The sequence below is a fragment of the Streptomyces sp. NPDC055025 genome (assembly GCF_053608565.1).
In genome coordinates this window covers 57,672-98,137 of record NZ_JBSGVS010000033.1, presented here as the reverse complement: position 1 = coordinate 98,137, position 40,466 = coordinate 57,672, and the positions used below count along the sequence as shown (strand labels likewise).

Sequence of the window (40,466 nt, the reverse complement as noted above, 5' to 3'; positions counted from 1 at the left end):
GGTGCGCGCAGGCCCGGCGTCCGGGCCGGGGGGCCCCCCCGGGAGGACGGGACACCGGGCCCATGCCGGCGGGACACCGGGTGCGGCAGCGTGAGCCGTGCACGGGGATCCGGCCCAGGACCGGGTGGTCGCCCCTCCTCGGGGGAGAACGGGGCGGGGCACGAGCCGCGGGGGGAGAACGGGGGTGGCGGGATCCCCGTGCGCCGACATGGCGCACGGCGTACGGGAGGGCCCGTACGCCCGGACGAGGGGGAAGCATGGCTGTTCCACAGACGGAACCGATGGCGGGCGGGCGGCGCGGGGCCGATCCGGTGCGGGCGCCGGCCGAGGGCCGGGGCTGGGCCTGGGGCGGTGTGCTCACCGCGCTCGCCGGACTGCTCGTGATCGTGACGGCCGGGCCGCTCTGGCCCTATGACGAGGCGGACATCAGGGACAGCGCCCGTATGGTGGGCCGGTTCGACGGCGCCACCGCGTGGTGGGTCTTCGCCACCCAGATCGCCTTCACCGCGGCCGCGCTGGGCGCGGTCGTCTTCGCGGCGGGGCTGCGCCGACGGCTGGACCGGCAGTGTCCGGCGGGGAGTCTCGTACCGGCGCTCGCCGCCTCCGGGCTGCTGCTGGTCGCGGTGATGAACCTGGTCGGCGCGGGCATGGGCACCGAGATGTTCCACGACATCACCAACCGCGACGCCATGGATCCCGACATGATCATTTCCGGGATGACCCAACTGGGCACCTACGGCTGGCTGTGGTCCGGACTGCTGCTCACCGCCGGCGCGCTGGTCGTGGCCGCCTTCCGGCAGGGGGCGGTGAGCCGGTGGATCGGTGTGATCAGCGCCCTGTTCGGATTCCTCCTGCTGATCACGCAGGTGACGCCCTTTCAGTACATGGCGCTGTTCGTGGGATTCCCCTATCTGCTGGTGCTGGGTGCCGCGTTCGCGTTCGGCCGGACCCGTACCACGGATTGAGACCGTACGACGGGAGACCGTTCGGCGCCGTGGGTCCGTATGGCGCGGTGGGGCCGTGCGGGGGAGTGGGCGGACCGGTGGGAGTGCGGGGAACGGACTGACACCGGGACGGCGGACTGGGACCCTTGGCCGGTGGGGGACACGGGGGACCGGGGCGCGCGTGCCCGGTGGAGGATCGACGGCGGGGGCCATCGCGCCGCCGCCGTCGGCGTGCTCGTCGCGGCCTGGGGGCCGGCCGTGACCGCCCTGGTCCTGATGGGGGTGGCGGGCGCCCCATGGACGCAGGACCAGTGGTTCTTCGTCGTCGACACGGTCGACGCGCTGGTCTACGGACTTGTCGCCGCCGTCGTCCTGTCCCGGCGGCGGCATTTGGTCGCCTGGCTGGTCGCGCTGACCGCGATCGGCGGCGGGGTCGCGGCGGTCACCGCCCAGGCCGTGGCGCTGTGGGCACGCGATGCCGGGGAGGGGGCCGTGCCGCCTCAGTGGACGATCCTCCAGTCCACCGCGTGGGTGCCGGGCACGCTCTCCCTGATCCTCGTCGTGCCCTATCTGGTGTCGGGACGGCGGCCGTCGCCGGTGGCCCGCTGGGCGATCGGCGCCGGGACCGCGGTGATCGTCGCCGTACTGGCGGTCCGGCTGACCGACCCCTGGCCCTGGCCGGCGTACGGCGAGCCGTACGCGCCGCTCGCCGTGCGCAGTACGGCCTGGGCCCGGCTGGCCGAGCCATTGACCCAGATCCTGCTCGGGCTGATCGTGGTCCTCGGTCTCGGCGCCGCGGCCCACACGGGGTGGCGCCGGGCGCGCGACCCGGGCGCGCGGGGGCTGGGCTGGCTGGCGATCGGTACGGCTCTGATCGCGGTCACGTTCCTTCCTCTGGTGCTGTGGCCGACCTCGGACAGCACGGCGGTGCTGCTGTTCACCCCGTTCACCCATATCGCCTCGCAGGCGTTCTTCCCGGCCGCCGTGCTGGTCGCGGTCCTGCGGCAGCGGCTCTGGGGGATCGATCTGGCGGTCAGCAGGACACTGGTGTGGTCACTGCTCACCGGCATGCTGGTGGCCGGGTACTTCGTGACGGTGGCGGTGCTGGGACTCGTCCTTCCCGGGGAGGGCGCCCTCGGCAGGGTGCTGGCGACCGCCGTGCCGGCCGTCGGGATCCAGCCCGCGAGAAGCTGGTTGCAGCGTCGTGTGGACCGGCTGGTGCACGGGGAGGCGGCGGCCCCCGCGCTCAGCCGGGTGGGACGCCATCTCGGCAGCGCGGCCGGCCCGGAGGAGGCGCTGACCGGTATGGCCGAGAGCGTCGCGGTCTCGTTCAACCTCGGCTCGGTACGGGTGCTGGACGCCGACGGCGAGGTGCTGGTCTCGATTTCGCCGGAGGGACCGCCGGACGGAGTGCCGGAGGGACTGCTTGACGGACCGCGGGAGGGATCGCTGGACGGACCACGGGAGGAGTCCCGGGACGAACCGCCCCAGGATCTCGCCCCAGCGGCACACGGGACACCTCTCGCCGTACCTCTGGTGGTACGTCAGGAGAGCGCCGGAACGCTGCTGGTGACCGCGCGGCCCGGCGAACGCCTCGACCGCAGAGCCCGTTCGGCGCTGGAGGAGGTGGCGCCCATCGTCGCCACGGCCGTCCATCTCGCCGCCGTCACCCGGGCGCTGCGCGAGTCGCGCGGCCGGCTGGCCGCCGCAAGGGACGACGAACGACGCGCGCTGCGGCGGGAGTTGCACGACCAGCTCGGCCCGGCCCTGGCCGGTATCGGGCTCGGTCTCGCGGCGGTGCGCAATCTTCTGCCCGATCGCGCGGACACGGCAGACGCCCTGCTCGGCAGGCTCCGTGCGGAAGTCGATGTGCGGGTGGACGAGGTCCGCACGCTGGCCCGGGGACTGGTCCCGCCGGTCCTGGCCGAGCTGGGTCTCGTGGCGGCCCTGCGGGAGTTGGTGATGCGGTACGAGGCGGACGGCCTCGCGGTGGCCGTACGGGACGGGGTCGGCGGCGGGGACAGCGGGGACGGGGATCGGGACCGGGAGTCCGTCCGGGGCGGGGGCGGGGACCGGGGGCGGCCGGCGTACGGCGACCTGCCCGCGAAGGCCGCGGGAGCGGTCTACGCGATCGTGGCCGAGGCGCTGCGGAATGTGTCGCGGCACTCGGGGGCCAGGACCTGCGCGGTGGTGCTGGCCGGGACCGGCTCGGGCGCGGACCGGGTGCTGACCGTGGTGGTCGAGGACGACGGGCACGGTATCGCGGCGGGCGCCAGGTCCGGTGTCGGCAGGCAGTCCGTACAGGAGCGGGCCGAGGAGGTCGGCGGAACGGTCGTCTGGGAGCCGGGCGCCGGCGGTCGGGGCACCCGGCTGATCCTGCGTGTTCCGCTCCGGGAGGAGCTGACCGACGGGGTGGTCGACCGCGCGCGGTGAGTGAGAGGGACGAAGGCGATGACGCGATGACGGCGAGGTCCGCCATCGTGACGGCGGGCAGGCGGGCAGGCGGACAGGTGGGCTGGCGAGCAGGTGGGCCGGGCGGGTTTGGAGGAGCGGGTGGATACGACGGCTGACCGGGAGGACGGAGCGGCAGGGCGGGGCGGAGCCGACGGCGGCCTGCGGATCGTCGTGGTGGACGACCATCCCGTCTTCCGTATGGGTATGGCCGCGCTGCTCGGATCACTGCCCGGTGTGAGCGTGGTCGGTGAGGCGGAGACCTATGACGGGGCCGTCGCCGCCGTCGCCGCGCACCGGCCCGATGTCGTCGTCATGGATCTGCACCTCGGCGACGGAGCGCCCTCGGGTGTCGAGGCCACCCGGGAGATCCTGCGGCTGCGGCCCACGACGGCCGTCCTCGTGGTGACGATGCTGGACGACGACGACTCGGTCTTCGCCTCGATACGGGCGGGCGCGCGCGGCTATCTCCTCAAGGGAGCGACGCCCGCCGAGATCGAGCGCGGGATACGCGCGGTCGCCCATGGCGAGGTGCTGCTCGGTCCCGCGGTGGCCTCACGGGCGATGGCCTATCTCACCGGGCTGCGGGTGCCGGGCACCGCTCCGGTCGCCCTGCCCGAACTGACCGGGCGGGAGCGGGAGGTACTGGATCTGGTGGCCAGGGGCCTGGATAATCTCGCCATCTCGCGACGGCTGGTGCTCAGCCCGAAGACCGTCCGCAACCATCTGTCCAACATCCTCACGAAGCTTCAGGCGGCCAGCAGGGCGGAGGCGATCGTCCGGGCCCGGCAGGCGGGCCTCGGCGGAGAGTGAGCCGAAGCGGACGACTCCGGCGGGTGCACGACTCCCATGAGTGGACGATTCCCGTGAGTGGGCGGTTCCGTTGGGCGGGCGGCTCCGTTGGACGGGCGGTTCCGGTGGGTGAGGCGGCCGGGGGCGGGTGCGGGGGATTCTCATGGGCCTCTCACCAGTCGTTCAGACAATATGCTTAGGCTGAGGACCGTGACGTACACAACTCCGCCGGGCTGGTATCCGGATCCTGGGCACTCGGGCGACGGCCCCCAGCGGGAACGCTGGTGGGACGGTTCCGCCTGGACCGACGAACTCCGCGCCACCTCCACCGAGGAGTGGGCGCCGCCGACCGCGTCCGCCTACCCCGGGTCGCCTCCTTACCCCGCGGCACCACCGCCCGGCCGGGCGAGCCGTGGCCGCCGGATCGCCGTCGGTGTCACCGCCGTGGTCGTGGCGATGGCCATCGCGGGAGGCTTCTATCTGCTCGGCCGTGACGGTGACGGTGACAGCGCGCCGGTGGGTGCCGGCGATGTGCCTTCCACGGCCCCTTCACAGCCCGGACAGCGGACTCCGAACCCGGACGGGCCCGGCGGTCCGGGCGGTCCGGAGGGACCTGGTGGCGGCGAGAGCGGTGCGCCCCAGGTGCCGAGCGAGGACGGCTACGCCACCGACGCGGCCAGCGGAATCAGCATCCCGGTACCGGACGGCTGGACCGGCGAATCCGGGGTGGTCGGTGCCGGGGTGACGACCGGAAAGTACTCCTGTCCCGGGGACACGTCCCAGAGCTGCGTACGGGGCGGGGTGTTCTCCGCTCCCGCGGCCGCGATGAAGATCGAGGCCACCACGCCCAAGGCGGCGGCGGAGAAGGACATCCAGACCAACGCCGAGGAGTCCTACGGCGGGGAGATCTACGGAAAGATCTCCTCCCACGAGGAGCTGAAGTCCGAGGCGGTCACCGTCGCCGGGCAGAAGGGCTATCTCGTGCGGTGGAAGGTCGTCACGAGCAAGGGTGACGACGGTTATGTGCAGTCGCTCGCCTTCACCTCGCCCTCCGCCTCGGGACTCATGGTCGTCGTGCGCTCGGGCTTCGACATCAATGACAAGGCGCCCAAGCTGTCCGTGATGGACGAGATCACCCAGGGCATCAAGGCAGCGGCGGGTGGAGGAAGCGGCAGCGGGCAGGGAGTCTGAACCCGGAGCCCTCGGCCGGCGCCGCTCCCCGGACCGGGGACCGATGGCCGGGGCCGGGGGTGCCACTCCCCGGTGACTGGTGACTGGTGACCGGTGACTGATGACCGGTATCGGTGACCGGTGGTGGCGGGCAGTGGTCGGCGGCCCGTCGGGTCGGTCGTTCGCGTGTGATGTTGTTCCAGGGCGGGTCGCCGTGTGCGGCCCGCCCTGTGGTGTGCGGTGAGGCGGCGAGGTGGGGTACGGCGGTCCTGAGCGGCGTCCGTACCGGTCCGTCGGCCGTACACTCGCCTCATGGTGTGTACACGTGCGGTCAGAGAGTGCCTGCGACAGGCCCCCTGCGCGCTGTGCTCGGCCGCCGCGGCCGCGCTGACCGCGGGAGCGGGTCCGGTGTCCCCACCGGAAGCCGCCTGCCGGGCGCTGCACGGCCACGGCTAGCGCTCTTCCGCCGTCCGGATCGTCCCCCGGGCCGCACCGCTGAGGCCGAACCCTCTGAACCGGCCGCGTCGGGGCCGTGGGGACCCAGGCCCTGTCCTGCGGATCTTCGTGGGCCCGGAACGCCTGGCACGGCACCTCGCCGCGTTGCTCGCCGCGTTGTCGGAGTCGTCCAAGTACGTCCGGTCCATCGACGATGACGATCCTCCGCCTTGCGCTGCACCGCACCAGCCGCCCCGGCTGATCCACGAAGATCCGCCGGACAGGACCTGGCTGCCCGTGAGCCCGGCCGTCCGCTAGCGCCGGTCCTCCCGGCCGGTCCATTCCCGTAACGCCCTGGCGGACCGCCCGCCGGGCCGGTTGACGGCGACCCCACCCGTCGTCTCCGCGCTCATCCCCACCGTCACCACTGTCCTCACCACTGCCCGCACCTCCGCCCTCACCCATGTCGCGTCGCCTCGTCGTGCTGTCGAGCCACAGCCCTCCAGCCACCGCGCCGAGCCGCGATTCCGAGCCGCACCTCCGAGAGGATCCCTGTGAAGTTGAGCGAGTTGCTCGCCGGGTACGACCACGAGACTCTGCGGGGGGATCCGGAGACGGCGATCACCGCGGGCACCTGCTTCGACGCCCACCGGGTGGTGCCGGGTTCGCTGTACATCGCCGTGCCGGGCCACCGCGAAGGCGGCCCCGGGGCCATCGGCCCGGCCCTCGCGCGCGGCGCGGTGGCGGTGCTGCTGGACGCGAAGGCACCGGAGCCCGACGAGTCGGTGTGGGCGCACACGGACGTGTGCGTGGTGCGGGTGGGGGACACCCGTACGGCCGCGTCGGCCGTCGCCTCCCGCTACTACGGGGAGCCCGGGAGGGGGATGGACATGGTGGCCGTCACCGGCACCAACGGGAAGACCTCGGTGTCGTACATGGTCGAGTCCGTGCTGCGGCTCGCCGAGGGCGCGAGGGTCGGGGTCATCGGGACCGCGGGCAGCCGGATCGGCGACGAGGTGATCCCCATGCCGAGATCGGTCCTGACCACGCCCGAATCGCCGGACTTCCAGTATCTGCTGGGGTACATGCGGGACCGGGAGGTCGGCACGGTGGTTCTGGAGGCCACCTCCATGGGCCTGCTGACGCACCGCGTGGACCACGCCTTCGCCGATGTCGGTGTCTTCACCAATCTGACGCAGGATCATCTGGACGACCACGGCACGATGGAGAACTACCGGGACGCCAAACTCCGGCTGTTCCAGGGGCTCTGCCGGCGTGCCGTGGTCAACGCCGACGATCCGGTGGGCGCGGGGATCGGTGCCCTGATGCCCGGCGCCGTGACGACATACGCTCTGGACACCGAGGCGGACTACCGGGCGACCGATCTCACCATGGACGCGTTCGGTACGCGTTTCACCCTCCATCACGAAGGGCGCAAGTATCCGGCGGCGATCCCGGTGCCGGGCCGGTTCTCGGTGGCCAACGCCCTTGCCACCGTGGCCGCCTGCCATCTGCTCGGGCACGATCTGCGCGGACTGGTCGGCGCGCTGGACCGGATGCCACCGGTTCCCGGGCGGTTCGAGCGCTTCGAGACCCGCGGAGGCACCGCCGTCATCGTCGACTACGCGCACTCCCCGGACTCGCTGGAGAAGGTGCTCACCGCCATCCGGGACTTCGCCCGGGGCCGGGTCGTCACCGTCTTCGGCTGCGGCGGCGACCGTGACAGCACCAAGCGCGCCAGGATGGGGGAGATCGCCGGTACGTACTCCGATCTCGCCGTGCTCACCTCGGACAATCCGAGGAACGAGGACCCCGGGGCGATCATGGACCAGATCACCCCCGGTCTGCTGGCCAGCGGCTGCCGCTTCGAGCGGTTCGCGGACCGCCGCTCGGCCATCGCCTTCGCGCTGGCCGACGCGGGCCGGGACGACATCGTCCTGCTCGCGGGGAAGGGCAGCGAGCCGTATCAGATCGTCGGAGACCGATTGCTGCCGTTCAGCGACATGGCGACGGTCCGCGAACTCGCCGGGTAGGCGTGGCCCGGCGTCCGGTGCCCGGCGTCCGGCAGGCGGCTGGCAGTCGGCAGTCGGCGGTGTCAGCCGGCGTTCGGCTCGGCGTCCGGCTCTTTCCCGAGGACGTAGAGCTCGGGCAGGTTGACCACGATCGCCTCCTGTGTGCTGCGGGCGATCACCACCACGGCCTCCTCGTCGGAGCTGGGGTTCTCCTCGCGGTGCGGGACATACGGCGGTACGAAGATGTAGTCGCCCGGCGAGGTGCGGATCCGGATCTCCTCGGGCGTACCGCCGGAGTCGTCGAGGAACACGAACTCCGGGTGCCCCTCGACCACATGGATGGCCGTCTCGGAGGCGCCGTGATGGTGGTTGGAGGACGCCGTGTCGGGCGCAACATGCGTCTGGCCCATCCAGATGCGCTCGGAGCCGACACTGCTGCCGCTGATCGCCGCGAAGCGCCGCATTCCACCGGTCTGCGCGGTGTCGCCGTCGAGCGCGCCGGCCCGGATGTGGTGCAGCCGGGCGCGCAGGGGCGGTGTGCTCCCCGCCTCGCCGTGCTCGTGGTCCTGGTCACGGTCGTGGTCCGGCAGATCGGGGTGGAACGCGTCGTGTCCGGTGGGCGGGGTGTGCGAGGCCATGGAGATCCTGCTCGTCGGGGGGCGGACGCGAGGCCCTGGCCCGGGTCGGGGCCCGGCGAGGGCTCGGCGCCGACGGTAGAGAGCGCGGCGAATGGATGTCAAGATGTGTCCATTACCGCCGAGCAGGCCGTTCCCGGTTCTCGGACGGTTCGTCAGGTACGGAGACCCGCGGGGAGACGGTGCAGATGCAGATATCGGCGAAGGCGGACTACGCGGTGCGGGCGCTCGTCGAACTCGCCGCCGACAGCGCACGGCCCCTGACCTGCGAGGGCATCGCGTCCGCCCAGGACATCCCGTTCCGGTTCCTCAAATCGGTCTTCCGGGATCTGCGGCAGGCCGGTCTGGTCCGCAGCCAGCGCGGCTGTGAGGGCGGTTACTGGATAGGCCGCGATCCGGCCGCGATCAGTGTGGCCGAGGTGATGACCGCGGTCGACGGGGAGTTCCTCACCCTGCGCGGCGCCCGGCCCGACACCCTCGTCTACCCCGGCGCGGCGCGGCGGCTGCCGGACTTGTGGCGCGCGGTCGAGGCCGCCGCGCAGTCGGTGCTCGGGCGTACGACCATCGCCCAACTCGCCGCCGAGGGCGCGGGAGGCGCGAGGGGCGCGGAGCCCCGGAGCACCGGTAAGGGATCCGCCGCCCGCGATGTCTCCCCGGCGGTTCCGGCGTGACCGAGGAGCCCGGGGGAGCGGCGGCAGGTCCGGAGCCGGGGGAAGCGGTCCGGCCACTGGTCCGGATCACCGAGTACACCGACCCCGCCTGCCCGTGGGCCTGGGGGTCCGAGCCGGTCTTCCGGTCGCTGAGACAGACGCTCGGGCCACGTGCGCGGTGGCGGCGGGTCTTCGGGATCCTCTTCGACGAGGACGACGATCCGGCTCCCGACCCGGACGCCGAGGCCCGTTGGTACGAGCGGTTCATCCACGAGGTCACCACCCATACGCACGCGCCGTACGCGCGCCGGCTGCGCCGGCTCACCCGTACGAGCTGGCCCGCGTCCCTCGCCGCCACGGCCGCCGGGTCACAGGGGGCCGAAACCGCCGAACGGGTCCTGCGGCGGCTGCGCGAGAGCACGTTCGTCGTCGGCTCGCCCGCGGACACACCGGACGGGATCCGCAGGGCCGTACGGGGCGTCCCCGGCCTCGACACCGACCGGCTGCTGCGTGACCTGGCCGCTCCACGGACCCGGGAGGCCGTCCGCTCCGACTGGGCGGAGACCCGTGCGCCGCTCCCCGAGGTGCTCGGTCTCGACGGGCCGGGACCGCACCCGGGCCGGGCGAAGGAGGTCGGGGGCCACCGCTGTTACGCGCTGCCGACGCTGCTTTTCGAGGGACCCGGCGGCCGGGTGTGCGTACCGGGGTGGCGGCCTGTCGAGACCTATCTCGAAGCCGCCCGTACGGCCGCCGCCGCGCCGCTGCCCCGTACCCCGGTGCTGTGGTCGCCCGGCGAGGCGCTGGAGCGCTGGCGGAGTCTGACCGGTCCCGAACTCGCCCTGCTCACCGGCGGGTCGGAGCCTCCGCCGGACGCCGTACGGATCGAGACGGGCCACGGTCCGCTGTGGCTGCACCCCGGTGAGACCCGTCCCGAGGCGGTCTGAACAGGGCTGCGGGACAGGCCGGTTCGGTCCGTGCCGAAGGGGTCCGGCGGTAACCGCCGTCCACGCGTGGGCAGATGAAAGCGCAGGTCGTCAGGGTCTCGGACAATGAGACACCAAGAGGTGTCCATTGACAGCGTGCCGCGCGGCGGTGAGGATACGGGGCATGCATCCGATGCACCCCGGTGTGGTCTGCCGCTACGTGGACTATCGGCGCACGTCCAGCGCCCTCTGTCGCTGACCCGACCGCCGACGCGGCCCTTGAGGCCCTGAGGCCCTGAGGCTTCGCCAGGCCCTCGGCACTCCGGCCCTGCCCCGGATTCCCGCGCCGCGACAGCGGTGGCCCGGGGACGTACCCCCGTACACCGGACCTCCGCCGACGACCGGCACGCCGCGAGATCTCCCGCGCGACACTTCCCGCCGTAGCCGTAGCCGTAGCCGTAGCCGTACGCGTCAAGCCGTGCCGGAGTCCCTGCCGGCCCGAGAGGCGGCTGCTTCTCCTCATCCGTGTCCGCCGTCGGCGGTTCCGGTGCTGTCACGCCCCGATGCCGCGGCGACGGACGGTACCGCGCTCCGCCGCGGGCTCGTCCCGCCGCACCGGTCCCGCCCGCCTCGTCCCGCCCTCCTCGCCTCACCGTCCTGCCCGTCTCGTCCGGACCGCCCGGCCGGGCGTCCCTCGGCCCCGCCCGCGTACCCGAGCGCACCGGCACGGCCCAGAAAGGTGGCGTACTCATGCCGGTCCTCCGTACCTCCTCCACCACCGCCGGCGCGGACCGCCCGGCCATCACCCCGGCGTCCGTCCCGCTCTCCCTCCCCGGCCCGGGACGGCGCTCCTTCCTCGGACTCGCCCTCGGCGCGGGCGCCGCACTCGCCCTCAGCGCCTGCGGAGGCGGGTCCACCTCGTCCGCAGGCGGCCGGGGCGGCACCCTCAAATGGGGCTGGGCGCTGCCGACCTCATGGGATCCGGTCACCTCGTCCGCCGGCTGGGACGTGCACTCCCTCTCCCTCGTCTACGCCGCGCTCACCACGCTCGACCAGCGCGGCAACGCCGTCCCCGCCCTCGCCGCCTCCTGGAAGTACAACGAGGACGGCACGGTCGTCACCTTCACTCTCCGCCAGGGGCTGAAGTTCGGCGACGGGACCCCGATCGACGCCACCGCCGTGAAGAAGAGCATCGAACGGGGCCGTGACTACGAGAAGTCACTGATCGCCGCTCAGCTCATCGGCGTCGAGGAGGTCACGGCCGTCGACGCCCGCACCGTCGAACTGCGGCTCGCCGAACCCGACTTCCAGGTTCCCCTGCTTCTCGCGGGCAAGACCGGCATGGTCGTCAACCCCAAGGTCTTCGAGAGCGACGCCGCGAGCCTCGCCACCGAGCCCGCGGGATCCGGCCCGTACACCCTGGTCTCCTACGTCGCCTCGGAGACCAGGCCGCCCAGCGGTCCGGCCGTCGACCCCGCGTACACGGCCCGCTTCGCCCGTGCCCACGAGGACGCGGGATTCGACCGGATCCTCATCGGTTACAGCTCCAGCAGGCCGGACGGGGTCCAAGTGGCCGCGTACGTCGCCGGGCGCACCGAACGGCTCGGTCTGCTCGTCGCCCACCGCCCCGGCTTCATCGCGCCCACGCTGGCGGCCCGTTCCTTCGCGACCCTCGACCAGTTCAGCGGGGGCCGTGTCGCCGTCCACACCATCACCGGCGGCCATGACGCCGAACAGCGCAGGGACGGCGACTACCTGGACAAGGAAGGGCGTTACGACCGCACGGACGAATATCTGTCCATCCTGCGCCGTGCCTGGTCCTCCGCGGAACCCTTCAGTCACGAGGGCCGTCACTACCGCTTCGAGGAGTACGCCTCCGGGGTCCTGCCGGTGCGTGAATCAGGTATTCCGCTCTACTTCGGCGGCTCCTCCGAGGCCGCGTACCGGGTGGGCGGACGGCACGCCGACACCTTCGCGCTGTGGGGTGAGCCGCTCGCCGAGACCGCCGAGCAGATCGCCTCCGTGCGCGCCGCCGCCACGGCGGCGGGACGCGCCGAACCGCCCGGTATCAGCGTCTCCTTCCGTCCGATCCTCGGCGCGACCGAAGAACTCGCCTGGGAACGGGCCCATCGCGTTCTGGACACCATCAAGTCCGGTGCGGGACGCGCCTTCTTCGACCAGGCACGCCACCAGCGGGGGCGGAACGGAGCGCAGAACACCGGCTCGCGGCGGCTGCTCGCGGCAGCCGCCAAGGGCGATCTGCACGACCGCGCCCTGTGGACCCCCACCGCCACGGCCACCGGCGCGGGCGGCAACACGACCGCGCTGGTCGGCACGCCGGAGACCGTCGCGCGGGCGCTGCTCGACTATGTCGACATCGGCGTGACCACACTGCTCATCCGGGGATACGACCCGCTCGACGACGCCATCGACTACGGGCGCGAGCTGATCCCGCTCGTGCGCCAGGAACTCGCCCACCGCGCCGCGACGGCCGCCGCCACCCCCACCGAACCGGCCGCCCCCACCGAACCGGCCACCCCCACCGAACCGGCCAGGCCCACCGCCGACTCCATCGGAAGCACGCGATGACCGACCTGTTCAGCGCCACCGCCCCCGTGTCTGGCCCTGTCCGCGCCACCGGCACCGGCACGGACACGGCTTCCGTTCCGGCCCCCAACGGCGCGGGGGGAACGCGCGGTTGGCAGCCGCCCGCCGGGATCGCCCCGCGCGGCACTCTGCTTCTGCTGCCGGGCCGTGGCGAACACCCCTTGGTCTACGAGCGTTTCGGGCGCCGGCTGTCCGCCGATGGATATGTCGTGCACGCGCTCGATACCACCCCGGACGACAACACCGAAGAGATCCTGGAGCGAGCGGCCGAGGCCGCCGGTCCCGAACCCGTCGGGCCCGTTGTCCTCGTCGGCAGCGATACGGGAGCCCTTCAGGCCCTGCACACGGCCGTGGCGGCCGGCCCGCGGCTGCCGGTCGGGGGCGTCGTCGTCGCAGGGGCCGCCCCGGCCACGCGAGCGGCCGAGCCACGGCCCGGCCCGGTCACCGGCACCGCCCCGGCCACCGCCCCGTCCTTCGGCACCGGCACCCGTACGGACGCCGGCTCGTCCACCCTGTGGGACGACGAACTGGGGGCGCGCACCGCGTGCCCGGCCCACCGCAAGCGGCTCACCGAGGACGGGGGTTTCGTACGGGGACGGCTCACCGCCCCCGTGTCCGCCCGGCTGCTCGCCGACGCCCGGCCCGACGTACCCGTCCTGGTCCTGCACGGCGGGACCGACCCGGTCACCCCGCCCGGGAGGGCACGCGAGCTGGCGGCCCGGCTGCCGCGCGCCACCCTCGGTGTGGTGCGCGAAGGACGGCACGACGTGCTCAACGACGCGTCGCACCGGACCACGGCCGCGGTGCTCGTGCTGTGGCTGGAAAGGCTCCGTGCCGACCCGGAGCTGACCCCGATCCTCACCGTCGAACAGGGCGCCGCCCTGTGACCATCACCCTCACCCAGTGGAAGGGAAGCGGTATGACCGTGTCCACCGAACGCACCGCGGCCGGCACCTCGACCGGCCCCACCGCCGCCGCCGCGGCCGGCGAGATACTGCGCCGCACCCTGCGCCGGCACGCGGCGGGGGTCACCGTGATCACCGTGCCAGGACCCGCCGGATTCACCGCGACCTCGTTCACCTCGGTCTCGCTGGAACCCGCGCTGGTCTCCTTCTGCCTCGGTGTCACGGCCTCGACGCTTCCCGCGGTACAGGCCGCCGACCGCTTCGCCGTTCATGTGCTGGGCTCCGGAAACGCCACACTGGCCCGGCAGTTCGCGCGCAGCGGCACCGACCGGTTCGCGGGGCTGTCGTGGACCGGGAGCCATGACGGTCTCCCCCTGCTGGACGGCGTACCGGCGTGGCTCACCGCCCGGGTGACGCTGCGTCAGCGGATCGGCGACCATGTCCTGGTCGTCGGCGAGGTCGAGGCGGGCGGTGGCCATGGGGAGGGTCCCGCCCTGGTCCATCACGACGGTGCCTTCGCCACGCCCGTACGTCTTCCCCCGCACACCGGCGAGTGATCTCCCTCGGGTCCGGTGCCGGGTCCGGTGCCGAGACCGAGTTCCGGTACGGGTCCGGGCCTGGGCCCCGGCCGAAACGGCACCCGGAACCGGAAGCCGGAACCGGAACCCGAAACGGAACCGGAGCCGCGGCCGGAACCGGAATCCGCACCCGAGCCGCTCCGAGCGCATACCCGAGCCCCCGCCGCCCGCGGGGGCTCGGTCGTTCCATGTCTCCTTCGCCCTGATTCGTTTGTCGAAGGTATGGTCCAACGCGGTGGCCTGAAACGTTCACCACCTGAAGGAGCGGGCACGGTGGGTCGCCGGCCCGCGCCGTACTGACCGCGGCGGCCGGTCCGGCCCGGCGGTTCGGGTCACCTGGTACGACCGGCCTCCGGCCGGCCCGCCACCGGATCGCCGAGGGGCGTCAACCTCCCCGGCGTGCTTCTTTTCTGACGAAGTATCAGTTCCGGAACTTGACGCAGCACCTTGACGGCGCCCGGGGGCGACTCTAGCGTCCGGCAGTCGAGGGGAGCTCCAGTTCGGAGTTCCCCGCCCCCCACCCTCGGACGTCCGCACCGCCAGCGCACGGGCCTCCGGCCAGTGCGAACAGTGTGCGGAATCCTCAACTCCGTTTGGAGTACTCATGAGAACACCGCGGTCCGAGAACGGCCGCCGCGTCAGCAGGGGACGCGTGCGGGCGCTTCTCGCCGGTCTGGTGGCGGTGTGTGCCGTCGCCGCTCAGCTCGTCTTCGGTACCACCGGGGCGGTCGCCCAGGTGGAGAGTGAAGCCACCCGGCAAGCCGCTCCGGCCAAGGCCGCCGCGGCACCCGATGTCGTGCGCGTGGCCGAGTTCCTCGCCGAGTGCAAGTTCAGCCACCGGCTGCCGGACGACCCGATCGTGGTCCCCGGTCTGCCCGGCGGCTCGCACATGCACAGCTTCTTCGGCAGCCACGCGACCGACGCGTACACCAACCTCGGCGATCTGAAGAGCGCGGCGACCACCTGTGACCCGGTCGTCGACCTCTCCGCCTACTGGGTGCCGACCCTCTATGTGAACAACCAGCCCGTCGAGCCGACCGGCACCACGTTCTACTACCTCGGTGAGGGCGTGTCGGACGACATCATCGCCCGTACCCAGCCCATACCCGAGGGTCTGAAGATCGTGGCGGGCAACGCCAAGGCGACGGGACCGAACGACGGGGACACCCGTGCGCGCTGGTCGTGTCTGCACGCGGGCCAGGTCAACCCGTCGAAGGACTTCGTCAACTGCCCGGCCGGCACGATGCTGGAGTCGTACCTCGACTTCCCGCAGTGCTGGAACGGCAGGGACCTCGACTCGGCGGACCACAAGAGCCACATGTCCTACCCGGTGAACAACGCGTGCCCGGCGAGCCACCCGGTCCCCGTGCCCAAGCTGCGCCAGGTCCTGCGGTACCCGGTGAACGGGAACCCGGCAGGATTCCGGCTCGCCTCGGGACCCGGTTACACGATGCACGGTGACTTCTTCAACGCCTGGCCGGCGGGGGAGATGGAGCGGCGCGTCCGTAACTGCATCAACCCGATCATCAAGTGCGGCGCCAACGGGAATCCGTGATGGCGCGGGGCGGCGGCCGGCCGCGCGAGGGCGGGCCGCCGTCCCGTCCGGTCCGCGGGATCCTGGCCGGTGCGCTGCCGGCCACGCTGCTGGTACTGGCCCTGCTCGGCGCGGCGGGCTGTGGCAGCGGCGGAAGCGGTGGCGGCGACGGCCGTGAGAGCGACAGGGGCGGCGCCGGTGCCGTCCCCGCGGCGAGGAGCGGTACGCCGTCCCTCTCCGCCCCCAGCACCGAACCCGGCGGCTACAACGCCACCGACCGTGGCTGGGCCCAGCTCATGGCACCCATGAACGAACGGACCCTGCTCCTTCTCGACCTGGTCGCGGACCGCGCGGCCGACCCCGGTCTGTCGGATCTCGCACGGAGTACGCGAGTGACGCACCGGGACGAGCTGACCCGCTTGCGCGGGCTGCTCCGGGACACGGGAGCGGCGGGGACCAACCCGCACGAGGGTCACGACATGAAGGGAATGATCACCGAGGACGAGCTGCGGAGTGTCTCCGAGAGCCGGGGCAAGGCCTTCGACGCCCTCGCCAAGACCTATCTCCGCGAACATCTGGAACAGGGAATCCTGGTCTCACGCGGTGAGCGGGACTCGGGTGCCGCGCCCGCCGCGACAGACCTCGCCAGGGAAGTGGGAGAGCGTCGCGCCGGGCAGCTGAAGGCGCTGCGTCAGCTGGGCGGCTGACCGTATCCGCGGGCCGCGCCGCCGGCCCTGCCACCGTGCCGGGCACGCGTCCCCGTGCCCGGCACGGTCACGCTCCCGGCGTGCTCCGTCCGATCGGCTCGCGGCGCCGGCCGGTGTCCGTCCGCCGTTCGGAGCGCCGTACGTCCGGAGCACCGGGCGACTCCCGCGCGTTCTCGCCGCCGGCCCCCTCGGGGACCGGCGGCTCCGGTGCCCGGGGACGGACCGGCCGGCCCGGGTCAGACCGGGGCGGCGACGGTCGTACCCAGTGTCTCGGGCCTGCTGCAGTAGGACAGGCCGTCCAGTGACCGGTCGGTGCAGAAGCGCGCCACGAGGTCCGCGAAGTCCGCGATCCGCTCCACCGGGGCGAGATGGTCGGTCTCGTCGATGGTCATGAACCGCGCCCGCGGCAGCCGCGCGGCCACCTCGCGCCCCATCGCGGGTGTGCACAGCGTGTCGTACTCGCCGGTGACGACCAGACTCGGCACGGCGGGCACCGGCTCGGGCCGGTACCACTCGTGCCGCATCAGCCGGGTGTTGTGCTCCGCGGACTTCCGGAGCTGCTCGGGGTCCTGCCCGGCGATCTGCTGGTAGACGAGCCGGGACACGGCCGCGTGCTTACGGACCCGGCCCGTGCCGGGCGGCGACATGAAGCGGTCGGCCAGCTCACGGGCGATGGACTCCGTCTCGCCCTTGTCGATCATGACGGACCAGCGCTCCATCGCCGCCGCGTAGTCCGGCGGGATCCGGGTGGTCATACCGACCAGCAGGAGCCGCGCGAGCATACCCGGGTAGTGCTGGGCGAAGCGCAGCCCGACGGCCCCGCCGTAACACGCGGCGACCAGGTTGACGCGCGGCACGCCGAGTTCGTCGAGCAGCCGCCGGACGGCCGCCGCGAGGAAGTCCACACCGTACGACGCGGGCAGGAAGTCCGCGGTGCCGTACCCCGGCAGATCCACCGTGATGACCTGTCCCAGCGGGCTGAGCCACTTCTCGTGCCGTACCCAGGAGTTGCGGTCCTGGGACGAGCCGCCCAGCACCAGCAGGGGCTCGGTCAGCCGCCGGCCGTGGCGCACCACGCGGCAGGTGTAGCGGAACCCGTCGAACATGAGGTCCCGTTCCTCCACCTGCCCGGCCGTCGCCTCTCCCGTACCCGCTCCCTCGTCGGCCTCCTGCCCCGGGATCAGCGGGCGAGCACCGGGTGATTCCTGGTCCTGGGCGAGGACGGCGTCGATGGACATGGATGACTCCAGAGCTCCGGAAGGGACAACAACGTCCCTGCCTAGCAGTTGATCCGTCCGGATCATGTATCGCTTACCCGATCGTGGGCGGGTCGCGCTCCGTGGCCCGCTGGTGGATTCGAACATCGCTCGCCAGTACTTGACTTCGAGCGCGCTCCAATTCGTAGCCTTCGGGTCATGACCACGCCTCAGCACAAGATCGGATCAGGGTTCGGAGCCCGGAGCACCGCGGCGGACGTTCTGCGCGGTGTCGACCTCACCGGAAAGCTCGCCGTCGTCACGGGCGGTTACTCCGGCCTGGGACTGGAGACGACCCGCGCGCTCGTCGGAGCCGGTGCCCAGGTCGTCGTGCCCGCCCGGCGGCGGGCGACCGCCGAGGAGGCGCTCCGCGGTATCGACGGGGTCGGTATCGACGAACTCGACCTCGCCGATCTCGACAGCGTCCGCGCGTTCGCCGAGCGCTTCCTCGCCTCGGGCCGCACCATCGACATCGTCGTCAACAACGCCGCCGTCATGGCCTGTCCCGAGACCCGGGTCGGCCCCGGCTGGGAGGCGCAGTTCGCGACCAATCACCTCGGCCACTTCGCGCTCGTCAACCGGCTCTGGCCGGCGATCGAGCCCGGCGGGGCGCGGGTGATCTCCGTGTCCTCGTCCGGACACCGCAACTCGCCCATCCGCTGGGACGACCTGTGGTTCGGGACCGGTTACGACAAGTGGAAGGCCTACGGCCAGGCGAAGACGGCCAACGCGCTCTTCGCCGTGCACCTCGACGCACTCGGCCGTGGCGCGGGAGTGCGGGCGTTCTCGCTGCACCCCGGCGGCATCCTCACACCGCTCCAGCGCCATCTGGCCAAGGAGGAGATGGTCGCGGCGGGCTGGATCGACGAGGACGGCAACGCCGTGCACCCCTCCTTCAAGTCCCCGGAGCAGGGTGCGGCCACCCAGGTGTGGGCGGCGACCTCGCCCCGGCTGGCGGACGCGGGCGGGGTCTTCTGCGAGGACTGCGACATCGCGGAGCCGGCATCGGCCGACCCCTCGGTGCCCGGCGGTGTACGCGACTGGGCGACCGACCCCGAGCAGGCGGCGCGGCTGTGGCGGCTCTCGGCCGAGCTGACCGGGGTCGACGCGTTCGCGGCCACCGCCTGACCATCCACGTCCCCCGCCGGCCCGGCGGCCGATCCACTCACCGGACCGGTGGACCGATCACCGGACCGGTGGACCGATCGGCCGGGGAACGTATGATCGAGCGCGGCCCGCCGGGCCTCCGGAGGTGCCCCGATGCCGGAACGACCACCCATGACGCTCACCGGCGCGGTGCTCGACGCGCCCAGCGCCGGCGAGCTGGCCGCGTTCTACCGGCGACTGCTCGGCTGGACGGTGGCGGCGGACGAGCCCGACTGGGTCAAGCTCGTCCCACCGGGCGGAGGCACGGGCCTGGCCTTCCAGACCGAGCCCGGGTACACCCCGCCCGTCTGGCCGTCGGAGTCCGGCCGCCAGCAGATGATGATCCACCTCGACATCGAGGTGGACGACCTGGAGCGCGCCGTCGCCTACGCCGTGGAGCTGGGCGCGACCCTCCACGGCTTTCAGCCCCAGGACGACGTACGGGTCTGTCTCGACCCGGCAGGACACCCCTTCTGCCTCTGGATCCGTACCTGACACCATGGGCTCCCGGCCGGCCGCGTCCGGCGCCGCTCAGGTGGTCCGCCGCTCGACGAGGGTCGTGGGCAGCGTGAGCTGATGGCGCGGCCCCGCGGGATCGTTGATCTCGTCGAGGAGCAGCCGGGTGATGGCGCGCCCCATCTCCTCGGTCGGCTGGCTGACACTGGTCAGGGGCGGCACCGTATGGCGGGCGACGATCGAGTCGTCGAACCCGATCACCGCCACGTCCTCCGGGACCCGCCGCCCCCGCTCGCGCAGCTCGGTCAGCGCGCCCGCGGCCATGACGTCGGACGCGGCGAACACGGCGTCGAGGTCCGGGCGCCGGTCGAGCAGTTCCGCCATGGCGGCGCGACCGCCCTCCTCGGTGAAGTCGGCGGGCGCGATCAGTGACGCGTCCGGCTCGACCCCCCGCTCGGCATGGGCGTCACGCCACCCCTGGAGACGGCTGTGGCCGACATCCATGTCGAGCGGTCCCGCGATGGTGGCGACGGCGGTCCGTCCCCGGCCGAGGAGATGTCCCACGGCCTGCGCCGCCCCGCCCACATTGTCGGAGTGCACATGGCTCAGTGGCTCGTCCGGTGAGCGCCGCCCCACCAGGACCGTCGGTATCCGGGTCTTCTCCAGGAACGCCGGCAGCGGGTCGTCGCGATGGACCGACACCAGCAGCACCCCGTCGACCCTGCGTGCCTCCACGAACCGGATCAGCCGGTCCAGCTCGCGCTGGTCGCGTACCAGGATCAGCAGCAACTGCATCTCCGTGTCGGCGAGTTCGGTGCTCACACCACGGATGACGGCGGAGAAGTACGGCTCCGCCGCCAGTCGGCTCTCCGACTCGGGGATCACCAGCGCGATGCTGTCGGTCCTGCTGGTGACCAGACTGCGGGCGGCGGGATTCGGTACGTAGTTGAGTTCCGCGATGGCCGCCTCGACGGCGGTGCGGGCCTTCACGCTGACGCCCGGGAGGCCGTTGACGACCCTTGAGACCGTCCCCCTGCCGACGCCCGCCAGCCGGGCCACGGCTTCCAGGGTCGGCCTGCGGGCCGCCCGTTCGGCGCTGCTCATCACGTCTCCTGACTCGTGCTCTCCTGGGGCCGCAGCACGGCGCCCACCAGGAAATTGTGCGGGGTCGCCGGAGAACCGGCGGCCCGGGGGCGGCGCCGCGCCCGTTCGGGCACCGGAACCGCGTCCGGCCCTTGACAGAGCCGGGTGTCAGCGGAGAGTCTTCCACAATCCATGGGAGCGCTCCCAGGGGCGTTCGAACCACTCTGCGGAAGGACCTCTGTGGCCACCTCAGCACCCATCCCCGGGCGCGCCCTGGACCCCGCGGCACCCCTGAGCTTCCCGCCCGGCTTCCTGTGGGGCACCGCGACCGCCGCGTACCAGATCGAGGGCGCCGCCCAGGAGGACGGCCGTACCCCCTCCATCTGGGACGTCTACTCCCGTACCCCGGGCCGGGTACGCAACGGCGACACCGGCGATGTCGCCACCGATCACTACCACCGCTGGCCCGAGGACATCGCGATCATGTCCGACTTGGGTGTCGGGGCGTACCGCTTCTCGGTCTCCTGGCCCCGTGTCCGGCCCACCGGCAGCGGACCCGCGTCCGAGAAGGGCCTCGACTTCTACCGCCGTCTCGCCGACGGACTGCTGGAGAAGGGCATCGAGCCGGTCGTCACCCTCTACCACTGGGATCTGCCGCAGCATCTGGAGGAGGCCGGGGGCTGGCCCGAACGCGACACCGCCCACCGTTTCGCCGAGTACGCGGGGATCGTCGCCGACGCCCTGGGCGACCGGGTGCGGACCTGGACCACGCTCAACGAGCCGTGGTGCAGCGCCTTCCTCGGCTACGGTTCCGGAGTCCACGCCCCGGGCCGTACGGATGCCGCCGACGCCCTGCGGGCGGCGCACCATCTCAATCTCGGCCATGGGCTCGCGGTCCGCGAGCTGCGTGAGCGGCTGCCGGCCGGCGCCAAGGTGTCCGTCACCCTCAATCTGCACCAGGTACGGCCGCTGACCGGGAGCGAGCAGGACAGGGACGCGGTCCGCCGGATCGACGGCGTGGCGAACCGGGTCTTCACCGGCCCCATGCTGACCGGGGCCTATCCGGCCGATGTCATGGCCGACACCGAGGGGATCACCGACTGGTCGTTCGTCCGGGACGGTGACACCGCGCTGATCCATCAGCCGCTCGACTTCCTCGGTGTCAACTACTACTCACCGACCCTGGTCTCCCACCACACAGGCCCCGCCGCACACGGGTCCGACGGCCATGGCGCGAGCAACCACAGCCCCTGGCCCGGCGCCGACCAGGTGGCCTTCCACCAGACTCCCGGCGAGCGGACCGCCATGGGCTGGACGATCGACCCGAGCGGTCTGTACGAACTGCTGACGCGGGTCCGGCAGGACCACCCGGAGCTGCCCGTCATGATCACCGAGAACGGGGCGGCCTTCGACGACTACGCCGCGCCCGACGGCGAGGTCCGTGACCCCGAGCGGATCGCCTATCTCCGGGACCATCTCGCGGCGGTCCACCGGGCCATCGCCTCCGGCGCCGACGTCCGCGGCTACTTCCTCTGGTCGCTGCTCGACAACTTCGAATGGGCGTACGGCTACGGCAAACGCTTCGGCACGGTCCATGTCGACTACCCGACCCAGCGGCGCACGCTCAAGTCCAGCGCCCACTGGTATGCCCGGGTGACCCGTACGAACACGGTGCCGCCACCGGAGTAGCACCCGCGCCGACGGCCGGGCCCGTCGCACCCGGGGGGCCAGGCCCCCCGGCCGCCGGGCCCGCCGTACCGTCCCGCTCCGCGCCGGCACCTCAGCAGATACGCGGCAGCTGCTCACCCAGCGGCATGTCCACCACCCGGGTCCCGCCCAGCCCGGTGGACGCCACCACCATGCCGGGATGGTCCGTCGTACAGGTACCGATCACCACCGCGCCCGCGCCCCGAGGATGCGCGCGCATCGCCGCGAGCACCTTCTCGGCGTGCGCGGGCGGTACGAACGCCACGAGCTTGCCCTCGTTGGCCACATACAGCGGATCGAGGCCGAGGAAGGCACACGCGTTGGCGACCGCGTCCGGTACCGGAAGCGCGCGTTCCCGGAGAGTGACACCCACCCCCGCCGCCGACGCGATCTCATTGAGCGAGGTCGCCAGACCGCCACGGGTCGGATCCCGCAGTACGTGCAGATCGGGGCAGACGTCCAGCATGGCCCGGACGAGCGAGGCCAGCGGCGCCGTGTCGCTCTCGATCTCCACACCGAACTCCAGGCCCTCGCGGACACTCATGACGGCCACGCCGTGCTCACCGATCGCACCGCTCACGATGACCACATCGCCCGGCGCGGCACGCCGGGGCCGGATGTCGACGCCGTCGGGGATCAGCCCGATCCCGGCCGTGTTGATGAACACGCCGTCGCCGTGTCCGGCGTCCACCACCTTGGTGTCGCCCGTGACGACCGTGACCCCCGCCGCGCGGGCGGCGGCGCCCAGCGACTCGGCCACCCTCCCCACCGTGGCGAGTTCGACGCCCTCCTCCAGAATGAAACCGCAGGAGAGATAGGCGGGCGCGGCGCCCATCATGGCCAGGTCGTTGACCGTTCCGTTGACCGCGAGATCGCCGATGCAGCCGCCCGGGAAGAACAGCGGGCGCACGACATACGAGTCGGTGGAGAACGCCAGCCGCACCCCGCCGAGGGTGACCGCCGCGGAGTCGCCCAGTTCCGCGAGGACCTCACCACCGAACGCCGGGGCGAAGAGATGCTCGACGAGTTCGGCGGAGAGCTGACCGCCGCCGCCGTGTCCCATGACGACCTTCCGGTGGTCGCGGAGCGGGGCGGGACAGGTCCATGAGGCGAGGTCCGCCGAGGTGGCGGGCCGTACCCGGGGCCGGACACCGTCCACCTCACGGATCCCGGCCGATGTCGGCTCAGCCAACGGAGGTCACCTCTTCCTGGGGTCCGGCGGTGCCCGCCGGGTCCGGTGCCGCCAGCCTGCGGTACAGGTAGTACGCGGCGCAGGCGCCCTCGCTGGAGACCATGGTGGCGCCGAGCGGATTGCGCGGCGTGCAGAGCGTGCCGAAGGCCGCGCACTCGTGCGGTTTGATCAGCCCCTGGAGCACCTCGCCGCTGCGGCAGGCCGTGGACTCCTGGGTCCGGATGCCGGTCACCGAGAAGCGGTGCTCCGCGTCGTAGGCCCGGTAGGCGGGAGACAGCCGCCAGCCGCTTGCCGGGATCATGCCGATACCGCGCCAGGCGCGGTCGGTGACCTCGAAGACGTCCTCCAGCATGGCCCGCGCGGCCGGACTGCCCTCGGGCCGCACGGCCCGCGGGTAGGCGTTCTCGACGGTGTGCTCGCCGGTCTCCAACTGGCGTACGGCGCGGCGGATGCCCTCCAGGATGTCCAGCGGTTCGAAGCCGGTGACGACGATGGGGACCCGGTGCCGCTCGGCGAGTGCGGGATACTCGCCGGTCCCCATGACCGTACAGACATGGCCGGCGGCCAGGAACGCCTGGACCCGGCACTCGGGCGCGTTCATGATGGCGTCGATCGCCGGGGGGACCCGGACATGGGAGACCAGCAGACTGAAGTTCTCGATGCCGAGTCTCCTGGCCTGATGGACGGTCATCGCGTTCGGCGGGGCCGTCGTCTCGAATCCGATCCCGAAGAAGACCACCTGACGGCCCGGATTCTCCCGGGCGGTCCTGAGCGCGTCGAGCGGCGAGTAGACCACCCGTACGTCCGCTCCCTCGCTCTTGACCTTGAACAGGTCCCGGCCGCTGCCCGGCACCCGGAGCATGTCGCCGAAGGAGCAGAAGATCACATCGGGCCGGGAGGCGATCTCCAGCGCCTGGTCGATGGTCTCCAGCGGGGTCACACAGACCGGACAGCCGGGACCGTGGATGAGTTCGATCTCGTCCGGGAGGAGCTGGTCGATGCCATGGCGGATGATCGAGTGGGTCTGGCCGCCGCAGACCTCCATCAGGGCCCAGGGCCGGGTGACGGTGGCCCGGATGTCGTCGAACAGCCGGGCGGCCAGCTCGGGATCGCTGAACTCGTCGAGATACTTCATCGTCGGTCCTCCTGTGGGGGTTGCGGGGTACGGCGGACGGATTCCCCCGTGCCACCGGGCCGTTCGGTCCCGGCCTCCTTCGCGGCCCGCCCCCACGCGTCCCCGAACTCCTCCTCCAGCACGCCGAGATTCTCGAACAGCCTCAGCGTCCGCTTCGCGGACTCCTCGTCGAGCCGCTGGAGCGCGAAGCCGACATGCACGATCGCGTAGTCGCCGACGTTCATCTCCGGCACGTACTCCAGACAGACGTCCTTGACCACACCGCCGAAGTCGACGTGTGCCATCCGGGTTCCGTCGCGCTCCTCGATGTCCAGCACTCTGCCGGGCACAGCAAGGCACATTGCTTCTCCTCACACCTCGGTCGTTCCGCCGGCCGTCCGGTCCGTCCCGGCCGTCCCGGTCACTCAGCCCGTCCCGACCTCTCCCGGCCCGTCGTGAGCCGGGCGGCGACCATCAACTGGCCCAGCGCCAGCCCGCCGTCGTTCGGTGGCACCCCGCGGTGCCGCAGTACGGTGAATCCGTCACGCTCCAGCCGCTTCGTACAGCCGGCGGTCAGCAGGGCGTTGCAGAACACCCCGCCGCTCAGCGCGACGGTGGTCAGACCCGTACGGTCACGGGCCGCCCGGCACAGATCGCGCACCAGGCCGATCACCGCGCCGTGGAAGCGCGCCGCCACCGCCGGTCCGTCCGCGCCCGCCCGTATGTCGTGCGCCGCCGCGGCCAGGACCGGAGCCGGGTCGGCCACCATCTCCGCGCCGTCGGCCGGACGGCCGGGGACCAGTGCGAACCGGTAGCCGTCGGCCGGTCCCCCGGCCGCCACCGCCGCGTTCTCCAGCTCCATCGCCGCCTGGGCCTCGTACTCCGCGCGGTGGCAGAGCCCGGCGAGCGACGCGACGGCGTCGAAGAGCCGTCCCATGCTGGACGTGGGCACACAGGCGACGCTCCGCTCCAGCAGCCGCTCCAGCAGCCGCCGTTCACCGGGAGCGCACGCGGCGACGCACGGCAGCCCCTCGGACCAGCGCACCCCCGCCGCCCGGAGATGGGAGAGCGCCATGCGGTACGGATTGCGTACGGCGGCGTCACCGCCCGGCAGCGGTACGTACGCCAGCCGGCCGAAGCGCCGGAAGCCGTCGTAGTCCGCGAGCAGCACCTCGCCGCCCCAGACCGCGCCGTCGTCCCCGTACCCCGTACCGTCGAAGGCCACCCCGATCACCGGAGCCGAGCCGTCCAGACCGTGTTCGGCCATCGCGGCGGCGATATGCGCGTGATGGTGCTGTACGCGTCGCACCGGACGGCCCCGGGCGTTCCGCTCGGCCCACTGCCCCGAGCGGTAGCCGGGGTGCCGGTCCGCGATCAGCACCCCGGGCGCCACCGAGGTCAGCTCCGTCAGATGGCCGACGGCCGTTCCGAAGGCGTCGAGGGTGGCGAGGTCGTCCATGTCGCCGACATGGGCCGACAGCCACGCGTAACCGCCCTCCGCGACACAGAACGTGTTCTTCAGGTCCCCGCCGACGGCCAGCGCCGGCACCACGGGAACCGGCAGCGCGATCGGCAGCGGAGCGTAGCCGCGGGACCGGCGTACGGGCAGCTCCTGGCCCGCGCAGATCCGTACCACCGAGTCGTCGCACGGCACCCGCACCGGCCGGTCGTGCGTCAGCCACGCGTCCGCCAGCGCGCCGAGCCGGGTCAGGGCCTCCTCGTCGTCGGTCACGATGGGCTCGCCCGCCCGGTTGCCACTGGTCATCACCAGGACGGGCGGGCCCGCCGGATCGCCGGGCAGACCCAGCAGCAGATGGTGCAGCGGCGTGTACGGCAGCAGCACCCCGAGATCGGGACTGCCGGGCGCCACACCGTCCGCCACGAGGGAGCCGCCGCCCTCACGGCGCCGCAGCAGTACGACGGGCCGGCGCCGGCCCGCGAGCAGCGCGCGTTCGCCGGGACCGACGAACGCGAGCCGCTCGGCCGTCGCCGCCGAAGCGGCCATCACGGCGAACGGTTTCGTGCCCCGGTTCTTGCGGGCGCGCAGCAGCCGTACGGCGGTGGCGTCCGAGGCGTCACAGGCGAGGTGATAGCCGCCGAGTCCCTTCACCGCGACGACCGCTCCGGCGGCCAGCAGCCGACGGGCCCTGGCCAGCGCCTCCTCGCCGGACAGCCGGGGAGCGGAAGCCGCGCCGGGACCTCCCATGATCAGCGAGAGCCGGGGGCCGCAGGCATGACAGGCGACCGGCTGGGCGTGAAAGCGCCGGTCGGCGGGGTCCTCGTACTCACGCGCGCAGTCGGCGCAGAGCGGAAAGCCGGCCATGGTGGTCCGGCTCCGGTCGTACGGCAGTCCGGTGACGACCGTGAAGCGGGGGCCGCAGTGTGTGCAGCAGATGAAGGGATGCCGGTAGCGGCGGTCGGCGGGATCGGCCAGTTCGGCGAGACAGTCCTCACAGGTCGCGATGTCGGGGGAGACCAGGGTGCGCCCCGGTCCGCCGGACGAGGGACGGATGGTGAACCCGCTGCCGCCGACGGCCGGTACGGGCCTGTGCCGTACGGACTCGACGACCGCGAGCGGCGGTGCGCAGGTGGCCAGCCGCTCACAGAACGCCGCCACGTCCTGGCCCGGTCCCTCGATCTCCGTGCTGACGCCCTCGGCGCTGTTGGTGACCCAGCCCGTCAGCCCCAGTTCGGTGGCGAGCGTATAGACGAACGGGCGGAAGCCGACGCCCTGCACCACCCCGCGCACCAGGACATGGCGGCGCTCGCGGGGAGCGGGAGACGTGGTCGGGCCGGTGGTGCGGGTGGTGACGGAGCCGGATCCGCTCATGGCGCCTCTGCCGTGCCGCGTACGGCGGACGGTGCCGGATGGCCGTGCTCGTGGTGGTGCGCGTACCGCTCGTACTGGCGGGCCAGCACCGGACGGTGCCCCGGGGCACCGTCCGCGCGGCCGAGGATGAAGGCCAGCAACTCGTCGACCCCGGCGCCGGTACGGGCCGAGGTCTCCAGCACCGGCACCCCCGGGTTCACCTGCCGCACATTCCGGTGGAACGCCGGCCCGTCGAACTCGACGGCCTCCGCGATGTCCGTCTTGGTGACGACCACGAGATGGGCGAGACCGAACGCCGTGGGGTACTTGAGCGGTTTGTCCTCGCCCTCGGTCACCGAGGCCAGCGCGATCCGCACGGTCTCCCCGATGTCGTAGGAGGCGGGACAGACCAGATTGCCGACGTTCTCCACGAAGAGCACCCGGGTGTTCCGCGGCAGCCACCCGTCGAGATGCCCGCGGAGCATCCCCGCCTCCAGATGACAGAGTCCGTCGGTGAGCACCTGCTTGACGGGAGCCCCCGCCCGCGCCAGCCGCCGGGCGTCGTTCTCGGTGGCCAGATCGGCGGTGATCGCCGCCACCGCGGTACCCGCCGCGACGGCCCGCGAGAGCAGTCCTTCCAGCAGGGCCGTCTTGCCGCTGCCCGGACTGGACAGCAGATTCACCTCGACGGTGCCCTGGGCGGCGAGATACTCGCGCAGCTCCAGGGCATTGGCGTCGTTCTCGGCCAGTACGGCCTGGCGCAGATCAACGACTCGGCACATGGGGGGCCTCCTCGGGCGTACCTCGATCGTCACCGCTGTCCGGGCGGCGCGCATCCGAGGAATCCACGAGGACGACCTCGGCGATCTCCAGCTCCCGGCCCGAGAGCAGCTCGCCCAGGGGCCGCGCGCAGTCGTCGCACCAGAGCAGGGGCGGCATCCCCACCTCGCTCTCCCGGCCGCAGCCGGCGCAGCGGGCCACACCGGGAACGGTGTCCATCTCCAGCCGGGCACCGGCGAGTACGGTGCCCTCGCTCGCCAGGCCGAACGAGAACCGCAGGGCCTCCGGCACCACGCCCGCCAGTTCACCGATCCGCAGCCGCAGCGACGCGACCCGGCCGCCGCCATTGGTACGGACGGCTTCCTCCACCTGGGCGACCACGGCGGTGGCGATGGACAGTTCGTGCACGGCTCTCACCTAGGTCCTGTCCGTCCGGCCGGCCACGGTCGCGCGGGCGGACCACGGCTGGCCGGTGCCGTCGGGCGTGGTTAGCGTGGGGCGGGAGTGAGCCGCACCGTCGCACGGCCACATCAGGAGATCGCAGCCATGACGACGCATGACACCGAACGACGGGCGCTGATGAACCCCGTCATCCTGCTGCTGCTCACCGAGCGGCCCGGACACGGATACGAGCTGACCCAGCGACTGGGTGCCTTCGGCTGGGCCGAGGCGGAGTCCGCGCATGTGTACCGGCTGCTGCGCGGTATGGAGAAGGGCGGCCAGATCTCCTCCCAGTGGCGGGCGTCCGTCTCCGGGCCCGCCCGCCGTGAGTACGAGATCACCCCGGCGGGATCGATGAGCCTGTCGCTCTGGTTCGTCCGCCTGGGCGAACTGCACGGCACGCTCCATCTGTTCCTGGAGCGCTACGCGCAACTGAGCGGTCCCGATCTCGCGGGCGGTGGGGCACGTCCGCTCTCCGGGCCTCCGCTCTCCGGACATCCACCGACGACCGGTACGGCGGGCTCCGTCTGAACGCCGGACGCGGTACCGGCTCACCGGTCCGCTCACCGCTTCACCCACCCCTCCGCGTCCCCGCTCCTGTCGCCCGTACGGCTCACATCCGGCGTATCCGCAGATAGCGGCGCAGGTCCGGGACGGACTTCGCCGTCTCGTACGCCACCCCGGCCACGACCGCCCCGGCGCAGACCCACAGCCAGGTCAGATCCTGCCCCTGGGAGTGGTCCATGCCTTTTCTCGCCCGTATCTCGTGCATCGCGTGAATCACGTTCATCTCCTCCTTCGCCGGGTGTGCCGGTGTTGCCGCCGGGGACCGCGCCCGGTGGCCGCCGTACCAGATCGAGGACCAGTTCCGCCGCGGGTCCCACGGCGGCGGCCACCGGCTCGCTGAGCCCGATGCCCTCCTCGGCGGTGAGCGGCTGGCAGCCGACCACCACGATCCACTCGGGGAGGCTGCCGCCGGCCCCCGCGCGCAGCTCATGGACCAGCCGCAGGACCGACGCCGGGTCCATGCCGTGTCCGTCCAGCCGGGCAGCGACCGGTGCCGGTGCCGATCCCGGGTCGGCGGGGTCGACTTCGAGTACGTGCACGGTGCCCGGGGGAGTCCCGCGGTCCACCGTGTCGACCAGGACGAGCCCGCGGTAGCCGTCGAGGAGCCGGTAGGCCAGATGGACGCCCCGGATACCCGTGTCCATCAGATCGACGTCCGGGGGCAGCCGGCGTCCGGCCAGCCGGCGCAGGGTCTCGACGCCGAAGCCGTCGTCACCGAGGAAGATATTGCCGACCCCGGCGACCAGGGTCCGGCCGTACGAGGGGCGGGCGCCGTCCGAGCCGTCCGAGCCGTCGGGCAGCGGTGCGGACTCCGTGGACTCCATGTCAGTCGCCTCCTTCCGGGGGCGCTTCGTCGAAGGTGGGGTCGGGATCGATCTCGTCCGGGCGGAAGTAGAGGAACCGGCCCTGCTGCCGGCGCAGGTCGGCGCCGGGATCGCCGTCGACGGTGACCGCGATATGCGTCTCGCCGTCCAGGTCCTGGAGCACCGCCTCGACCGTCGCGCCACGGCCCGCCAGAAAGATGTCCTGGGCGTCGGACCTGCGCAGCCCCGGCCGCAGAACGACCCTGCTGCCCGTCCCGACCAGCCGGCCGGCGACGGTCACGGTGTCCTGCCCCGGCAGGTCGTACGTGTCCTGGGCCGGGTCCCACCAGGGCAGCCCCGGGCCGATCGGCAGTTCGAGTCCCGTCGGGGACACGGCCGGTGTCCCCGGACGGGGCGTCTCCGGGGCAGGCGTCCCCGGGACAGCCGTCCCCGGGGGCGGCATCTCCGGGTCGGGTGTACCCGGGGCAGGTGCCGCCGTGTCGGGTGCCGCCGGGCCGGGTGCTGCCGTGTCGGGTGCCGCCGGGCCGGGTGCCGCCGGAGCGGGCTCCTCGCCGGTCACCTCGCGCAGACCTCGGATCGCGCCGTGCAGACGCTCCATCACCTCGGCCGGCATGCTGTCCACCAGGTCGATCACCCCGGCCGCCCGCGGATCCGTCCCGCGTGCCTCCCGCTTCTCCTGCTCGGTGAGCGCGGCGGTCCGCAGCGAGAGGATCTCGTCGATCTCGGTGGCGTCGTAGAGCGGTCCCGGGCTCTCCGCGGCGACCTCGGGATGGTCTCCCAGGATGATGGGCGAGGAGAGCAGGACATCGTCGTGCCCGGCGCCGCCGGCCAGTACGGGCCAGGTGTGCTCATTGCGGCAGATCCGCGCCGCGGGCCGGGCCCACTCCGGCGGGTCCGTCATCGACAGGAACCGCCCGCCGGGCAGCCCCAGCAGCAGATGCGCCCCGATCAGGCTGTGCGGCAGGGCGGCTTCGCGATCGCCGCTCTCCTGTCCTTCCGGCGTCCACTCCGACACATTGCGTACGGTCGCGGTCAGCCGCAGCGCGCCGTACGGGCCCGGCAGCGGTTCGGTGGCCAGTTGGATCTCGCCCGCCAGTGCCCGGCTGCGCCGTACCAGCCGTCCGACGGTCCGGCCGGTGCAGCCGTGGACGTGCACCGGCTCGCGCGTCACCCCGCAGGGGCAGCCGAAGGGCAGCGTCCGCCCCTCTCCGGTGAGCCGGCCGAGCGGTATCCGCAGTTCGACCCGTTCCTCCTTCCCCTCGTCCCAGGGGACCAGGACCCGGTCGGGCAGATCGAGCCGCGCCACCTCGGTCCAGCCGGGGCCGTCCGGCACACGGCGCTCCACCGTGCGGCGGTGCACCTGGAGGAAGCGCAGTTCGACATCGAGACGGTCGGCCCCGCGGGGTTCGAGAAGACACTCCGTACGCTGCTCCGCGTGCTCGCCGTGCGCCTCGGCCCAGGAGGGCGGCGCCAGTACGCCGAACTGCCAGCGCAGCTGGTTCTTCCTGGCCGACGCCCGGTACGGGTAGAGCACGTACCCCTCGAACAGCAGGGCGTCCGCGACCCGGCGGGCCTCCTCGAAGCCCGCCGTCATGACCGGTCTCCCGGGCCGGCGCCGTCGGCGGTGCGCAGCAGCTCCTCGAAGGTCCGCTCCCAGGACGGCAGAGCGCGCTCCGAGCGGAAGCGGCGCAGCGCGTCGAGGCAGTCGTCACGGACGCGGAGCCAGCCGGAGCCGGGGAAGTACTGCTCGATCATGTTCTGCCAGACCTTGACCGGCATCCGGAACGCGGTCTCCTTGTGCCAGGGGACCGGCTCCGCCACAAAGCCCCGGTCACCGGAGAAGACGGTGCCCGAGAACAGCAGGAGCAGCGGTACCTCGCCGTCCGCGAGCGCGCGGAAGTACTTGGCCGAGGCCACCTCCATGTCGTAGGTGCAGGCCACCGGCAGTTCGACCTCGGTGGCGCCGGTGAAGCCGGGCACCGTCGTCGAGGCATGGGCGAACTGGAGCGGCTTCAGGGTGGTGCTCCAGCGCTCCGGCTCGCCGAAGAGATCGCCCAGCATCTCCATCTCGGCCGGTGTGTACCGCCGTTGGAAGGGCTCGATCCGCAGCTGGCAGCGCAGGGCGACCGCGTGGATCCGCGACGCGGGGTCGTCCGCCTCGATCCGCAGCCGGAACAGCAGCGTCGGACCCGTGCCGTACGGTTCCGGCCGTACGTCCGTACAGGTGAACGTGAGATCGGTCATCGGCCCTCCTCCCGTCCGGTCGGTGGCCGGGCCTTCGCCCTGACCCGGGTGAAGAAGTCCGTGAGATCCGCGCGGGCCTCGGCGCCGCCGTCGAATCCCTGCCAGTGCAGCCGCATCCGGCCCACCAGCTCGTAGCAGGCGTCCACGGGCACCAGGTAGCACTCGCCCGCGCCGGTTCCGTCCGCGCCGCGCTCCCGCCGGACCAGCAGCGCCTCCGTGTCGGGCTGGAGCAGAGCCGCCAGCCGGCCGGAGCCGAGGACCTCCCGCCAGGTGGCCGGGTCCAGCTCGCTCTCCGTGGCGCCGGCGGGGCTCGGGTAGAACGCGGCCAGCCGGTCCAGTTCCGAGTTGCGGAAGAAGAACGCCAGCCCCACCGGGATCTGGAGCCGGTTCCAGCTCTCCTCGTCCAGGGTGAAGTCAGGGTCGGAGAGATACCGGTCGGGCACCGCGCGGAAGCGGCCCGCGCCCGCGCCCGGCCGGGTGAAGAGCAGATAGCAGCCCGCGCAGGCGCACATCAGCGAACGTTTCCCGCTGTCCACGAGATGCCGGTGCTCCCCGGTCAGAGGCTCGGCGCACAGCTCGCACCGCTCCTCGGCGCGCGGCGGCCGGCGGGTGAATCCCCGCAGCCCCGGCGGTATGGAGACCGGCAGGGAGGCGGGCCTGGCTGTGGCGGCGGGCGTGGCGGGTGCGGGGGAGACCCCGCCGCCGGAGGCGCCCGGGGCACGGGCGGGGCGGGCGTTCACGGTCCCGCCGCCAGCAGCGTGCCGGGCAGGGCGACCCGTACGGAGCCGTTCTCCTCCAGCAGGGGTACGGGCTCCAGCCGGCCCCGCTCGCCCTGCCCCGCGCCCCGGATGTCGTACTCCGCGGCGCACACCGCACAGCGCAGTCGCCCGCCGTCCACCACCACCGCGCCCTCCAGCCCGCGCGCGCAGACCGGGCAGCGGTCGCGGTAGGCGTAGAGATTGCCGGGCAGCCGGACCAGCAGCAGCGCCGTGCCCGCCACCTCGCACACCCCGGTCCCGCCGTCGGCGGCGGGCGGATCCGGCAGCGGATACCACGCGGCCGGAGCGTTCCCGTTCCCGGCGGTAGTCCCGCCGGACGGCACGGCGGCCCCGGCCGTCGCGTCCGTCATGTCCGGTCTCGTGCCCGGTCCCGTGCCCGGCGTCATGTCCGGCGTGTCCGGTGGCCGGGACATGATCTGGAGGAGTTCCGGCCGCGGCTTCTCCTCCGCCATGCCCTCGACCTCCACACACCCGATCTCGGGCGCGCGGCGCGCCACCGCCTCCTCGATCGTCCAGCGCACGGTCTGGGCGGACGAGGGACAGCCGTCGCAGCTCCCGCGCAGCCGCAGCCTCAGGGTCCGCCCGTCGGTCCCGCCGTCCCCCTCCGGACCGATCCCGGCGATCTCCACATCACCGGCGTGCGAGCCGAGATACGGACGGACCTCGTCCAGCGCCCGCTCCACCCGGGTCAGTGTGTCGTCGGGGTGCAGATCGTGCAGGATCAGCAGCCCGCCGACGAGTTCGTCCCCGCCGAGCAGCGCCAGCGGATCGGCGCCGTCCGGCGGATCGCCCAGCAGCTCGACGATACGGGCCAGGCCCGAACCGTAGAACTCGACGATGCCGCGCACGAGTTCGTCCGCGAGATCGCGGCCCGACGGGCCCACCGATCTGCCCAGCTCGTCGAGGAGCGCGTCGATGTGCTCCCCGGTCCGCTGCTCCTTGGCCGTTGCCGCCATGTCACGGTGCCTTTCTCCGGTGGGGGACCTCGGCCGGGCCGAGGACCGGGACCAGGGCCAGGACCGGTGTCAGCCGCCCAGCCCGCTGAGCCCGGTGGGCAGATGGGTCTCCCGGACGGTCCTGCCGCCGCCGACGTACATATGCACGCCACAGGGCAGACAGGGGTCGAAGCTCCGCACCGCCCGCATGATGTCGATGCCCTTGAAGGTGTCCGGCGGGTTCTCCTCGAAGATCGGCGTGTTCTGCACCGCGTCCTCGTACGGTCCCGGTGTGCCGTACGAGTCCCGCACACTGGCGTTCCACGGAGTGGGCGGGTAGGGATGGTAGTTGGCGATCTTGCCGTCCCTGATCACCATGTGGTGCGAGAGCACACCGCGTACCGCCTCGGTGAAGCCGACGCCGATGGACTCGTCCGGGACCTCGAAGCTCTCCCAGGTCTGGGTGCGGCCGGCGCGGACCTCCTCCATCGCCCGCTCGGCGAAGTGCAGGGCGCAGGCCGCCGCGTAGGCCTGGAAGTAGGTCCGCGCGCGGTTGCGCTCCAGGGCGTTGCTCCACCGGGGGATCCGCCATTCGAAGGTGGTCTCCGGCTTGGTCATGGTGCGCGGCAGATTGATCCGGACGCTGTGCCCGGTGGCCCGGACATAGCCGAAGTCGACCAGTCCGGACAGGGCCGTGGACCACAGCCGGGCGAGGGGGCCGCCGCCGGTGTCCAGCGCGAGATGCTCCGTGCCGTCGAACCAGCGCGGGGACATCACCCAGCTGTACTTGTCCGCGAAGTCCCGCTTCTGCGGGGCCGGGAGGGTGTGCTGGTTCCACGGATGGCGCGGGTCCACGGGGTTGCCCAGCGGGTCGCGGTCGACGAAGGTCTCCTGGCCCGCCCAGTCGTCGTAGTACGAACTGCCGAGCAGGATCCGGATGCCGAGATTGATGTCGACGAGATCGTTGGTGATCAGCCTGCCGTCGACGATCACCCCCGGTGTGACAAACATCCGCCGGCCCCAGTCGGACATGTTCCGGTAGGTGAAGTCGCAGTACGCGGGGTCGTTGAGCGCGCCCCAGCAGCCGAGCAGCACCCGGCGCCGGCCGACCTCCTCGTACCCGGGCAGCGCCTCGTAGAAGAAGTCGAACAGGTCGTCGTGGAGCGGGACGACCCGCTTCATGAACTCCACGTACCGCGTCAGCCGCGTCAGATAGTCCGTGAAGAGCTGGATGGTCGCCACGGTGCCGACGCCGCCCGGGTAGAGCGTGGAGGGGTGCACATGGCGGCCCTCCATCAGACAGAACATCTCCCGTGTGTAGCGGCTGACATGCAGCGCCTCACGGTAGAACTCGCCCTCCAGCGGATTGAGCGAGCGCATGATGTCGGCGATGGTGCGGTAGCCGTGGTCGCCCGCGTGGGGAGCCTCGGTGCGTTCGGCCAGCTCCAGGACACCGGGGTTGGTCTCGCGGACCATCTTCTCGCAGTAGTCCACCCCCACCAGGTTCTCCTGGAAGATGTTGTGGTCGAACATGTACTCCGCGGCTTCGCCGAGATTCATGATCCACTCGCCGAGGTGCGGGGGCTTCACGCCGTACGCCATGTTCTGCGCGTACACCGAGCAGGTGGCGTGGTTGTCGCCGCAGATACCGCAGATACGGCTGGTGATGAAGTGCGCGTCCCGCGGGTCCTTGCCGCGCATGAAGACGCTGTAGCCGCGGAAGACCGACGAGGTGCTGTAGCACTCGGCCACCCGCTTGCTCCGGAAGTCGATCTTCGTGTGGATACCGAGGCTGCCCACGATCCGGGTGATCGGATCCCAGGACATCTCCATCAGGCCGCTGCCGTCCTCGGCTCGCTTGGTCGTCGGCGCCATGGGCTGCGCACCTTTCTGGGCGGTGGGGAGGGGACTCGCTCCGCCGTCCCGGCGGACGCGGACGGATCACCACGGGGGGTGGTAGCCGGTCAGGACCTTGTCGCCCTTGCGGCGCCACTTCGGCTCCTTGTCCACGGTTCTGGCCGTGACACCGCGCAGCCGGCGGATGACCTTGCCGTACGCGCCGCTCGCCGCCGCGGAGACATGACTGCCCGGAGGTTCGTCCATGAAGGGCATGAATTTGTCCGGGAAGCCGGGCATCGTGCAGGCGATGCAGATACCGCCGACATTGGGACAGCCGCCGACCCCGTTGATCCAGCCCCGCTTGGGGACGTTGCACTTGACCACCGGGCCCCAGCAGCCCAGTTTCACCAGACACTGCGGTGAGTCGTACGCGGTGGCGAACTGGCCCTGCTCGTAGTAGCCCGCCCGGTCGCACCCCTCGTGGACGGTCGCGCCGAACAGCCAGGTCGGGCGGAGATGCTCGTCGAGCGGGATCATGGGCGCGGATCCGGCGGCCTGGTAGAGCAGATAGAGCAGTGTCTCCGAGGCGTTGTCCGGGTGCACCGGGCAGCCGGGGATACAGACGATCGGGATGCCCGCACCCGACTTCCAGTCCCAGCCCAGATAGTCGGGCACCCCCATCGCTCCGGTGGGATTGCCCTCCATGGCGTGGATGCCGCCGTAGGTGGCGCAGGTGCCGATCGCCACGACGGCCAGTGCCTTGGGCGCGAGCCGGTCGATCCACTCACTCGTGGTGATCGGCTGGCCGGTCTCGGGATCGTCCCCGAATCCGCACCAGTAGCCCTCGCTCTTGACCGCCTCATTCGGAATGGATCCCTCGATCACCAGGACAAAGGGCTCGATCTCGCCGCGCTCCGCCTTGAAGAACCATTCGATGAAATTGTCCGCGCCCTGGACGGGTCCGCATTCGAAATCGATGAGAGGCCAGTGCACGGCCACCTTGGGCAGTCCTGGCAGTGCGCCGAGAGCGATTTCCTCGATACTCGGCTGGGTGGCCGCGGTGAGCGACACGGAGTCTCCGTCGCAGCTCAGACCCGCGTTGATCCAGAGAATATGGACGGTGGGGAGTTCTTCCCCGTTCGCTCCGACGGGCGTTGTGCCGCCCTCGGCGACTGATGCGGCGGTATCCATCGTCCCCTCCTCATCGGTGGAAGAGCGTCCCTCCCTGGATAACCGAATCGGGCGTGCTCGGTAAGTGCGGAACGGTCCTATGAACTCCCGTGAACCTTTGAACTCCCGTGAACCTTCGGCGAACAACAGCACACCGGACGGCGAATCGGGCGGTTCACCCCCGAGGGCGACCGTACGGTGACCGGACGATTCTTCGTCGGTCGCATGTTCGAGCTTCGGGTTCGAAGGGGGGCGCTCCGCCATGGAATGGCTCAGCGCGGAGAATGTCATCGCCGTGGTCACCGCGGCCCTGGGCATCGTGGCCTCACTGGCCGTGCTCTGGTACGAGCGCCGGGTGCCGCGCCGCACCCGTATCGGGTACCGGGTCCAGCTCGACACACCGGTGAGCAGCGCCGAGCGCACCGGCAGGGCCGGGGTACGGCTGGGCTTCTTCCAGGACAATCCGCAGCTCTCCGACGCGACCCTCGTGCTGCTGCGGATCGAGAACGACGGCTCCCAGAGCATCGCCGACGCCGACTACACGGGGCGCGAGCTCCACGGTCTGATGGCGGAGTTCACCTCCCGCGCGGTCCAGGGCATAGCGGTCACCGCGCCGCCGGACGCCGACCATCTGCTGGACCACTTCACCCCGGCGGCCGGGCTGCGCTACGCCGACGACACGGTGTATCTGCCGCGCGTGCCGCTCAACCACGGACAGCACTTCAAGCTGCTCGTCCTGCTCACCGGGGGAGCGGTCGGTGACGCGATCCGGGTCAGCGGAGGGATCAGGGACGGCGGGGTCTATCCGAACCGCAGCACGACGCCCGACGACACCCCGCCCGTGTTCAGCAGGGCCACCCGGATGATCACCGTGCTGCTCACACTCTGTGTGGTCGCGCTGGCCTCGATCATCGTCGTACGGGACGACGTCCGGCCGCCGATGGGGTGCGCGAAGGGCGAGCTGACCCTCACCGGCTCCACCGCGTTCGAGCCGGTCGCGAAGGACCTGGCGGCCAAGTACATGCGGGACTGCGCCGGCTCCACCATCACCGTCGACGCGCGCGCCAGCCGGGAGGGCCTCCAGGAGCTGAACGAGCGCGGCGCGGCGGCGAAGGGCGGCGCACCCGCGCTGATCGCGCTGTCCGACGTACCCAGGCGCGACAGCTTTCCCGAGCTGATCGAGAGCCAGGTCGCGGTGTCCGTCTACACCCTTGTCGCCAATGACGAGGTGACGCTCGGCGACCTGACGACCGAGCAGGTCCGTGCCATCTACCGGGGAGACCTCCGGACCTGGGACGAGCTGCCCGGCGGCCCGGAGAACCTGCCCATCGTCCTCGCCAGCAGGAAAACGGGCTCCGGCACCCGCGACATCTTCCGTGACCGCGTGCTCGGCGGTGTCTACGAACTCGCGTACTCCTCGGACGACTGCGGGACCAAGGAAGACAGATCCGCGAAGGTCTTCCGCTGTGAACTCGACAGCACCGACCGGGTCCTCGCCACCGTCGCCCGCACCCCCGGGGCCATCGGATACACCGAGCTGCGCGCCGGCGCCATGCCGGAGGGGGTGCACACGCTGACCCTGAACGGGGAGGCCGCGTCCCCGGACACCATCGCCGACAGCGACTACCCGTTCCGGGAGGTCGAGTACGCGTACACCTACGGCAACCCGCCGGCCAGCTCGCTCGTGGCCAGCTTTCTCAACTACCTGCTGCGCGGCGGCGGTCAGGACGTGGTCCGTACGCATGGCCATCTGCCGTGCTCGTCACCGAAGGGACGGACCATCTGCGCCGGTGACGCGGCTCAGTGAAACTGCGGAACGATCAGATACAGACCGTACGCGACGGCCGCGGCGCAGGTGAGGAAACAGAGTCCGGCGACGGTCCTCGCCAGGACCGAAGCCCGGCGGCCCGCACCGCCGGGGCCCGCACCGCCGGGGCTCGTGCCGCCGGGCTCGTGCCGCCGCGACAGCAGACGCACGCCCAGCGCGAACACGAGGACGACCCCCACGGTGGCGCCGACGCTGACGACGGCCACCTCTCCCAGACCGCTCCAGTCCAGAGCCATACGGTTCCGCGCGGCCATACCGTCCTCTTCCATCAGACATTCGCCTTGGTCGCCCGGGAGCCGACTTTCACGGTGTGCTCGTCGTTGACATTGCCCGAATGCACCGGATTGCGGCGGGAGACGATCACGATGAAGGCCGCCGCGGCGGAGGCGGCCAGGGCGACGACGATCGTGCCGGCGGTGCCGCCGTATACGACCATGGCGGCGGCGAGCGCGCCCACGGCCGCGGCGGCGGGGAGGGTGACACACCAGCCGATGACCATGCGCCCCGCGATTCCCCAGCGCACCTCCGCCAGCTTTCTGCCGAGCCCCGCGCCGAGGATGGCGCCGGAGCAGACCTGGGTGGTGGAGAGGGCGAAGCCGAGGTGCGCGGAGGTCAGGATCACCGTCGTGGCGGAGGACTCGGCGGTGAAGCCCTGCGGGGCGCGGATATCGGTGAGACCCCTGCCCATGGTTCTGATGATCCGCCAGCCGCCGAGATAGGTACCGAGGGCGATCGCCACACCGGCCGAGGCGATGACCCACAGCGGCGGTCCCGCGTCCGGCGCGAGCGCCCCCGCGGAGATCAGGGTGAGGGTGATGACGCCCATGGTCTTCTGGGCGTCATTGGTGCCGTGGGCGATGGAGACCAGTGAGGCGGAGACGATCTGGCCGAGCCGGAATCCGCGGTTGACGGAGGACTCCCGGCCCCGGGCGGTGATCCGGTAGGCGAGATAGGTCGCCAGCAGCGCGGCGAGACCGGCGACCAGCGGGGACGCGACGGCCGGGAGGATGATCTTTTCGAGCACCACGTCGAAGTGCACACCGTGGCGTCCCGCACCCACCCACACGGCACCGATCAGCCCCCCGAACAGGGCGTGCGAGGAACTGGACGGCAGACCCACGAGCCAGGTCAGCAGATTCCACAGGGTCGCGCCGATCAGACCGGCGAAGACCATGCCCGGGGTGACCAGGTGGTCGTTCACGATGCCGCCGGAGATCGTCCTGGCGACCTGGGTGGAGAGGAAGGCCCCCACGAGGTTGAGCACGCCGCTGATGAGGACCGCGACCTTGGGGCGCAACGCCCCGGTGGCGATCGAGGTCGCCATGGCGTTCGCGGTGTCGTGGAACCCGTTGGTGAAGTCGAACGCGAGGGCGGTCAGGATCACCACGCCCACAAGAAAGGTGATGTGGTCCATTCGCCTCATCCAAGCGGAGCGGCCGGTACCCCGCCGCCAGGCGCCGTGGGGACACCGGACGCTTCCTCCCAAAGGATGAGTGGATCAGCCTCTTGATGCCCGTGTGCGCCCCCTGGGGGCCTGTGTTCTGTGTGCGCGGTGTGCGAGCTGTGAACCGTGATGCCCCGAACCGTACCGACGGACCGTCAGCCGCGTTCGCGCGCACGGTGATCACCGCGGTGGCGTCCGGCGGGAGGCCGCGGCCGGCACGTGTCCGGTGGAGCCGGTTCCGGAATTTTGACATTGCCTTGACAAATTAAGATCCCGTTGCCAGGCTGCAAAACTCTAGCGGGATTTCGCAATTACGTTGACGCCGCATCTAATCCACTCCGCCAGAACGGTATGGCTGTTGCACGGGTGACGGGACATCACCCGAGCGCAGGCTCTTCCCCCAGTGACACGGCAGCGCGATGTCGCGCGCCCACGCCGTGTCGCACCCCCCGCAAGGTCAGGAAGGATGCTCCATGTCAGGACCGTCACGACTGTCAGGACAGAGGCCG

The 40,466-nt window shown here is 71.9% G+C and carries 36 protein-coding genes and 2 pseudogenes (1 of these 38 only partly in view); 19 read left to right on the top strand and 19 right to left on the bottom strand.

Translation table 11 applies throughout. From position 1 onward, the window contains the following. Positions 1-257: 257 nt before the first annotated feature. The 5 genes from ACWGDX_RS21170 (at position 258) to ACWGDX_RS21150 (ending at position 7,825) form a co-directional block, all read left to right on the top strand. Complete coding sequence (locus ACWGDX_RS21170; protein ID WP_453627688.1) at positions 258-965, top strand: hypothetical protein; 708 nt, start codon at positions 258-260, stop codon at positions 963-965. A gap of 132 nt (positions 966-1,097) precedes the next feature. Next, a complete protein-coding gene (locus tag ACWGDX_RS21165; protein WP_453627685.1) occupies positions 1,098-3,377 on the top strand; it encodes a histidine kinase in 2,280 nt (759 codons plus the stop codon). Between the two features lie 120 nt (positions 3,378-3,497). Further along, on the top strand, positions 3,498-4,208 hold the full coding sequence (locus tag ACWGDX_RS21160; RefSeq protein WP_453627683.1) for a response regulator: 711 nt from the start codon (positions 3,498-3,500) through the stop codon (positions 4,206-4,208). A gap of 189 nt (positions 4,209-4,397) precedes the next feature. Continuing rightward, a complete protein-coding gene (locus ACWGDX_RS21155) occupies positions 4,398-5,378 on the top strand; it encodes a DUF2510 domain-containing protein (RefSeq protein WP_453627680.1) in 981 nt (326 codons plus the stop codon). A gap of 968 nt (positions 5,379-6,346) precedes the next feature. Further along, positions 6,347-7,825: a UDP-N-acetylmuramoyl-L-alanyl-D-glutamate--2,6-diaminopimelate ligase gene (locus ACWGDX_RS21150; RefSeq protein WP_453627677.1), complete on the top strand. Its 1,479-nt coding sequence runs from the start codon at positions 6,347-6,349 to the stop codon at positions 7,823-7,825. 62 nt (positions 7,826-7,887) lie between these two features. On the opposite strand, the gene ACWGDX_RS21145 is transcribed toward ACWGDX_RS21150, so the two are convergent. Continuing rightward, on the bottom strand, positions 7,888-8,442 hold the full coding sequence (locus tag ACWGDX_RS21145) for a cupin domain-containing protein (protein ID WP_453627675.1): 555 nt from the start codon (positions 8,440-8,442) through the stop codon (positions 7,888-7,890). Positions 8,443-8,627: 185 nt separating this feature from the next. On the opposite strand from ACWGDX_RS21145, the gene ACWGDX_RS21140 reads away from it, so the two are divergent. The 8 genes and pseudogenes from ACWGDX_RS21140 (at position 8,628) to ACWGDX_RS21105 (ending at position 16,343) form a co-directional block, all read left to right on the top strand. Further along, positions 8,628-9,110, top strand: a complete 483-nt coding sequence (locus ACWGDX_RS21140) for an RrF2 family transcriptional regulator (protein WP_453627673.1) — start codon at positions 8,628-8,630, stop codon at positions 9,108-9,110. After that, on the top strand, positions 9,107-10,033 hold the full coding sequence (locus ACWGDX_RS21135; protein WP_453627671.1) for a DsbA family oxidoreductase: 927 nt from the start codon (positions 9,107-9,109) through the stop codon (positions 10,031-10,033). The genes ACWGDX_RS21140 and ACWGDX_RS21135 overlap by 4 nt, the downstream gene beginning before the upstream one ends. A gap of 729 nt (positions 10,034-10,762) precedes the next feature. Further along, positions 10,763-11,392: pseudogene (locus ACWGDX_RS21130) on the top strand (ABC transporter substrate-binding protein); the annotation flags it as partial. Positions 11,393-11,431: 39 nt separating this feature from the next. Continuing rightward, the gene (locus ACWGDX_RS21125) at positions 11,432-12,601 is read left to right on the top strand and encodes an LLM class flavin-dependent oxidoreductase (RefSeq protein ID WP_453627710.1); all 1,170 of its coding nucleotides are present in this window, start codon (positions 11,432-11,434) and stop codon (positions 12,599-12,601) included. Next, a complete protein-coding gene (locus tag ACWGDX_RS21120; protein ID WP_453627668.1) occupies positions 12,598-13,506 on the top strand; it encodes an alpha/beta hydrolase in 909 nt (302 codons plus the stop codon). Before ACWGDX_RS21125 ends, ACWGDX_RS21120 begins: the two co-directional genes overlap by 4 nt. Beyond that, positions 13,503-14,081 carry a flavin reductase family protein gene (locus ACWGDX_RS21115; protein WP_453627666.1) on the top strand — a complete coding sequence of 193 codons (579 nt, stop codon included), beginning with the start codon at positions 13,503-13,505 and terminating at the stop codon, positions 14,079-14,081. Before ACWGDX_RS21120 ends, ACWGDX_RS21115 begins: the two co-directional genes overlap by 4 nt. 625 nt (positions 14,082-14,706) lie before the next feature. Continuing rightward, on the top strand, positions 14,707-15,657 hold the full coding sequence (locus tag ACWGDX_RS21110; protein WP_453627664.1) for a DUF1996 domain-containing protein: 951 nt from the start codon (positions 14,707-14,709) through the stop codon (positions 15,655-15,657). Beyond that, on the top strand, positions 15,657-16,343 hold the full coding sequence (locus ACWGDX_RS21105) for a DUF305 domain-containing protein (protein WP_453627661.1): 687 nt from the start codon (positions 15,657-15,659) through the stop codon (positions 16,341-16,343). Before ACWGDX_RS21110 ends, ACWGDX_RS21105 begins: the two co-directional genes overlap by 1 nt. 236 nt (positions 16,344-16,579) lie before the next feature. Here ACWGDX_RS21105 and ACWGDX_RS21100 read toward each other — a convergent pair whose 3' ends face one another. Continuing rightward, positions 16,580-17,581 (bottom strand): alpha/beta fold hydrolase, encoded by a 1,002-nt coding sequence (locus ACWGDX_RS21100; RefSeq protein WP_453627659.1) that lies wholly within the window; start codon positions 17,579-17,581, stop codon positions 16,580-16,582. A gap of 177 nt (positions 17,582-17,758) precedes the next feature. On the opposite strand from ACWGDX_RS21100, the gene ACWGDX_RS21095 reads away from it, so the two are divergent. Next, positions 17,759-18,727, top strand: coding sequence for an SDR family NAD(P)-dependent oxidoreductase (locus ACWGDX_RS21095; protein ID WP_453627657.1), 969 nt, complete (start codon positions 17,759-17,761; stop codon positions 18,725-18,727). A gap of 132 nt (positions 18,728-18,859) precedes the next feature. Beyond that, the gene (locus tag ACWGDX_RS21090) at positions 18,860-19,240 is read left to right on the top strand and encodes a VOC family protein (RefSeq protein ID WP_453627655.1); all 381 of its coding nucleotides are present in this window, start codon (positions 18,860-18,862) and stop codon (positions 19,238-19,240) included. A gap of 36 nt (positions 19,241-19,276) precedes the next feature. On the opposite strand, the gene ACWGDX_RS21085 is transcribed toward ACWGDX_RS21090, so the two are convergent. Further along, entirely contained in the window at positions 19,277-20,305 is a 1,029-nt protein-coding gene (locus tag ACWGDX_RS21085; protein ID WP_453627653.1) for a LacI family DNA-binding transcriptional regulator, read from the bottom strand. 171 nt (positions 20,306-20,476) lie between these two features. On the opposite strand from ACWGDX_RS21085, the gene ACWGDX_RS21080 reads away from it, so the two are divergent. Further along, a complete protein-coding gene (locus tag ACWGDX_RS21080; RefSeq protein ID WP_453627651.1) occupies positions 20,477-21,973 on the top strand; it encodes a GH1 family beta-glucosidase in 1,497 nt (498 codons plus the stop codon). Between the two features lie 91 nt (positions 21,974-22,064). Here ACWGDX_RS21080 and hypE read toward each other — a convergent pair whose 3' ends face one another. The 6 genes from hypE to ACWGDX_RS21050 form a co-directional block, all read right to left on the bottom strand. Then, positions 22,065-23,054 (bottom strand): hydrogenase expression/formation protein HypE, encoded by a 990-nt coding sequence (gene hypE / locus ACWGDX_RS21075; RefSeq protein ID WP_453627708.1) that lies wholly within the window; start codon positions 23,052-23,054, stop codon positions 22,065-22,067. Between the two features lie 121 nt (positions 23,055-23,175). Then, positions 23,176-24,318: a hydrogenase formation protein HypD gene (gene hypD, locus ACWGDX_RS21070; protein ID WP_453627649.1), complete on the bottom strand. Its 1,143-nt coding sequence runs from the start codon at positions 24,316-24,318 to the stop codon at positions 23,176-23,178. Then, positions 24,315-24,659, bottom strand: coding sequence for a HypC/HybG/HupF family hydrogenase formation chaperone (locus ACWGDX_RS21065; RefSeq protein ID WP_453627646.1), 345 nt, complete (start codon positions 24,657-24,659; stop codon positions 24,315-24,317). Before ACWGDX_RS21065 ends, hypD begins: the two co-directional genes overlap by 4 nt. A 59-nt stretch (positions 24,660-24,718) precedes the next feature. After that, positions 24,719-27,127: a carbamoyltransferase HypF gene (hypF, locus tag ACWGDX_RS21060; RefSeq protein ID WP_453627644.1), complete on the bottom strand. Its 2,409-nt coding sequence runs from the start codon at positions 27,125-27,127 to the stop codon at positions 24,719-24,721. Further along, positions 27,124-27,888, bottom strand: a complete 765-nt coding sequence (gene hypB, locus ACWGDX_RS21055; RefSeq protein WP_453627642.1) for a hydrogenase nickel incorporation protein HypB — start codon at positions 27,886-27,888, stop codon at positions 27,124-27,126. The genes hypF and hypB overlap by 4 nt, the downstream gene beginning before the upstream one ends. Then, complete coding sequence (locus tag ACWGDX_RS21050; RefSeq protein ID WP_453627640.1) at positions 27,872-28,294, bottom strand: hydrogenase maturation nickel metallochaperone HypA/HybF; 423 nt, start codon at positions 28,292-28,294, stop codon at positions 27,872-27,874. The genes hypB and ACWGDX_RS21050 overlap by 17 nt, the downstream gene beginning before the upstream one ends. Positions 28,295-28,432: 138 nt before the next feature. On the opposite strand from ACWGDX_RS21050, the gene ACWGDX_RS21045 reads away from it, so the two are divergent. Next, complete coding sequence (locus tag ACWGDX_RS21045) at positions 28,433-28,858, top strand: helix-turn-helix transcriptional regulator (RefSeq protein WP_453627638.1); 426 nt, start codon at positions 28,433-28,435, stop codon at positions 28,856-28,858. Positions 28,859-28,940: 82 nt separating this feature from the next. On the opposite strand, the gene ACWGDX_RS21040 is transcribed toward ACWGDX_RS21045, so the two are convergent. The 8 genes and pseudogenes from ACWGDX_RS21040 to ACWGDX_RS21005 all read right to left on the bottom strand — a co-directional run bounded on the left by ACWGDX_RS21040 (position 28,941) and on the right by ACWGDX_RS21005 (position 36,706). Continuing rightward, positions 28,941-29,072: a DUF6893 family small protein gene (locus ACWGDX_RS21040; protein ID WP_383032820.1), complete on the bottom strand. Its 132-nt coding sequence runs from the start codon at positions 29,070-29,072 to the stop codon at positions 28,941-28,943. A 166-nt stretch (positions 29,073-29,238) separates the two neighbouring features. Next, positions 29,239-29,718 (bottom strand): annotated as a pseudogene (locus tag ACWGDX_RS21035) (hydrogenase maturation protease); the annotation flags it as partial. Position 29,719: 1 nt separating this feature from the next. After that, entirely contained in the window at positions 29,720-31,312 is a 1,593-nt protein-coding gene (locus ACWGDX_RS21030) for a hypothetical protein (protein WP_453627636.1), read from the bottom strand. Further along, positions 31,309-31,962, bottom strand: a complete 654-nt coding sequence (locus ACWGDX_RS21025; RefSeq protein WP_453627633.1) for a DUF6084 family protein — start codon at positions 31,960-31,962, stop codon at positions 31,309-31,311. The genes ACWGDX_RS21030 and ACWGDX_RS21025 overlap by 4 nt, the downstream gene beginning before the upstream one ends. Further along, entirely contained in the window at positions 31,959-32,609 is a 651-nt protein-coding gene (locus tag ACWGDX_RS21020; protein ID WP_453627704.1) for a DUF5947 family protein, read from the bottom strand. Before ACWGDX_RS21020 ends, ACWGDX_RS21025 begins: the two co-directional genes overlap by 4 nt. 89 nt (positions 32,610-32,698) lie before the next feature. Continuing rightward, positions 32,699-33,697 carry a NifU family protein gene (locus ACWGDX_RS21015; protein ID WP_453627631.1) on the bottom strand — a complete coding sequence of 333 codons (999 nt, stop codon included), beginning with the start codon at positions 33,695-33,697 and terminating at the stop codon, positions 32,699-32,701. A gap of 69 nt (positions 33,698-33,766) precedes the next feature. Beyond that, entirely contained in the window at positions 33,767-35,551 is a 1,785-nt protein-coding gene (locus tag ACWGDX_RS21010) for a nickel-dependent hydrogenase large subunit (protein WP_453627629.1), read from the bottom strand. A 66-nt stretch (positions 35,552-35,617) separates the two neighbouring features. Next, entirely contained in the window at positions 35,618-36,706 is a 1,089-nt protein-coding gene (locus ACWGDX_RS21005) for an NADH-quinone oxidoreductase subunit B family protein (protein ID WP_365904073.1), read from the bottom strand. 241 nt (positions 36,707-36,947) lie between these two features. Between ACWGDX_RS21005 and ACWGDX_RS21000 the strand changes: the two genes are divergently transcribed. Next, entirely contained in the window at positions 36,948-38,492 is a 1,545-nt protein-coding gene (locus ACWGDX_RS21000; RefSeq protein WP_453627626.1) for a PstS family phosphate ABC transporter substrate-binding protein, read from the top strand. On the opposite strand, the gene ACWGDX_RS20995 is transcribed toward ACWGDX_RS21000, so the two are convergent. Continuing rightward, positions 38,486-38,749, bottom strand: coding sequence for a hypothetical protein (locus ACWGDX_RS20995; protein WP_453627702.1), 264 nt, complete (start codon positions 38,747-38,749; stop codon positions 38,486-38,488). The two genes, ACWGDX_RS21000 and ACWGDX_RS20995, sit on opposite strands and share 7 nt — an antisense overlap. Before the next feature lie 32 nt (positions 38,750-38,781). Beyond that, positions 38,782-39,927: an anion permease gene (locus tag ACWGDX_RS20990; RefSeq protein WP_453627624.1), complete on the bottom strand. Its 1,146-nt coding sequence runs from the start codon at positions 39,925-39,927 to the stop codon at positions 38,782-38,784. A gap of 503 nt (positions 39,928-40,430) precedes the next feature. On the opposite strand from ACWGDX_RS20990, the gene ACWGDX_RS20985 reads away from it, so the two are divergent. After that, positions 40,431-40,466, top strand: the 5' portion of a protein-coding gene (locus ACWGDX_RS20985) for a carbohydrate-binding protein (protein WP_453627622.1). The gene runs 2,844 nt beyond the window's last position; the window shows 36 of its 2,880 coding nt (coding positions 1-36); it begins with the start codon at positions 40,431-40,433; its stop codon lies off the right edge, out of view.

Coding starts and splice junctions, on each gene's coding strand:
- ACWGDX_RS21095 (WP_453627657.1), top strand. CDS start 17,759: ATGACCACGCCTCAGCACAAGATCGGATCAGGGTTCGGAGCCCGGAGC.
- ACWGDX_RS21110 (WP_453627664.1), top strand. CDS start 14,707: ATGAGAACACCGCGGTCCGAGAACGGCCGCCGCGTCAGCAGGGGACGC.
- ACWGDX_RS21030 (WP_453627636.1), bottom strand. CDS start 31,312: ATGACGGCGGGCTTCGAGGAGGCCCGCCGGGTCGCGGACGCCCTGCTG.
- ACWGDX_RS21010 (WP_453627629.1), bottom strand. CDS start 35,551: ATGGCGCCGACGACCAAGCGAGCCGAGGACGGCAGCGGCCTGATGGAG.
- ACWGDX_RS20995 (WP_453627702.1), bottom strand. CDS start 38,749: ATGGCTCTGGACTGGAGCGGTCTGGGAGAGGTGGCCGTCGTCAGCGTC.
- hypF (WP_453627644.1), bottom strand. CDS start 27,127: ATGAGCGGATCCGGCTCCGTCACCACCCGCACCACCGGCCCGACCACG.
- ACWGDX_RS21105 (WP_453627661.1), top strand. CDS start 15,657: ATGGCGCGGGGCGGCGGCCGGCCGCGCGAGGGCGGGCCGCCGTCCCGT.
- ACWGDX_RS21040 (WP_383032820.1), bottom strand. CDS start 29,072: ATGGACCACTCCCAGGGGCAGGATCTGACCTGGCTGTGGGTCTGCGCC.
- ACWGDX_RS21005 (WP_365904073.1), bottom strand. CDS start 36,706: ATGGATACCGCCGCATCAGTCGCCGAGGGCGGCACAACGCCCGTCGGA.
- ACWGDX_RS21170 (WP_453627688.1), top strand. CDS start 258: ATGGCTGTTCCACAGACGGAACCGATGGCGGGCGGGCGGCGCGGGGCC.
- ACWGDX_RS21085 (WP_453627653.1), bottom strand. CDS start 20,305: ATGAGCAGCGCCGAACGGGCGGCCCGCAGGCCGACCCTGGAAGCCGTG.
- ACWGDX_RS20990 (WP_453627624.1), bottom strand. CDS start 39,927: ATGGACCACATCACCTTTCTTGTGGGCGTGGTGATCCTGACCGCCCTC.
- ACWGDX_RS21140 (WP_453627673.1), top strand. CDS start 8,628: ATGCAGATATCGGCGAAGGCGGACTACGCGGTGCGGGCGCTCGTCGAA.
- ACWGDX_RS21045 (WP_453627638.1), top strand. CDS start 28,433: ATGACGACGCATGACACCGAACGACGGGCGCTGATGAACCCCGTCATC.
- ACWGDX_RS21065 (WP_453627646.1), bottom strand. CDS start 24,659: ATGTGCCTTGCTGTGCCCGGCAGAGTGCTGGACATCGAGGAGCGCGAC.
- ACWGDX_RS21015 (WP_453627631.1), bottom strand. CDS start 33,697: ATGGCGGCAACGGCCAAGGAGCAGCGGACCGGGGAGCACATCGACGCG.
- hypD (WP_453627649.1), bottom strand. CDS start 24,318: ATGAAGTATCTCGACGAGTTCAGCGATCCCGAGCTGGCCGCCCGGCTG.
- ACWGDX_RS21145 (WP_453627675.1), bottom strand. CDS start 8,442: ATGGCCTCGCACACCCCGCCCACCGGACACGACGCGTTCCACCCCGAT.
- ACWGDX_RS21000 (WP_453627626.1), top strand. CDS start 36,948: ATGGAATGGCTCAGCGCGGAGAATGTCATCGCCGTGGTCACCGCGGCC.
- hypB (WP_453627642.1), bottom strand. CDS start 27,888: ATGTGCCGAGTCGTTGATCTGCGCCAGGCCGTACTGGCCGAGAACGAC.
- ACWGDX_RS21025 (WP_453627633.1), bottom strand. CDS start 31,962: ATGACCGATCTCACGTTCACCTGTACGGACGTACGGCCGGAACCGTAC.
- ACWGDX_RS21100 (WP_453627659.1), bottom strand. CDS start 17,581: ATGTCCATCGACGCCGTCCTCGCCCAGGACCAGGAATCACCCGGTGCT.
- hypE (WP_453627708.1), bottom strand. CDS start 23,054: ATGGGACACGGCGGCGGCGGTCAGCTCTCCGCCGAACTCGTCGAGCAT.
- ACWGDX_RS21080 (WP_453627651.1), top strand. CDS start 20,477: ATGGGAGCGCTCCCAGGGGCGTTCGAACCACTCTGCGGAAGGACCTCT.
- ACWGDX_RS21090 (WP_453627655.1), top strand. CDS start 18,860: ATGCCGGAACGACCACCCATGACGCTCACCGGCGCGGTGCTCGACGCG.
- ACWGDX_RS21120 (WP_453627668.1), top strand. CDS start 12,598: ATGACCGACCTGTTCAGCGCCACCGCCCCCGTGTCTGGCCCTGTCCGC.